The organism is Clostridium sp. Cult2, from assembly GCF_021655075.1.
Lineage (GTDB): Bacteria > Bacillota > Clostridia > Tissierellales > Tepidimicrobiaceae > Schnuerera.
On sequence record NZ_PPXX01000096.1, the window covers coordinates 1 to 57,671 of the forward strand.

Here is a 57,671-nt window from a genome sequence, read left to right on the forward strand (position 1 = left end):
ATCCGTTTTGCAGGGTTAGACCAGATATTTATAACTTCTGTAAAAACCAATAAAAACAAGGATATAATAGGGAAAAACCTTATAGAATTAGGAGAAATAAGGGGTAAAGACCCTTATAATGCTACTTTTGACCTTATATATGAAGAAGAAAACTCTGTAGGTATGGTGGATTTTTATGGATTGGAGGAGCATATTATAAAGATTTTAAATAGACCTGAACAAAATGTATGTACTGATGGAATGATTTCTGATAATCCTCATCCAAGGCTATATGGCTCCTTTCCTAAAGTTTTAGGTAAATATGTAAGGGAAGAGAAAGTCTTATCATTAGAAGAAGCAATATATAAGATGACGAAGAAACCAGCAGAAACTTTTAAACTTAAAAATAGGGGAGAAATAAAGGAAGAAAATTATGCAGACATTGTAATATTCGATTTAAAAAAGATAAAAGACAAGGGAACATTTGTAGAACCTAAACAATATCCAGAGGGCATTGATTATGTTATTATAAATGGGAATATAGTATTGGAAAAAGGAAAATATAACAGGATTATGGCAGGGAAAGTGTTAGAGGGGTGTATAGATGGCGATTGTAATAACTAATGGGCAAATAGTAAGTTCAAAAGGAACGATTGTAAAGGATATTCGGATAGTAGGAGAAAAGATAGAAGATATAGGAATAGATCTAGTGAAGCCTAATGATGAAGTAATTGATGCAAAAGGTTTCTATATACTTCCTGGCGGTATAGATGTTCATACTCATTTTGATGCTGAGGCTGGAGGAATGGTAGCAGATAGTTTTTCAACAGGAACTAAAGCTGCAATTATGGGTGGAACTACCACTATTATAGATTTTGCTGAACAAGTAAAGAAAGGTACCCTAAGGGAAGCCCTAGATGATTGGAAGAATAGGACAAAAGATAATACCTATACTGATTATGGATTCCATATGACCATATCGGATTGGAATGATAATACTTCTAAAGAGATGGAAGAGATGGTTAAGGAGGGGATAACCTCTTTTAAAATGTTTTTTGCCTATGGGGATTTAAAGGTAGATGATAGCTCCATATATGAGGCTTTGAAAAAATCTAAAGAGCTAGGAACTTTAATAGGATTCCATTGTGAAAATGGCGATATAATAGATAGTCTTAGAAAGGAAGCAGTATTAAAGGGAAATATAGAGCCAATTTACCATGAAAAAACAAGACCATCATCCTTGGAAAGAGAAGCAATATCTAGACTTATTACCATAGGAGAGTTGGCAGATACTCCTGTTTATATAGTACATTTAAGTTCTAAGGAAGGATATAATGAGGTGCAAAAAGCAAGACAAAGAGGGCTTAAGGTATTAGCAGAAACCTGTCCCCAATATCTTTTGTTAAACAAAGACTATTATACACCTAAAGGAAAAGACCTATTTGAAGGAGCTAAGTATGTGATATCACCACCTCTAAGGGATAAAGAAAGTAATAAAATATTGTGGAAAGGTCTCAAAGATGGGGAAATAGATGTTATAGCAACAGATCATTGTGCCTTCAATTATAAAGGGCAGAAGGAATTAGGAAAATATGATTTTACTAAGATTCCTAATGGAGCCCCAGGAGTAGAAAATAGATTTAAACTTATATATACCTATGGGATAATGGAAAACAGAATAAATATAGAAAGACTTGTAGAAGTCCTTTGCGAAAATCCAGCCAAAATTTTTGGATTATATCCTAAAAAAGGAGTTATTCAAAGGGGAAGTGATGCTGATATTCTGGTGTTTAATCCTCAGGTTAAGTCTATAATAAAAGCAGAAAATCAGATTCAAAATGTAGACTATAATCTTTATGAGGGATTTCCCCAATATGGTAAATTTGAGTATATTTTTCTAAGAGGACAGATGATAGTAAAGGATGAAGAATTTTTGATATCGAAACCTTTAGGGAAATATCAGAAAAGAGGATTGACTATGAAGGATAATGGAAATGATTATTATATAAGAAGGTGACAAGATTGGATACCATAATCATAAGAGGTGGCGGAGATTTAGCCTCAGGAATAGCCTATATTCTCCATAAAGCAGGATATAAAATAATTATTTTAGAAATAGACAAGCCTCTAACCGTTAGAAGAGCTGTAGCTTTTAGTGATGCAGTTTATGAAGGTGAAACTACTGTAGAAGACATTAAAGGAGTTTTAGCTAAGGATAAAGAAGATATTTGCAAAATCTGGAATTTAGGAGCTATTCCAGTATATATTGATAATAAAGGAAAGATAATTCAGGAGATAAAACCTTTAGCAGTCATAGACGCTATTATTGCCAAGAAAAATCTGGGTACCAATAAATCTATGGCTCCAATTACCATAGGAATTGGGCCCGGGTTTGAAGCTGGTAAGGATGTAGATTTGGTAATAGAAAGTAATAGAGGTCCAAGTTTAGGGAAGATAATTCACTGGGGAAAACCAGAGGAAGATACTGGAATCCCTGGAGAAGTAATGGGATATAAAGAGGAGAGAGTCCTTAGAGCACCTTGTGATGGGGTGGTTAAATCCTATTATGAAATAGGCGATATAATAGATAAGGGAAATGCAATATGCCAAGTAGGAGATGAAAAGGTAATAGCACCTTTCAAGGGGATTTTAAGAGGAATGATAAATGATGGGTTGTATGTAAAAAAGAGGGTTAAAATTGGCGATATAGATCCTAGGTGTTTAAGGAAATATGTTTTTACTATCTCCGATAAAGCTAGGGCCATTGGTAGTAGTGTTTTGGAAGGGATACAATATCTAAGGGAAAAGGAAAATAATTGTAATAATATTTATATATAGAAATTTAGATTATTATCAAATATAATTATGCTATGAATAAAAATCCCATAAGGAGAGGTAATATGCTAGAAGATAGAAAGGTTTTGCATGCACTCAATGAATCTTTAAAGAACAGTAAATCTGTAGCTACAATAACTATCGTAAGCTCAGAAGGTTCTACGCCTAGGGGCGTTGGAAGCTCCATGCTAGTAGATGAAGAAGGAAATATATTAGAAGGTACAATTGGTGGTGGGGCATTAGAAGAAAAAGCTAAAAGGGATGCAATATATTGTATTAAAAGAAATAAATCCTTATTAATAGAATATAATCTAGATAGGGATTCAAAAACTGGGAATATTTTGCCTATGGCCTGTGGCGGTAAGGTAAGTTTATTTATAAAGGTCTATAATTCTCAAGAAAAATTAATCCTTGTAGGGGCTGGTCATGTGGCGGAAAAAATTGCTAAAATGGCTAGTATACTAGGTTATTTCATTACTGTTTTGGATAGCAGGGAGGAAAGATTAACTTCTAATTTATTTCCTGATGTTGAATATTTAATTTTGGGAGATATAGTGGAAAATTTAGAAAAGATGGAAGTTGATCATAATACTTCCATAATAATAGTAACTCATGGGCATAAATATGACCAAGATGCTTTAGAAGTAGTATTAAAATCTAATGCAAAATATATTGGTATGATAGGAAGCAAGAATAAAGTTAGGACTACTTTTAACAACCTTTTAGAAAAAGGTTATTTAAAGGAGGAACTATCAAAAGTTTACACGCCAATAGGATTGGATTTAGGGGGAGAAACTCCTGAAGAAATTGCCTTATCCATTATGGCAGAGATACAAGCAGTGAAGTATGAAAAAGAGGCTCCTCATCTTTATAAAAGCAGGTGGGAATTTTGAAATTAGAAAGTAGATTTTGGATGGTACAAAATGGGGAGAAAGTTTTTGGAAGGGGGCCTTGTATATTACTGAAAACCATAGATAGACTTGGAAGTTTAAACAAGGCTGCAAAGGAGTTAAATATGTCCTATAGTAAGGCCTGGTCTATTATAAATAGGGCAGAAAGGGTTTTAGGGTATTCCCTTTTAGAAAGGGAAACAGGTGGTATTGATGGAGGGGGGTCCTACTTAACCTCTGAGGGAAAGGCGATAATAAAGGCATATGAAGGATTTTGTAAAGAAGCAGAGGAGTCAGCAGAAGAAATCTTCAAAAAACATTTTAAAGATATCTAATATTTTTTTGGGAGCGTTATATTAATAAAAGAATAACGATAAAGGAGTAGGTTTTCGTGAAGAATAGAAACAATAATAGGGGTTTTATGTTGGCCCTTCTAATATTTATTTTTCTTATATCTTTCACCATTGGAAGGTATCCTGTATCTATTCCAACTTTATTGAAAGTTCTATTATCAAAAGTTTTCCCTATAACTAGAACTTGGCCTGATACCATTGAAACCATAGTTTTTAGGGTGAGGCTTCCTAGAATCCTGGCAGCAATGTTGGTAGGAGCATCCCTTTCCCTTTCAGGGGCGGTTTACCAAGGAATGTTTAAAAATCCATTAGTGTCTCCCGATATATTAGGAGTTTCAGCTGGAGCTGCCTTTGGAGCTGCTTTAGCCATATTTCTATCCTTTAATACAGTGGGAATACAGATATCAGCCTTTCTATTCGGCATTTTAGGGGTAGCATTGGTATATTTAATTAGTATAAGAGTAAAAGAAGACCCTTTAATTTCTCTTGTTATCATAGGAATACTAATAGGTTCCATATTCACATCCTTTACTTCTTTGATAAAGTATATTGCTGATACAGAGGATAAACTACCTACCATAACTTTTTGGCTGATGGGAAGTTTATCCGGATTATTGCCTAAGGATGTAAAAAGGATATTCATACCCATATTATTAGGTATAGTTCCCCTATATTTATTAAGATGGAAATTAAACGTTCTTTCTTTAGATGAAGATGAAGCCAAAACATTAGGCCTTGATACGGGAAAGATTAGGATAATAGTAATAATTTGTTCTACTCTAATGACAGCAGCTTCTGTTTCTATCAGTGGAATAATTGGTTGGATAGGCCTTGTAATTCCACATTTAGGGCGAATATTAGTAGGCCCTGATTATAGGGTTTTAGTGCCTACTACCATATTATTAGGCAGTACCTATCTATTGATAATAGATAATATAGCAAGGGCCCTTACAACGGTAGAGATACCCCTTGGAATATTGACTTCTTTAATAGGAGCTCCCTTTTTCATATTTCTATTATTAAATAAGGGAAGGAGTTGGGATAAATGATAGAGGTTAAAGGTTTAAGCTGTGGCTATAGGAATAATATAGTTTTAAAAGATGTGAGTTTTACTGGGGACTCAGGGGATATTATCTGTATATTAGGACCTAATGGTTCAGGGAAATCTACTTTGATAAAGACTATATTAGGTCTTATTAAGCCTTTTAGAGGAAATATATTAATAGATGATGAGAATATTAAAAATTGGAATTGGAGAAAAAGGGCAAATAAGATTAGTTATATTCCCCAATCCTTTAGTTCTACCTTTCAATATAAAGTTAAGGATATAGTATTAATGGGAAGGACCCCTTATTTAAATATTATATCTTCTCCATCTAAAGAAGATATGATAATTGCAGAAGAGGCAATGGAAAAGCTTAATATTTTACATCTTAGAGATAAAGTGTATTCTCAGTTAAGTGGTGGAGAACGGCAGCTAGTAAAAATTGCTCAAGCTATCGCCCAACAATCGGAAGTAATAATAATGGATGAGCCAACTAATAATTTGGATTTTAGTAACCAAATAGTAATGTTAAAGCATTTAAAAGAATGGGCAAGGAATGGAGTAACGGTAATAATGGCCACCCATTATCCAGAACATGCTTTTATATATGGAACTAAAGCTTTGTTGGTAAAGGATGGTAAGGTAGTAGCAATAGATAATCCAAAAGAAAACTTAAAGGAAAAGGAGTTAATATCTTTGTATAATATAGACTTAAAAGTTGTGGAAATAGATTCAAAGGGTAAAGCCATGAAAATGTGCTTGCCAGTATTCTGAAGGGAGAGATAAAATGCTTAAAAGAAATATTTCGTTATTAATTATTTTGACTATAATACTATCAATGTTAGCAGGATGTACTGTTGATAAACAAGTTACTGAAGTTACAAAGGATATTGAAATAGAGGATATGGCTGGAAGAGCTGTTTTAATACCAGCTAAGGTGGATAAAGCTTTTGCTACCATTCCTACAGGAACCATCCTTTTATACTCCTTAAATCCAGAAAAACTATTGGGATGGAATTATGATTTAAGGGAAGGAGAAAAAAGGTTTATAGACGAAAAATATCATTCTTTACCTAATCTAGGGGGAGCGGGGAAAAATGCTATTAATGTAGAAGAAATATTGAAAATGAATCCAGCTTTTTTAATAATGATGGAAGAATTAGATGAAGGTACCATATCTAAAGCTGAAGAATTAGAAGAACAAACGGGGAAACCTGTAATCTTTTTGGACTCAGACCTACATAGGTTAGATGAAGCCTATAGTATATTAGGAAAGGCATTAGGAGAAGAAAAAAGAGCAGAAGAATTGGCCAAATATTGTAAAGAAACTGTGGAGGATATAGAGGAAAATTCACCAAAGATAAAAGAAGAAGAAAAATTAAGAGTATATTACGCTGAAGGACCTAGTGGGTTGGAAACAGAACCTTCTGGTTCTTGGCATGCAGAGATAATCGATTTAGTTGGAGGTATTAATGTAGCAGAGGTAGTCATTAAAGGAGATAAAGGGAAATCAGAAGTATCCATAGAGCAGCTATTGAAATGGAATCCAGATATTATCATTTCTTGGGATGATGAAAGAGGGGGTTATTATTCAGAAATATTTAAAGACCCTACTTGGATGGATATTAAGGCAGTTAAAAATAAGGATGTATATGAAATACCCAATAGACCCTTTAACTGGTTTGATAGACCACCTTCCGTTAATAGGATATTAGGTGTAAAATGGTTAGGAAATCTACTATATCCAGAGGTATTCGATTATAATATGAAAGAGGAAGTAAAAGAATTTTACCAGAAATTCTATCATTATCAATTATCTGAAGAAGAAATAGATGATTTATTGAAAAACTCCACAAGGCATTAATCTTCAATAAGTTCCCTTTTTGGTGCCAGGCACCAAAAAAGGAACTTATTTGTAATATAATTGTAATAATTAAAGGCAGGACAATTAAATATCTTTATAGAAAACCTACAAAGAAAAATTGAAAAATATATGCTATCATATTTAGGATTACAGTTAAAGGGGGGCTTATATATGGTAGCCAAGAAATACATATTAGCAGTTCCAAATTTTAGTGATGGTAGAAGGGAAGAGGTTATTGAAGCCATAGTAGCTGAAGTTAAGGATAGAGAAGGGGTAAAATTAGTAAGTTATGAGCCAGAACATGATTTCAATAGAACGGTAGTTACAATAGTAGGGGAACCGGAGCCTTTAAAAGAAGCCTTAATTGCTATGGCAGGGAAATCCTATGAGCTTATAGATATGAGAGAGCAAAAAGGAACCCATCCTAGGATTGGTGCTCAAGATACTGTTCCCATATTTCCATTGAGGAATATTTCATTAGAAGAATGTGTCCAGTTAGCAGAAGAAATAGGAAGGGAATTATTTGAAAAGTATAAAGTGCCTATATTCTTTTCAGCAGAAAATGCTAGAACGGAAGACAAAAAAAGCATTTCCTTTATAAGGAAGGGCCAATATGAAGGATTAAAGGCGCTGCTAGAGGATTCTAACCACCCAGATTATGAAGATAGAAAACCAGATTTATCTGTAGATGGAAAATTAAGTGAAAAATCTGGTGCAACCATTGTTAGTGCGGATTTAGAAGGATTAACAGCTTATAATGTATTTTTAGCTACAGAAGATGTGAGTATAGCTAAAGAAATAGCCAAGGCGGTAAGAGGACCAAGTGGTGGATTTTCCACAGTAAGAGCAGTAGGGATTAAGTTCCCTGAAAGGGATGGAGTAGTTGTATCTATGAATATGTTCGATTGTGCTTCTACACCACTTTATAGAACTTTTGAATTGGTCAAGCAGGAAGCTAAGAAATATGGTGTAGCTGTTACCGGTTCAGAATTGGTAGGGCCAGTAAAATTAGATTATCTGTTAAACAATTTGGAATACTATTTAGGATTACAAGGATTGAGAAGAGACCAGATACTGGAATCTCACTTGATGGAATAAGGACTGAAGACCTCCCTGTGGTGCCAGATACCAGAATGGGAGGTTATTTTACCATAAAAAGGGTATAAACTTATTAATTAAATTTAAGGGGGTAATACTGTGGGCTTTAAAAAGAGAAAACTGTTTAGCTTTGTACTTGCATTTGTGCTTATTATTGGTATGTTCACTATACCTGTAAAAGCTGAGGAAGAGACGGTGCATTTAACCATCCTAGGGACTACAGATCTTCATTCAAATATTTATAACTGGTCCTATGAGGATGGAAAGGAAGTAGATGATTTAGGGATAGCTAAAGTATATTCGGTAGTAGAAGCAGTTAGAGAGGAAAATCCTAATACTTTATTGTTGGACAATGGTGATACCATACAGGGGACAATCCTTTCCGATGATTTGTATAATACCAAATTAGAACTACTCCATCCAGTAATCGATGTTATGAATTTCATGGGATATGATGCTATGACGCTAGGTAATCACGAATTCAATTTTGGGCTAGATTTAATCCATAAGATAGTAGAAGAGGCAGAATTCCCTATTTTAGGTGCCAATATCTATTGGAAAGATGGCACTAATTTTGTCAAACCCTATACTATAAAGGAAGTGGCTGGTATAAAGATAGGTATATTAGGTCTTGGCAATCCCAATATACCAAGATGGGATGGACCTAAGGTAACAGAATTAGAATTTGAAGCCATAGATAAAGCTGCAGAAAAATATGTTAAAGAGTTAAAGGAACAAGTAGATGTAATAATAGCTACAGCTCATTCTGGACTGGATGCTGAATATGGTGATGCAGACTCAGTCAGACTAGCTATAGAAAAGAATCCAGAAATCCAAGCTATGTTAGTTGGTCATGGGCATATTTCAGTAAATGAAATTGTAGGTACTACATTAGTTGGTGGTGCAAGGGATGCAGGTAGACAGGTAGTAAGATTTGATTTAACTCTGAAACAAGATGGAGAAACTTGGGAAGTAATAGATAGAAAGGTAGATTTAATAGATGTTAAAGATTATGAAGCATCAGAAGAGTTAAAAGAATATGCCAAGGAATATCATGAAGGGACTTTAGAATTCTTAGAAGATGTAATAGGGGTAGCTACTGATGATTTTCATCCAGCTTCTGAAATTAAAGGAATTCCAGAAGGGCAAATTAGGGATACTGCTGTAATAGATTTAATCAATGATGTACAGCTTAAATATTCAGGAGCAGAAATTTCTGCTGCAGCATTGTTCCAACCATCCTCTAATATTAGCAAAGGGGATATAACCTATAGCAGTATTTTCGACATATATAAATATCCAAATACCCTTGTGGGGGTAGAGGTGACAGGGAAAGAGCTAAAGGATTATATGGAATGGTCAGCCTCCTATTTTAATACCTATAAACCAGGAGATGTGACTATAAGCTTTAACCCAGAAATCAGAGCTTACAACTATGATATGTTTCAAGGGGTAGATTATAAAATAGATATATCTAAGCCAGCAGGAGAAAGAATTGTAGATTTGAAATTTAAAGGTGAGCCTGTTAAAGATGAAGGTACCTTTAAATTGACTATAAACAATTATAGACTTAGTGGACTACAAAGTATGGGGATTATAAGTGGAGAACCTTATTTCAATTCAGACCCTATGTCCTTAAGGTCCTATATAGCCCAACATATAAGTGAATTAGGCACTATAGAGCCTAAGGTGGATAATAATTGGGAAATCGTAGGAGCTGATTTAAACCATCCACTAAGGGATTATATAATCCAGCAAGTTAATGAAGGCAAAATAGAAATACCAGTATCTGAAGATGGTAGAAGCATTAATAGTAAAGCATTGAATGTATATGAATTGATAGAAGAAGGGCTAATACCAGAAGAGATGTTAAAAGAAGATCCATCCACACCTATAGAGGTGGAAGAAGTAAAAGAATATTCAGTGGTATCAGGAGATGTGTTGTGGAGAATAGCTGAGAAGTTCAATATGACATGGGAAAAGCTAGCTGAATATAATAAGCTTAAAAATCCACATTTAATTTTCCCAGGTCAAAAGATACTGATTCCTCAAAACTAACTATAATAAGTTCTCGCTAGGGTACTTACCATAGCGAGAACTTATTTCTAATTATAATTTTCGACTAATTTATATTAAATCCTATATATATTTCCCAGGAAAAGGACAAAATATAGTGAAAAGAAGGAAATATGGAATTTATGTAGAATACTCTATATAAGACTATTGAGTAGGGGGAAAATTATGGGAAGAAAGCCTAGAATCGAATATTATGGTGCCATTTATCATGTAATTCAACGGGGAAATGATAGATTACCAGTTTTTAAGGAAGATAAGGAAAAAACTTATTTATTAGAAATTTTAAGTGAAGCCAAGCAGATTTTTGATTTTAAAATTTATGCCTATGTTATAATGAACAATCATTATCATTTTTTGATACAGACTTTCAATATTCCTATTAGCACCATAATGCATAATATAAACACTAGATATGCTAAATACTATAATTGGAAGACGGATAAAACTGGACCCGTATTCGAAGATAGGTATAAGGGAATCTTAGTTCAAGATGAAAGCTATTTTCTTACCCTTATCAGATATATACACAATAATCCAGTGGCAGCAAATATATGTAAATCTATGGAAGAATATAAATGGAGTAGTGATGTGTTCTATAGAATGAATATAGGCAATATGGTAGATATAGATGATTTTTTGGGGATGCTTTCATTAGATAGAAAGAATGCTTCAGAAAAGTATATGGAGTTAATGGATGAAGAAATTACCGATTATGAAGCTTTGAAGGATATATATGAAAGAAGCTCTATTATAGGAAGAGAAGAATTTATTAAATCCATTGAAGAATCGGAAGAAGGGGAAAAGACAACTTTAGATGAAATATTAAAGATATCCTGTCCTACAGAAAATGAATTTAACTTTATAAAAACTGGTTCTAGAAAAAGATATCTCACAAAATACAAAATCAAATACATACAATTGGGGAAAAAAGAAGGATATACCTATGACCAAATTGGAGAGAATATTGGAGTATCGGGACCTTCCGTAAGAAAAATATTAAAAGAATAAGTTCCCTTTTTGGTGCCAGGCACCAGAAAAGAAACTTATTTGTAATATAATTGTAACATTTAGAAGGAAATTATAAATTGTGTATTATACCCATAAAATGGGTAATTGTAAGTTAATATATTTAATCAAAAAAGGGGAGGTATAGATAATGAATTTTAGAAACAAAAGGCTACTAAGTTTATTCTTGTCCTTGGCGTTAGTACTAGGTATGTTCTTAGTACCAGTGAAAAATGTGGTATTTGCTGAGGAAGGAGAAGTAGTTAAACTTACCATTGTCCATACTAATGACGTTCATAGTAGGGTCAAAGGTGATGACGATGTAATAGGGTATCCTAGATTGGCAACAAAGGTGAATGAATTAAAGGCAGAAAATCCAAATGTATTGGTATTAGATGCTGGAGATACTACCCATGGTTTGCCAATAATAACAGTTTCCCGGGGAGAAGCAATGATTAGACTTATGAACGAAGTAGGATACGATGCCATGACTCCAGGCAACCATGATTTTAACTATGGTTATGAGAGGTTAGTTGAATTAAATGAAATGGCAGAATTTCCTATACTGGCTGCAAACGTTATCAAGGAAGATGGAACAAGAGATTTAGATGAATACGCTATCAAGGAGATAGACGGTCTTAAAATAGGCATATTTGGATTGGCTACTCAGGAAAGCAAATATAAATCCAATCCTAAAAATACTGAAGGGGTGGATATTGTTGACCCAGTAGCTAAGGCGAAGGAAATGGTAGAAAAGCTAAAAGAAGAGGAAGTTAATATGATAATAGCTTTAGTCCATATTGGAGTAGATGATGAAAGTGATCCAAAATCTACTGATATAGCTGAAAAAGTAGAAGGAATAGATTTGGTTATCGATGGTCATAGCCACACTCTTTTTGAAGAGGGAAAACTAATTGGAGACACTTTATTAGTTCAAACAGGCAATTACCTTAACAATATTGGTATTGTAAATGTAGAATTTACCGATGGAGAAGTAACTAAAAAGGAAGCTACATTATTCACTAGAGAAGAAGCGGAAGATTTAGAAGAGGAACCAAATATTAAAAGTATTATTGAAGGATTAGATGAAGAAAATAAAGAAGTGTTATCAGTGGTAATAGGTAAAACTAAAGTTAGATTAGATGGAGATAGGGAAATAGTAAGGACACAAGAATCCAATTTTGGTAATTTAATGACAGATGCTATGCTTAGCATAACAGGAGCAGATGTAGCTATTACCAATGGTGGAGGTATTAGAGCACCTATTGAAGTGGGAGAGATTACTAAAGGCAATGTACTAGAAGCTTTCCCCTTTGGTAACTATGGAGTTTTGATGGAAATAAAAGGTGTTGATATATTAAATGCTTTAGAGCATGGAGTTACAGAATATCCAGAATCAGCAGGAAAATTCCCACAGGTAGCAGGAATGACCTATAAAATAGATCCAACAGGAGAAGCTGGAAATAGGGTAAAAGATCTTAAGATTAAAGGAGAACCAATAGATTTAAACAAGGTTTATAAATTAGCAACCAATGATTTTATGGCTGTTGGTGGTGATGGATATGTTGATTTAGCAAATGGAAACATTGTGGCTGAGTTTGCAGCCTTTGATGAGATGTTAGCTCAATATATCGAAGAATTAGGGGAAGTAGATATATCAGTAGAAGGCAGAATAACAGAAGTAGAAAAAGCACAAGAAGAAACCTATGTAGTAAAATCTGGAGATGTTCTCTGGAGAATAGCTGAGAAATTCAACACTACTTGGGAGAAGCTTGCAGAATATAATAAACTTAATAATCCACATCTAATATTCCCAGGTCAAAAGATACTAGTACCTGCAAAATAAATAAATTATAAAAAATTCCCATTCATGGTGTTAGCACTGTGAATGGGAATTTTTTGTGATAGAATTGGGAAGGCGGTTGTTTTTATAAAAATAAATCTTTTTCAATACTTTTTGTACATTTTCTCAATAGATCTACATAGTATTCCATATCACCTTCATTAAGCCTTGCAGCAGGTAAGGATACACTGATACTTGCTACAGCTTTATTTTTTGAATTAAAAACTGGAACTGCAATACATACCAATCCTTTAATATATTCTTCATTGTCAAAGGCGTAGCCTTGTCTTCTTATCTTTTCTAATTCCTTATAAAACTTTTCATTGGAATCAATAGTTTTTTCTGTGTGTTTAACATATTCAATATTGTCTAGTTTAATATCATTATTAAAAGCTGCCAAGGTTTTTCCAAGGGCACTACTATATATAGGAACTTTTAAACCTATATCTAATTCTATTCTTAAGGGTTCCTTAGAAACAATCTTATCTAAATAGAGGACAGATTGATTGTCTATAACACCTAGATTAACTGTTTCATTGACTTTATTGAATAACATTTCCAAATGGGGTCTTGCGATATTCTTTATTGGAATTTTATTTGCTACTTTATTGCCTAGTTCGTACAATTTCATAGAAACAAAATAATCATCACTTTCTAAATCTTGATCTACATAATTTAAATATTTTAGGGTATTTAACATTCTATGGGTGGTACTTTTACCAAAACCAGTTATTTCACTTAATTCACTTACACCTAGTTTTTCGTGTCCAGCTAATATTTCAAGAAGATTCAAGGCTTTCACTACAGATTTTATGATATTTCTATCCAATTCATTATTTTTCAAAACCAATACCTCCATTATTTTACATTATCTCATATTAAGTATATCAGAAAAAATCACTAATCAAATAAAAAAAGAATAAAAAAAACCTTGTCAATATTCAGAAAATTTGGTACAATAAAAGTAAATACCGCAATGCAGTAAGCTATTCCACAATGAGGAATGGCCAAAGATTTATTTTGGTTCAATAATTTGTTATAGGAGGGTTAATGATGTTAAACACCATGAATAACAATGCAGTTGAGTTTGTAGCTAATTTGGTTGATAGAGCAAGGAAAGCTCAAGAAGCCATAGAAAACTATACTCAAGAACAAGTAGATAGATTAGTAACAGCTATAGTATGGAATATCGTAAAAGATGGTCCCGCACAAGAAATTTCCAAATTAGCAGAAGAAGAGTCTCGAATGGGCAATTACCAAGATAAGTACAATAAGTTAATGGCCAAATCAAAGGGTGCCCTTCGAGATATGAAAGGCAAAAAATCTGTAGGGGTTATAGAAGTAGATGAAGAGAGGAAATTAATTAAAATTGCAAAACCTGTTGGAGTTATTGGAGCATTAGTACCATGTACTAACCCAGAGGCAACACCTACGGTAAAAATCGCCCACGCTATTAAAGGGAAAAATGCTATTATATTGTCCCCTCATCCTCGTACTAAAAAAACCAATTCATTAATAGTAAAAATTGTTCGAGAGACTCTAAAAAAATATAATGCCCCAGAAGATTTAGTAATAGGAATAGATGAGCCTACAATGGAAATTAGTAGTGAGTTAATGAAACAATCTGATTTAGTATTGGCTACAGGGGGAGCAGGTTTAGTCAAAGCTGCTTATTCTTCTGGAACTCCAGCTTATGGCGTAGGAGCTGGAAATGCTGTAATTGTTGTTGATGAAACTGCAGATTTAAAGGATGCAGCTTTTAAAATTAGAGCTAGTAAGACCTTTGATTTTGCTACCAGCTGTTCAGCTGAAAATTCAATAGTTGTACAAGAGGATATATATGAGGATATGTTAGAGGCACTTAAAGTTGAAGGAGGATATTTAGCTAATGAAGAAGAAAAGAAAAAATTACAATCGACCCTTTGGATAGATGGACATCTAAATCCTAAAATAATTGCTAGGCCTGCTTTAGAAATTGCAGAAATAGCTGAAATTGATGTTCCCAAGGATACAAAATTTATTATGGTAGAAGAAGAAGGTGTAGGTAAAGATTATCCATTTTCAGGAGAAAAACTTTCTGTTATAATGGCGGTTTATAAATACGATGATTTTCAAGAGGCGGTAGACAAGGTCAATGAGATAACAAGATATCAAGGTATGGGACATTCCTGTGGGATACATTCCTTTAATGAAGAGCATATTATGAAATTAGCTCTTGAAACCAAAGTAAGTCGTATGAATGTAAATCAGGGACAGGCTCTTGCCAATACTGGCAATTGGTTTAACGGTGTGCCCTTTACCACGAGTTTAGGCTGTGGTACTTGGGGTGGAAATATTACTACGGAAAATATTACATGGAAACATATGATAAATGTAACTTTAGTGTCCAGATATTTTCCTCCAGTGGTTCCTACGGATGAGGAATTATTTGGGGATATAATGAATGATTAATAAATAATCTAGGGAGGTATGAAGGTGAATAACTATACGGATAAAGTAAAAAAAGACAGTTTAACATACAATCTACATTCCTGGTCAGCCCAAGGAACACTGAATCCAATGGTCATTACTAGAGCAGAAGGAATTTATTTTTGGAACTCAGAAGGAAAACGTTTTGCAGATATGTCATCCCAATTGGTAAATGTTAATATTGGACATGGCAATAAAAAGGTAATCCAAGCGATAAAAGAACAAGCGGATAGACTTCCTTATATTGGGCCTGGGTTTGCAGTTGATGTTAAATCAGAGGCAGCTAGAAAGATATTGGAGGTAGCCCCTGATAATATGGGGAAGGTGTTTTTTACAAACGCCGGTGCGGAGTCTAATGAAAATGCTATAAAGGTTGCTCGAATGTTCACTGGAAAATATAAGATATTTTCAGGCTATAGATCTTATCATGGAGCTTCCTATGGTGCAGCCAATTTAACTGGTGAAAAAAGAAGATTCCCTAGCGAACCTGGAATTCCTGGATTTATCAAATATTTTAATCCATATCCATATAGAGGACCAGTAGAATTTAAATCGGAAGAAGAGGCTACAGACTATTATCTTACTCTATTGAGAGAACAAATAGAGTTTGAGGGGCCTGAACATATAGCTGCTATATTTCAAGAATCCATTGTAGGAAGTAATGGTATATTGATACCCCCAAAAGGATGGTTGGAAGGAGTAAGGGCTATTTGTGATGAGTACAATATTTTGATGGTATGTGATGAAGTAATGACTGGATGGGGAAGAACTGGGGAGTGGTTTGCAGTGGATAATTGGAATGTAAAACCCGATATTATTACCATTGCAAAAGGATGTACTTGTGGATATGTTCCACTAGGGGGAGTTATTGTAAGTAAGGAAATTGCAGAATATTTTGATGACAATGTATTGTGGTGTGGTTTAACATATAGCGGCCATCCAATGGGCTGCGCTGCTGCCTTGGCTACAATAGATGTGTATAAAGATGAAAAACTAATTGAGAATTCAAAGAAAATGGGATATGTGCTAGGGTCGATTCTTGAAGAATTGAAGGAGAAACATCCTTCTGTAGGGGATGTAAGATATATAGGATTATTTTCTGCCATTGAATTGGTGAAGGATAAGGAAACAAAAGAGCCTTTAGTGCCCTATGGCAAGGATCCTGAAGGGTTGATGAAAAAAATCCTAGGCATGTTAATAGAAGAAGGATTCTGGACATATACCCATGATAATATTATTATTGTTGCACCACCTTTAATAATAAATGAAGAGCAGTTAAAAGAAAATATGACTATTATGGACAAGGTGTTAAGCTTTGTGGACTCAATTATCAAATAAAACTTTAACAGTATTAGTAGGCTTAGACTATAGTTTGCATTCAGAGGTGTAAAAAAGGAGGATTATAATGGTAGAGTATCAAAAGGCATTAGATAATCTTGAGATGGATGAGATGATTAAGTTTACCCAAGAATTAATAAGAATAAACAGCGTATATGACCCAGATGTAGAGGGAGCTAATGAAGAAAAAGTAGCCAAATATATATATGAGTTTTTACTGAATGAGGGATTTGAAGTATATATAGAAGAAGTGGTTCCTGGTAGGCCAAATGTAATTGCTTTTCTAAGAGGAGAAGAAGAAGGGAAAACTCTACTATTTGAAGGTCATACGGATGTGGTTTCAGCAGGGGATATAAGCAAATGGACTTATGATCCTTTTGGTGGGGAGATTGTTGAAGTAGATGGGAAAAAAAGAATCTATGGTCGTGGAGCTTGTGATACTAAACAAAACTTAGCAGCAGCTATATATGCAGTGAAAGCTATTAAGGATTCAGCTGTAAAGTTTAAGGGAAATATTATGCTCTGTATACCGGTAGATGAAGAAGGATTAATGATAGGAATAAAGGATTTTATTAAAAGGGGCTGGGCTGATAATGTAGATGCAGCCATTATATGCGAACCAGAAGAGAAAAACTTATGCATATATCAAAAGGGTGCAATTCGGATAGGCATTACTTTTGAAGGAAAGATGGCCCATGGCTGTATGCCTCTAACAGGGAATAACCCTAATTGGGCAGTTGGAAAAGTCATCAATGAACTGAGGAGATTAGAAAACTTTGAAAAGGATAGGCTGGGAAAACATGAATATTTAGGATGGCCAAGCATAACTCCTACTATGATACAAACCCCTATAAAAGGAGTTGCTCAAATCAATGTGATTCCTACCGATGCATATATGACCTTAGACATAAGGACAATACCAGGACAAGAACATGATGCTATTAAGAGACAGATTCAAGGGATATTGAATAGATTTAAGGAGCAGTATAGCTATGGTGATGAAAAATTCTATGCTCATATGGAGGTATTAGATGATAGACCTTATACTGTAACTTCTCAAGATGAACCTGTTGTTAAAGCTATAGCTAAGGCTTATAAAGATGTAATGAAGGATGAACCCATATATAATGGAGTTCCTGGAGCTACAGATGGTACCTTTTTAGCAGTAGAAAAAGGTATCCCAGTAATTGTTACAGGGTCAGGAGATAGGGAGGTTCCCCATCAAGTAGATGAATGGTGTGAAATAGAAGATATTATTGAAATCAGTAAAATTTACATTTTAGCAGCTTTATATTATTTGAATGAATAATATAATTGAAAAGTTCAATATAGGGGGTGAAAATATTGCTAATAGCCATTATTGGTGCAGGTGCTATGGGAAGTCTATATGGAGGTTATTTATCCAAAAACAATGAAGTGTATCTAGTAGATATCTGGGAAGAACATGTAAATAGGATAAACGACAAAGGACTAGTAATTATGGAGAAAGAAGAAGAAATAGCGGTAAATCCCATAGGAGTTACGGATTCTAAAGGTATAGAGAATGTGGATTTAGCTATAGTATTTGTTAAATCCATTCATACAAAAGAAGCTATAGAAAACAATAAATCCATAATAGGTCCAAAAACTATGGTGTTATCTCTTCAAAACGGTTATGGAAATTCAGATGATATTGGTGAATATGTAGAAGAATCTAATATTATTATGGGGACTACTGCTCATGGAGCAACGATGATTGAACCAGGTAGGATAAAACATGGAGGTAAAGGCAAGACCTATATTGGAAAATTAATTGGGAATAATGATGAAAATGTAGTTAGGATAAAAGATGTTTTAGTGGAAGCTGGTTTTGAGACTATTATTTCAAATAATGTAATGGAACTGATTTGGTCTAAACTATTGGTAAACGTTGGTATAAATCCTTTGACTGCTATCCTTGAAATAAAAAATGGTCAATTGCTGGAGTGGAAGGAAAGCAAAGAATTATTAAAGTTAGCAGTGATGGAAGGGGTCAATGTAGCTAATGGCTTAGGATTGGATTTTAATAGTGAAGAAGTAGTGGCCAATGTGATAGATGTAGCTAAGGCTACTGGAGAAAATAAATCTTCTATGTTGCAAGATATATTGAATAAAAGAAAGACTGAAATAGATAAGATTAATGGAGCAATAGTAAAAGAAGGAGAAAGACTAGGTTTAGAAACACCTGTAAATAGGGTTTTAATGGATTTAATAAAAGTCAAAGAATTATTAGGCAGTCATTGACACCAGAAGGGTTACATAATCAGGATGTTAAATAATTTAAAGAAAGGAGGAAGAAAACTGTCCGTTATTTCTCAAACTAATTATTAAGGAGGGGAATTTTAATGTCCATAGGTGATAATGACAAAAACTTTGTAGAGGACCCTAGGTATAAACAATGTAATAAAGAAGCCATAATTGGATCCATTCTTGGTATATTGAACCTAATTTGGTGGTATGGATGGGGTTATGGACTAGGTTCAAAACCCGTATCGGAATACAAATTTATAATGGGTTTACCAACTTGGTTTTTCATGAGTTCAATTGTTGGTGCAATATTGTTTACAGTATTAGCTTTTATAATGGTAGATAAATTTTTTGTGGATATGCCATTAGAAAGGATGACAGAAGAAGAAGCAAATCAATATATTGAGGGGGTGAAATAATGGATAACTTGCAATTATCAGTATTAATACCTTTAATTGTTTATTTTGCTGGTGTTTATTTAATAGGTATATATGCAATGAAGTATGTAACAAAAGCAAGAGCTGCAGCTGAGGGCTCAGAAGAAGGATTTTTGGATGAATATCTATTAGGGGGAAGAGATTTAGGTGGATTTGTTCTGGCAATGACATTAGTAGCTACTTATTTAAGTGCAGGTAGTTTTATAGGCGGACCTGGTACAGCTTATACTCAAGGATTAGGATGGGTGTTTCTAGCTATGGCTCAAATGCCTACTGGATATTTTACTTTATCCATATTGGGAAAGAAATTTGCAATAGTTGCTAGAAAGATAAATGCCCTAACATTAAACGATTTTATTAGAGAAAGGTATCAAAGCAAACCCCTTGTAATTATCACATCTCTTTCAGTTACATTCTTCTTTATTGCAGCTATGGCTGCACAATGGATAGGAGCAGCTAGACTATTGCAAGGTTCCACTGGAATACCTTATCTAACTGCACTAATATTCTTTGCAATAACTGTCATTATTTATACTACTATTGGTGGATATAGGGCCGTTGTATTAACAGATACTTTGCAAGGTGTGGTAATGACTCTAGGAACTGCTGCATTATTTGTTGGTGCAATAAAAGCAGGTGGGGGTATTACAAATATAATAAATAGCATGCAACAAGTAGATCCTGGTTTAATTTCACCCTTTGGTGTAACAGATGGATTTATGACTAAAGCATGGGTTACTTCTTTCTGGGTATTAGTAGGTTTTGCTATTGTAGGTCTACCTAGTGTATCATCAAGAGCTATGTCCTATAAGGATTGCAAGAGTTTAAATAGAGGAATTAAATATGGTACAGTAGTTTCTATGATACTATTATTAGGTATGCATCTAGTTGGAGCAATGGGCGTTACTTTAGTTTCAGGGGTAGAATCTGGAGACTTGGTAATACCAACTTTAACAGTACAACTATTTCCAAACTGGATAGCAGGTATTATATTAGCAGGACCTTTGGCAGCAGTAATGTCCACCGTTGACTCACAACTTTTGATTGTAGTTGGGGCAATGGTAAATGACCTCTATGCTAATTATATAAGACCAGAGGCTAAAAAGGATTCTCAAAAAATGTCTAAAATCAGTTTTATTGCCACGTTAATAATAGGAGTCATTATATTTATTATTGCTAAAAATCCTCCAGAGCTTATGGTATGGTTAAATCTATATGCTAATGCGGGTTTGATTTCAACATTTTTATGGCCAACTATACTAGGATTATATTGGAAAAAAGCCAACAAAGAAGGAGCTATCGCTTCTATGGTGGTAGGAATAGCCAGTTATATTATATTTAGTTATAAATGGCCAAGACCATTAGGAATGCATACCATTGTTTTACCACTTATATTATCGTTTATAGCTTTCGTCCTTGTTTCCAATATGACTGAGGAACCACCTGAAGATGTAATAAAAACCTTCTGGGGAATTTAAAAAGTACTACCTAGCTTCATTAGTACCCACACTGATGAAGCTAGGTTTTTACAGATAATTTATATAAAGGTTGGAGGGGATTATTTAATGAAAGATTATAATGAAATAAAAAGAGCTATAGACCAAGCTGTAGAAAGTTTAGAAGAAGAATTAATTGAGTTTGCAAAGGAGATTGTAAGAATTCCTACTGAGAATCCTCCTGGAAGGTATTATCCAGAATGTGCTGAAGCTATAGGCAATATGATGGAGAAAATAGGTTGTGAAGTTGAGTATGTAAATGTTCCTCATGAGTTATTACCTAAATTAGCACCAAAAGGAGAAAATCTTCCAAGAGTAAATGTTATAGGAAAATACAAAGGAACATTAGAGAGACCTAATATACATTTTTCCGGTCATTATGATGTAGTACCTGCTGGGGATGGATGGTCTGTAGACCCATATGAAGCAGTTGTAAAAGATGGTAAATTATATGGCAGAGGTTCTTCTGATCAGAAATCTGGTATTGTATCTCAGATATTTGCTATTTATGCTCTTAAGAAAGCAGGGATAAAATTAAAAGGAACCATAATATCAAGTGCTACACCTGATGAAGAAACGGGTGGAGAGGCAGGGATGGGCTATTTAGTTAGAGAGGGATATTTGAGTAGCAAAAATACAGATTACTGTGTAATAACTGAATGCTTAGATGTGGATAAGGTTTGTCTTGGACATAGAGGAACATTATGGTTTGAGTTGATTACAAAGGGAGTTCAAAGTCATGGGAGCATGCCTTATGAAGGGGTTAATGCAATTGAAAATATGGTAAAAGTATTAAATGCAATAGATAAAGAAATTAGACCTTTATTGATGTCAGGATCTAAGTATCCCATCCAACCTGTAGAATGTAGGAAAAGCACATTGACTGTTACCACTATAGAGGCAGGGAATAAGGTTAATACGGTTCCAAATCACTGTAAGGCTACATTTGATTGGAGACTTATTCCTGAACAAAGTGTATCCTGGGCAAAAGAGATGATAGTATCCATATGTGATAAATTGAAGGATGAGAATCCAAACTTTGATTATGAATTTAATGTAATTATGGAAGTTGAACCTACTATAGTTCCCGATAATACAGAGGTGGTAAATGCGTTTTTATCAGCTGGGAAAGAATTTCTCGGTAAAGAGATGGGATTTTCACTAAGTCCTGGTAGTGATGACCAGAAATATGTGGTAAAGGAAGGCAATATGGATCAATGTATAGTATATGGACCAGGGCCTTTAGTGTTAGCCCATAAGGTGGATGAATATGTAGAAATAGAAGATATGAAAAATTCTGCAAAGATTATGGCCCTAGCTGCTACAATGTTATTAGGGATTGAAGAATAATTAAAATCAGGAATAGAGTGGACTATCTGAAAATAAAAGGGGGTAAATTTGATGAAACATGGGGCAGAAAATATGAAATATGCAAAGAGTTTCAAAGAACAATTCACACTTAGAAGTGTGATTATTGGAGCAATTGGCTCCGTAATAATAACAACTAGTTCAATGTATGTTGCATTAAGGATGGGAGCATTACCTTGGCCTACTATTTTTGTTGCAGTCATGTCTATGACCATATTGAGGATTATGAAGAATACTAACTTAAATGAAATTAATGTAACCCATACTGCTATGTCAGCAGGAGGTATGGTTGCTGGAGGATTAGCCTTTACTATTCCAGGAATTTGGATGCTGGATCAAGGTGCAGATGTTAGTTTTATGGCTCTATTAGCTGTTACTTTATCTGGAGCACTTTTAGGGGTAATATTTACAGCCTTAATAAGAAAGTATTTTATTGAAGGAGAAAAGCTACCTTTTCCAATGGGTATTGCTGCTTCTGAAACTGTTCTTGCAGGTGATGAAGGAGGAGAAAAAGCAAAAATATTATTTTCTACACTAGGGCTTACAGCGGTATTTACAGCTATTAGAGACTGGTTTGGTAAAATACCAGGGGCTTGGTTACCTGCAAAGCTAGCTGCAAAGAATATATTCTTTGGGCTATGGGTATCTCCTATGGCTGTAGGAATTGGATATTTAATTGGACCTTTGTTTACAGGCGTATGGTTTTTGGGAGCTGTAATTTCCTATTTTTTCTTAATACCAGTAGGAGTAAAGGTAGGTTGGTTTGCCGATGTAGGAGTAGCTTCTGCTTTTAAAGACAGCTTAGGAATTGGGCTTATGGTAGGTACTGGTATAGGTATATTGGTAAAAGGAATATTACCTAAGGCAAAAGAGATTTATGGTCCAATGATTAGCGGGAGAGCAGCAAAAGAAGGCGGAGTCAATATGAAATGGGTACCAATGGGGCTAGTAGCTATAGCATTTTTGCTTACTATATTTACTAAGATGGGATTTTTTGCCTCCGTTTTAACTATATTAGGAGTATGGTTGACAACAGCTATGGCAGCTTCAATAACTGGTCAAACAGGAATCAACCCCATGGAGATATTTGGTATAATAGTACTGTTAGTCGTTAAAGCAGTGACAAAAATTGGTGGAGTAGAGGCATTTTTAGTTGCAGGAGTAGTTGCTGTGGCAAGTGGATTGGCTGGAGATGTATTGAATGATTTTAAGTCAGGATATATATTAAAAACTGATCCAAAAGCTCAGTTAATAGCAGAATCCATAGGTGGAATAATAGGGGCTATTGTATCGGTTATTGTAATGTTTGTAATGTTTAAAGCCTATGGAACTATGGGTCCAGGAACTGAATTGCCAGCGCCACAAGCTTATGCAGTATCTACTATGGTAGGGGGCTTACCAAACCAGACTGCATTTATAGCTGGTGGCATAATTGGATTAGTATTATACCTACTCAACATACCTGGAATGACTTTGGGTATAGGAATATATTTACCAATGTTCATATCCACTACTGCATTTTTAGGTGGATTGATTCACCTAATCGTTTCAAAGACTAAACCAGAATGGCTAGATAAAGGTACTATTGTTTCCTCAGGACTTCTAGGTGGAGAAGGGGTAACAGGAGTAATTATTGCCATCATCAAAGTGTTGACTATGTCATAAAGGGGGATTCTATGTGAAAGAACAGAATATTAAAGAAATACAATTTACAGATATTGATGGAATAAAGGTAGGTCATGCACAAGATTTGGGGGCTGCAACGGGTTGTACAGTCATTATATGTGAAGAAGGAGCAACAGCTGGTGTTGATGTAAGGGGAGGTTCTCCTGGGACTAGGGAGACTGATCTATTAGATCCACAAAATTTAGTAGATAAAATCCATGCTGTAATGTTATCGGGAGGCTCAGCCTTTGGGCTGGACGCAGCTTCTGGAGCTATGAAATACCTAGAAGAAAGAGATATTGGATTTGATGTACAAGTTACAAAGGTACCTATAGTATGTAGTGCAGTATTGTTTGATTTAGTAGTAGGAGACTATAGGGTAAGACCAAATTTAGAAATGGGCTATCAAGCTTGCGTTAATGCTACAAATAAGGAGTGTCCTAATGGTAACATAGGAGCGGGAACGGGGGCTACTGTAGGAAAATTTTTAGGCATAGAAAGAGCTATGAAGGGTGGGCTAGGATCCTTTGCTGTCCAGATAGGAGATTTAAAGGTAGGTGCAATTGTAGCAGTAAATGCATTAGGGGATATTATCAATCCAGAAACTGGAGAGATACTAGCAGGTTTATTAGATGAAAATCAGGAAAAACCTGTTGGAACTGAAAATATTATGGCTGAAAAGTATAGTGAAAAGAAGAATATTTTTAGTGGCAATACCACTATTGGCCTTGTAGCAACTAATGGAATATTTACAAAATCTGAAGCTAATAAATTGGCTTCCATGTCTCACAATGGTTATGCTAGAACTATGAGACCAGCCCATTCTATATTTGATGGAGATACTATATTTACCATGGCAACAGGGAAGATAGAAGCGGATATAAATGTAGTAGGATTTTTAGCAGCAAGAACTATGGAAAGAGCAGTAATAAATGCCATTAAATCCGCAGAATCAGCTTATGGATTTAAGTCATATAAGGAATTAAGGAGGGCATAAAAATGAAAACCAAAATAACAACCTTAGACTTTAAAAAAATGAAAAAAGAGGGTAGAAAACTTAGAATGGTTACTGCTTATGACTATCAAATGGCTGCTTTAGTTGATAAGTCAGAAATAGAACTAATCCTTGTAGGCGATTCATTGGGGATGGTTGTGCTAGGATATGAAGGAACCATTAATGTGACCATGGAAGATATGATTCACCATATTAAACCAGTGGTTAAGGGAGCACCAAATACTTTCATAGTAGGAGACTTACCTTTTGGATCTTACAATGTAAGCGTTGAAAAAGCAGTAGAAAATGCCATTAGACTAATGAAAGAAGGAGGCTGTGACTGTATAAAATTAGAAGGTGGAGTTAATGTGGCAGAAAAAATTGAAGCAATAGTGGAAGCAGGAATACCGGTTATGGCTCATATTGGATTAACGCCACAAACTAGTTCTCAATTAGGTGGATTTAAAGTACAAGGGAAAGATGCAGGAGCAGCTAAGAAAATATTAGAAGATGCTAAAGCTGTAGAAGCGGCGGGAGCGTTTTCTGTAGTAGTGGAATGTGTGCCTTCCCAAATAGGAAAACTAATATCTGAAACCTTAGAAATACCAACAATAGGCATTGGAGCAGGGGTTCATTGTGATGGTCAAGTATTGGTGACCCAAGATATGATAGGTATGTTTGACCAATTTGTGCCTAAATTTGTTAAACAATATGCTAATGTTGGAAATATAATAGTGGAGGCATTTAATACCTATAGTAAAGAAGTACAAGAAGGTAAATTCCCAGAAGATATCCATAGTTTCAATATGAAACAAGAAGTATTGGATGAGTTAATAGCTGAAAAATAACAATAAAGTCCCGTCATAAATATACACTATCTCTCATTTTGATTTTTCATCAAGATGAGAGATAGTATTTTGTGGTAGTTTAATTATTGACATTGATTAATAATATTAAATAGATTTCTGACTTTAGACTGTTGCAGCCTCTTCATCTAAAATTATTGTAATATTTGGGTGCAATAGAAGAATCGAAGCAGGAATTTTAGTTGATATGGCATTGTAGCTCAACAATTTTTTAATTATTTGTGCTTTTTTCTTTCCACTGGCTAGAAGTATTATTTTTTTTGATTTCATGATGCTACCTAGCCCCATAGTGATAGCCTTTTTTGGAACTTCTTCCATGGAGTTAAAAAACCTTGCATTTGCTTTTATTGTAGATTCAGTTAAATCTGTTATATGAGTTCCTAAATATAGCTCTTCACTATTTGGTTCATTAAAACCAATATGACCATTTTCACCTATTCCTAAAATTTGCAGGTCTATCCCACCTAATTCTTGTATTTTATTATCATAGTTTTTACAATAATCTTCAACATTCTCTGGCTTCCCATTTGGAATATAAATATTTTCACTATTGATATTAATATGATTAAAGAAATTTTCATACATAAAATAGTGGTAACTATTTGAATCATCATGACAGATGTCCAAATATTCATCGAGATTAAAGGTAGTTATTTCAGAAAAATCTAAACCACATTCTATATGTTTTTTTATTAATTCTTTATAAGTACCTAAGGGTGTGCTTCCAGTAGCTAAACCCAATACTAGTTTTGGATTGTTTTTTATTTCTAATTCGATTAGGTTAGAAGCTTCTTTACTTAAATCTAAATAATCTTTCTTAATAATAACTTTCATATTTTAATCACCTCGTTTTGATTAGATTTATAAGCCAATTTGGGTTTGATTATAAGCTGTTTTCCAGTCTTTAATGAAATTCTCTACGCTAGAATCTGTTAATGGATGGTATATTAACTTCTCAAGAATTTCTAATGATAGAGTAACTGAATGGGCTCCTTCAAGGCTTGATTTGTGGACTTGTTCTACATTCTTGAAGCTGGCTGCTAATATTTTTGTGCCTAAACCGTGAATATTTAATAATTTACTAATTTCTTTCACAACATTAACACCATCAGCAGAAATATTATCAAGTCTATTTACATAAGGTGCCACAAAATTAGCTCCTGCCATGGCTGCAACTAAAGCTTGTTGAGGTGTAAAAATAGCCGTTGCAGTTATATTAAATCCTTCCTTTTTTAATGCTTTAATGGCTTTAATTCCTTCTTCTATTACTGGAATTTTTATATAAATATTTCCACCTATAGTATCCTTAATAAAATGAGCTTCTTTTACCATATCTTCTGCTTTAGTTCCCAGTACTTGTACATGGAGCATTTTGTCATTTCCAATTATATTTCTAATATCTTTTAAAACCTCTATATAGTTTCTATTCTCTTTTGCAATAATAGTAGGGTTTGTTGTAACCCCTTCTATTGGGTAATATTCATTACCCTTTTTAATGTCATTAATATCTGCTGTATCCAATAATATTAGCATTATCAATCCACCTTCCTAATTATATTCTATTTAGGCAATTAAATACTTTATAGTAATTAATTAAACTTGCTTTTATTGATTCTTCAGCTGCTAAATTGATATCTCCATAATTATCTATAGTTTCAAGGGCTTTTTTTACTCCATTTGTTGCTGCAATCATAAGGTCTGTGCAAAGATTAATTTTACTTATTCCTAATTTTGCACATTTTCCTAATATATCTTCTCCAGTACCTGAACCACCATGTAAAACTAATGGGATATTTACCCTTTTTGCGATTTCTTCAAGTCTGCATATGTCTATATTTGGTTTTCCTTTATATTTTCCATGTACAGTTCCAATAGCTACTGCTAATGAGTCTAAGTTTGTTTTCCTTACAAAATCTTCAGCTTCATCTGGTTCTGTTAGAATAGATTGAGAATTTTCGTCAGTTTCACTAGAATCTCCAGAGCCTACATGACCTAGTTCTGCTTCCACAGTTACATTACATGCATGAGCTACTTTTACCACCTCTTTTACTAAATACACATTTTCATCAAAGGGTGCTGTAGAAGCGTCTATCATTACCGATGAGAATCCTGATTTAATAGCTTTAATAACAGTTTCGTAATCATTGCCATGATCTAGATGAAGTGCATATTGGGTATTATATTTATCTCCATAGTAGTTAACGAGCATAGCAACTTCTTCAATGCTAATATATTGTAAATGAGCTTGGGCTAAACCTACAATTACTGGGCTATTAACTTCCTTACTTGCTCTTAATACTGCTCTAATACTATTGATATCCCATACATTAGGTTGTGGTATTGCATATTGATTTTCCCTTGCTTTAGATAGCATATAACGAGTGTTTACAAGCATCATATAACCTCCTGATTTATAGAATGAATTACATTTTAACAACGGTTTTAATACCTTTACTGCTTCTCACTTTTTTAATCCCTTCAATAATATTATCTAAGGATACTACATCTGTTATTAATTTATTTGCATCTACAATATTATTGTTAAGTAATTCTGTAGCAGTAACATGTTGTGGTATAGTTGAACCAAAAGCTCCAAATATGGAAATTTCCTTATAATGAGCACGATTGGTATTTATGCTATTTATGGAACTGCCTTTTGGTAATCCCGCAAAGAAACTAACCTTTCCGCATTTTCTTGTGGCTTCAATAGCTTGATTTTGAGCAATTGGAGCAGAGCAGGCAGCAATTGCAACATCTACTCCTTTACCATTGGTTATTTCATTGACTTTTTCAATTAAATCTTCTTTACTTGAATCTATTGTATAATTTGCACCACATTGGGCAGCTAATTCTAACCTATCCTTTTGTATATCAGCTAATATAATTTTTGTTGCTCCTTTTGCTTTTGATAAAGCTGCATGCATAGCTCCAATAGGTCCAGCACCAATTATTAAAACAGAATCTCCTAATTCAATATTTAAATATTTATGTCCATTAATAACACAGGACAAAGGTTCGGCAATAGATGAGTTTAATAGATTTGCATTATCATCTAATTTAATGATGTTTCCACCATTTACTGCAGCTGATGGAACTTTTACATATTCTGCAAAACCTCCATCTATTTCATATCCAATAATAGATTGATTTTCACACATATTGCTATTACCATTTAAACAATATTCACATTTACCACAAGCTATCATAGGAGCTAGCAATACTTTTTCTCCTTTTTTATAGTTTGTTATATTGGCTCCAACTTCCTCTATAATGCCAGAAATTTCATGACCTATTATTCTAGGTGGTATCACATTGGCTTGTCCATTGAAATATATTCTAACATCTGTTCCGCAAATTGCACAGTATTCAACTTTAATTAGGATTTCATCTTCTTCTATTACTGGGATATCTCTTTCTTCAATTCTAAGATCTTCAGGTCCATAAAAAACAGCAGCTTTCATTTTTTTCATTCTTTACCCCTCCTTGCACAAATGTGCATTAAATTCAAATGTGACCTTTGCTTTCAGCATTATTTTATAATTATATAGTGAAAAAGTCAATGTTTAATAGGGAGTTTATTTTTTGACGTCGATTTAAGTTCACATTTATTTTACGAAAACAACAAGGCGAAAAGTAGCAATTATCACGATTGTATATAATTAGCTGAAAGTTTAAACGAAAATAATTAAATAAATACTCCATATATGCTTGCATTTTTAAAAACTTGTATTATAATGAAAGTAACACAAATAATATAGCAGTGCACAAATGTGCAGAAGGGAGGTTCTAAATTGAATCAATGGGATGATGAACGTTTGATGGTTAAAATTGCTCAAATGTATTACCACGAGAATATGTCACAAAGTCAAATTTCTGATCGTTTAGGAATATACCGGACAACTATTAGTAGGATGCTAAAGAAAGCTCGGGAAAACGGTATTGTAACTATTAATATTAATAGTAAATTCAACTACTGCTATGAACTAGAGGATGAACTTGAAAAAGGTTTTGGACTGAAGGAATGTATTGTAGTGCCAGAAAATACAGGAGCAGAGAAAAATGGCAAAAAGGCAGTTGCTAAAGCCGGTGCAGAATTTTTAAAAAGAATTGCAAAAGATGGAGATAATATTGGATTCGCTTGGGGCAGTACTATTGCATATTTATCTGATGAACTAAAAAACTGTCGTTCTATTTCCATGAATGTAGTCCCACTAGTAGGTGGACCGGGTAATATAGTAAGCGACTATCATGTTAATTCAATTCTATCAAAAGTATCAAAAGCTTTTAATTGTAAGGCACATTATCTTTATGCACCTGCTATTACAGAAAAAAAAGAGACAAAGGAAGCTATTATATCTGATTATAATTTTACTGGTATATTAAAACTTTGGGACAAAATCAATATTGCAGTACTTGGAATTGGGGCACCTTCGAAATCTTCTAATATGATATGGATGGGTTTTTTCCAAGATGAGGATTTTACTTATCTGGAGAAAGAAAATGTTGTAGGAGATATATGTTCAAGATTTTATGATATAAACGGGAAATTAATAGAATCAGATATCAACGATAGAACTATAGCTATAGAATTGGAGAAATTAAGAGGTGTGGAGTATTCAATTGGTATAGCTGAATCTTTAGAGAAGGTACCTGCAATTCTTGGGGCCTTAAGGGGAAAATTTATAAATACTTTAATAACTACGGAACAGACTGCTAAGCTATTATTAGATTTTAATAAATAATATTAAAAAAAGGGGTGAGTTCCCTATGACTTGGAGATTTATTATTGTTATTGCAATTGCATGGATTTTGCAAATTCTATTGGGACTATTACAGATTAAATCTTTTAACAAAAGGTACGTTGAATTAAGACGTAAAGGTAAGGTAGCAATAGGTAAAGTGAAGGGGAAGCTAAGAGCTGGAACAGTGGTATTGATTGCTATAGATGATGATTGTAATATTATACAAGCGGAAAAGATACAAGGTTTAACTGTATTTGCAAGATTAAAATCAATGAATACCTTGATAGGTGAAAACCTACTAAAAATAGATCCTGTAGTCCTTGAAAAACTTGATAAACTCACTCTATTAGCTGTAACAGATGCAGTTAACAACTATAGGACAGTTACTGAAGGGGGTGAAACATAAAAATTTATAGTTTTTCATTACTTAAATTACAAAATAACTAAAACGAGGTGATAGTATTATGGAATTCATGTCAAATCTTGCAGCAGGTTTTATTGGACTATTTCAAAAAGGCGGAGAAACTTTTGTAGGCCTTGTTACAGGCATTGTGCCATTACTTGTATGTTTATTAGTAGCAATGAATGCAATAATTAGACTTGTAGGGGAAGAAAAAATTGAAAAACTTGCACAAAAATCTGCAAATAATGTATTTGCTAGATATTTAATATTACCTACAGTAGGAACTTTTTTCTTCTGTAATCCCATGACAATGTCACTTGGTAAATTTTTACCTGAAAAATATAAACCAGGATATTATTCTGCATCAACTTTTGCTTGTCATACTATGAATGGGTTGTTCCCACACGTAAATCCAGGAGAACTTTTTGTTTTCTTAGGAATTGCAAATGGAATAACTGAATTAGGATTACCAGTAGCTGATTTAGCTTTAAGATATTTCTTAGTAGGGATTGTTACAAACTTCTTTAGAGGTTGGATAACAGACTTTACAACTGCATATGTTGAAAAACAACAAAATGTTAAATTGAAAGAAACCGTTAGTCTATAAGATATTATCGTATTAGGAGGTGCTAATAAATGAGTAAATACAATTCTGTAATCGTTAGTGCAGGATCTGGTGGATTTGGAGGTCCTTTAGCAATAACTCCAAATGAAAAGCAAAAATACTTAGTATATGTAACAGGAGGTAATAAACCTTCCATTGCTGATAAAATTGCAAAATTATCAGGAGCAGAGTTAGTTGATGGTTTCAAAACTAGAGTACCTGATGATGAGATTGCAGCTGTAATTATTGATTGTGGTGGTACTTTAAGATGTGGTGTATATCCACAAAAAAGGATTAAAACCATTAATATAAGGGCTACTGGTCCAAGTGGTCCCCTTGCAAAATACATTACTGAAGATATTTATGTTTCAGATGTTAAGGATAAGAATATTAGTCTAGCTAATGGAAATGAAGTTATTAATGAAACAGCAACTTCTAAAGCTGAAACTACAGAAAAACCAAAATATGATACATCCAAGAAAATAAGTCAACAAACTGAGAAGAAGAGTTTAATGGTTAAAATAGGTGCTGGTATGGGAAGAATAGTCAGTACACTATATCAAGCAGGTAAGGACACCATAGATACAGTTATTAAAACTATTATTCCATTTATGGCCTTCGTATCTATGTTGATTGGCGTAATATTAAAATCTGGAATTGGTGATGCTTTCGCTAATATGTTAACTCCTTTAGCAGGAACATTGCCTGGATTAGTTCTTATATCATTAATTTGTTCTTTCCCATTATTATCGCCATTTTTAGGACCTGGTGCTGTAATTGCACAAGTTATTGGCGTATTAGTAGGAGTTGAGATTGGGAAAGGAAATATCCCACCACAACTTGCTTTGCCAGCATTATTTGCAATTAACTCTCAAGCTGCAGCTGACTTTATACCTGTAGGGTTAGGACTTGCAGAAGCTGAACCAGAAACTGTAGAGGTAGGTGTTCCAGCAGTACTATATTCTAGATTTTTAACTGGTGCTCCTACAGTATTGATTGCTTGGTTAGCAAGTTTTGGTCTATATTCAAAATAGTAATTAATTGGAGGATTAATAATGAAAACAATATATCACACTTTAGTTACTAAAGTTGGCGACTTATTTAATGCTTTTATTGATGAAAAAATTTTAATAATGTTTAAAGATAATGCACCTGAAGAGCTTTTGGATTATTGTATATTACACAATGAAAACAGTCGTAAGGATGACATAAAACCAGGTGATATATTGGTTATTGAAGAAGAAGAATATCTAATAACGGCAGTTGGAAGAGATGCGATAGAAAACCTAGACAATTTAGGCCATATTACCTTAAAGTTTGATGGTAATAATGAGGCTAAGTTACCCGGTACTATACATGTAGAAAATAAAGCAATTAAAGATATTGACGTTGGAGCAACAATAAAAGTTATTAGAAGATGATAAATCATATAGGAATCATATTTCGCATATTTTTATGAAATATGATTCCTATATACTAGTAACCATGTGCAATATAAGACAGAGGATAAATACTAACAGATAAGGGTTTAATAAGGATAGGAGGCATTAAAATGGTGGAATCATGGTTAAGGTTAGAGGGAAAGACAGTAATTGTAACAGGTGGTGCATCTGGCATAGGAAAGTCAATTGCTGAGGAATTCCTGAATAATGGTGCTAATGTAGTTGTATGTGATATAAACCCAAAAGCACCAGAATTTAGCACTAATAATGGGAAAATAATGTATATGATAACAGACATTACAAAGCAAGATAGTGTAAAATCAATGGTGGATAAAACCCTATCAGTCTTTGGACAAGTTGACATTTTAGTAAATAATGCAGGTATCAATATTCCAAGATTACTAGTTGACCCCACAGAAGCACATAGTAAATTTGAATTAGACGAAATCGTATTTGATAAAGTAGTAAATGTCAATTTAAAGGGAGTATTTTTCTGTACTCAGGCAGTAGTAAGGGAAATGATTAAAAAGGGTAGTGGTGTAATAATAAATATATCTTCTGAATGTGGATTAGAAGGTTCAGAGGGACAGAGTATATATGCTGCTACTAAAAATGCTATTAATTCCTTTACACGTTCATGGGCTAAAGAATTAGGAAAATTAGGTATTAGAGTTGTTGGAGTAGCACCTGGAATCTTAGAAGAAACAGGCCTTAGAACTGTTGAATATGAAACAGCATTAGCATATACAAGAGGAATTCAAGTTGAAGAATTAAGAGCAGGATATAATAAAGTGTCCACTATACCACTAGGTAGACCTGGGAAACTAGGGGAAGTTGCTGATTTAGTTTGCTATTTAGGAAGTGATAGGGCAAGTTATATTCATGGTGTTACTTATAATGTTGCAGGAGGTAAAACAAGAGGATAGGCTTGTGAAAAGATTAAAAAAGACTGTTTCGCTCTAATAATATAACCTTATAAAGGTAGCCGAACTAATAAATATGAATATATAGTATTAATAAAAAATCAAATGGTGATTGAATTTAGTGCCATTTGATTTTTATTATCTTTATCTTGTTTTTGTCCTATTACTTGAGTTTTGCAGCAAAACCAAAGAATAAGGGCCTATAAGCATTGTAAACACAACGTTTATAGGCCTTTGATAATTACAAAAAAGTGTAGTTCTACACCTATTATTTTTTAGAATTTGCAATTAAGTTTTTGATATCACTTTGTTTCCAAAATCTTTTGGTAATATCAGTCAGAAGGGGAAATCTTTTTCAAGGGAAAGACTGTTATAATAATAACCCACAAATTACAGGAGGTATTAGCTATATCCCATAGGGTAAGCGTAATGCGCCAAGGGAAAATGGTGGGTACTTTGAAAACAACAGAAGCAAATGAACAGATATTAGCTGAAATGATGGTAGGTAGAGAAGTATTATTTGAAGAATTGGATAAAAAAGATATACCTAAAGGGGAAGTTCTATTGGTAGAAGAGATAAAAGCAAGGGATAATAGAGGACTTATTGCATTAGATGGAGTATCTTTTAATCTTAAAAAAGGAGAAATATTAGGTATAGCTCATGTACCTGAAGATAGATTGGCCACAGGATTATCAAAAGAAGCAACTGTATCGGAAAATTTGATTATGGGAATACAGCATGAGAAACCTTATGCAATAAATGGAATCCATATTAATAATAAAAAGGTAAAGGAAAGGACCAATAGATTGATAGATGAATTTGATATTAGGACTCCTTCTGGAGATTTACCTGCAGGGAAACTATCTGGTGGAAATATGCAGAGAATGGTTATTGCCAGGGAATTTTCTTTCCAGACCCCAATTCTTATAATTGCTCAACCAACTAGGGGAGTGGATGTAGGAGCTATTGAATTTATCCATAGCCAAATAATCGAAAAAAGAAACAATGGAGTTGCTATACTATTGGTTTCAGCAGAGTTAGATGAAATATTTAGATTATCTGATAGGATAATAACCTTTTATGAAGGAAAAATCACAGGAGAGTTTTTAAATGATGAAATATCCAATTTGCCAAAGGGAATAGGAATCCTTTTAGCAATTTTTGGCGGAGGGTTGGTTGGAGGAATTTATGCTTTTATTCCTGGATTGTTAAAGGTTAAATATAAAATAGATGAGGTAATTACAGCCATAATGTTAAATTCTGTAGCTGTTCTTTTCACCTCCTATTTAGTCAACTATCCCTTTGCAACAACTAAAGGTAAAATGGGAGGCACTGAGATAATAGCTGAAGGCTATCATCTATCTAGGATGGTAAAACTATCTACATTGAATACCAGTATTTTTTTTATGGGCTTTATTGCCATTATAATCTATTATTTAATGGAGAAGACTTCAGCTGGTTATGATTTTAAAATAGTAGGTCAAAATAGTTTATTTGCCAGATATGGTGGAATTGATGATAAAAAACAGATGATAATAGCTATGGTTATATCAGGAGCGTTATGCGGAATAGCTGGGGTTTTTGAAGTTCTAGGAGTTCATTATAGATTTTTACAGAACATATCTCCAGGTTATGCTTGAGATGGAATGTTGGCAGTATTAGTAGGATTGTTGGTGGGTTTGATTTTTGCTATATTTGTGGTGGAATTAAAATCTGATGAGTTCATTGTAGGCATTGCAATCAATATGTTTGCAGGTGCCCATCTCTCATTAGGTTATTTAACCTTGTTTACTGAGAATATGAGTGCCAATAGGGGATTTATTGCATTGGCGGTTATAATATTTGGTAGAGCCAATCCGGTGAAAACTTTTGTTGCAGCATTGATGTTTGGGTTTTTTGATGCTTTAGGTATAAGGCTACAAGTAATGGGAATACCTTCTCAGTTTACACAGATGATACCATATGTAGCAACTATAGTTGCTTTGCTTATCGTAACAAAACGTCAAATAACAAAAATAAAGATAAAAAAGGAAACGGAATAACTATTATCTTTGTAATTTGGAAAATAATAGTTCCAATAGAGGAATTTTCAAGTCAATGTAGAATATCATATTATAACAGATTAAAAACCATATTATTAATTAAACAATAAGTTTAAAATATATGGAATATTTTAAAACCTATAGAAAGGAGGAGAGAATATGTATTTAAACTGTTTTGATGAGGTTGAATTTATTACCAAGGAGTTGGTAAAGGTACCTAGTGTTGTAAAGACCAGTGGAGAGGCGGATTGTGCAAAAAAGATATATGATTATTATAAAGAACTACCTTATTTTAAACAGAATCCAGACCAGCTTAAAATGGTACAGACTGTGGAGGACGAAATAGAAAGATATATAGTCATAGCTCATGTAAAAGGAACCAAAGGCAATTCCAATAAAGCTTTAATCCTAATGGGACATTTGGACACCGTCGGAGTAGATGATTTTGGCTCTTTAAAGGAATATGCCTTTGACCCAGATAGACTTCCAGAGTTTTTAAAAGAGAAGAAATTAGATGAAGAAGTATTAGAAGATATTGACTCTGGTGAGTATATGTTCGGCAGGGGAGCCTTGGATATGAAATCAGGGGTAGCAGGTCAAATGTATTTAACTAAGTATTTTTCTGAAAATCCAGAGAAACTAGATGGCCATTTAATCACCTTAGCTGCTTGTGATGAAGAGGATAATTCCCATGGTGTGTTGACAGCATTAAAGGTTTTCAGACAGATGAAAGAAGAAGGATTGGAATTTATAGGATGTATCAATGCAGATTATTCCACTCCTTATCATAAAGAAGATGAGAATAGGTATATCTATTTTGGAACCATAGGGAAACTTTTGCCTTCCTTTTATGTCACAGGGGAAGAGGCTCATGTAGGGCAAGCTTTTTCAAGTTTAGACCCAAATCTATTGGTAGCGGAGTTAACTCGATTGATATCCTATAATCCAGAGCTATGTGATGAATCCCAAGGAGAAGTTACCATACCGCCAGTGTCTTTAAAACAATCGGATTTTAAGGACAAGTATACAGTTCAAACTGCATTAGCGGCTTATTCCTATTATAATTTCTTTACCTATAGTATGACTCCTCTAGATGTAATGAATAAGATAAAGGCAAAAGGGGAAGAAGCCTTTGACAATGTAATCCAATATTTAAATAATTCCTATAAGGAGTTTTGCAAAAGAGCAGGTCACATTTACAAGGAACTTCCTTGGCAGAAAAGGGTATATACTTGGGATGAATTCTATAACGAATTACACACTATACATGGGGATAGATTTAAGGTATATATGGATAGTTTCGGTAGGGAATTAAACCAAGAGAATCCAGCTATGGATTTAAGGGAGTTTAGTGTAAGGATGGTAGAAGAAGCTTGGAAATGGTCAATAGATAAAAGCCCAGCTATTATAATATATTTTTCTTCAACCTATAATGCACGGATTGAAATGACTGGTAGTACTGAAAGGGAGAGGAAGTTAATGGATAGCGTAAATAAATCTATAGCTTCTGTCCAAGAATATTCGGATAAACCTATTGTAACAAAGATGTTCTATCCATATATTTCAGACTCCAGTTTTATGTCTATGAGTGATAGTCCTGAAGATCTTTTATATCTAGAAAAGAATATGCCTGCCTGGGGACCAAAATATGTTCATAATGTAGAAGATGTAATGGCTATAGATGTACCTGTTGTTAATATAGGGACCTATGGAAAAGATGGACATAAGATGGCAGAAAGGGTCCATATGAAGTATACCTTTGAAACTGTACCAAATATAACTTATAACACTATAATGGCCTTGTTAGGATAATTATATTTAGTAATAAATATTTGCTATTTGTAACGGGGATATAATAATTGGTTATAATAATAGTAAAGAATTTTTTCTTTACTATTATTATTTTTGTGAAATTGAGTTATAATTATATAGATAAAATTAAATAAGAAGGTGTATATATGGCAAATAGAATAGTAATCGCATTAGGCGGAAATGCATTACAGGATAATCCTAAAGATATATCAGCAGAGGCTCAATTTAGAGCTGTTGAGAAGACTGCAGTAGCTATTGTGGATTTAATAGAGGAAGGACATGAAATAGTAATTGTTCATGGTAATGGACCACAAGTAGGACAAATTGTTTCTGTATATGAAAAAGCATCAGATGTACCTAATATGCCCTTTCCCGAATGCGGAGCCATGAGTCAAGGCTATATAGGATATCATTTACAACAGTCTATAGGTCAAGAGATGAAAAAAAGGGGTATAGATAAAGAAATAACCTCTATGATAACTCAAGTTTTAGTAGATAAAGAGGATTCTGCTTTTAAAAATCCATCTAAACCAGTAGGTTCCTTTTTTTCAAAAGAAGAGGCCTTAAAATTGGAAAAGACTAATGGGTATATAATGAAGGAAGATGCAGGTAGAGGTTGGAGAAGGGTAGTACCATCTCCTGAGCCAATAGATATTATTGAATCAAAAATACTTAAATCTTTGGTAGAATCAAACTTTGTAGTAATAACTGCTGGTGGTGGTGGTATACCAGTAATAAATGGAAACCATGGGAAACTAGAAGGAGTATCTGCAGTAATAGATAAGGATTTAGCAGCAGAATTGGTAGGTGAGATTATCGATGCTGATATGCTTATTATCCTTACAGCAGTAGAAAAGATATGTATCGATTTTAATAAACCTACTGAAAAGAGATTAGACCTAATTACCATAGAGGAAGCTGAAAAATACATAGAGGAAGGCCAATTTGCTCCAGGATCCATGCTTCCTAAGGTTAAAGCTGCTATTAAGTTTGTAAAAAGCAAAAAAGGCAGAAGAGTAATAATAACATCTTTAGATAAAACCAAAGGATGTTTGGAGGAAAAAGTTGGAACTAAAATAGTGGATAGTGATATTTTCTAGTCAAATATTAATTTTTATATTCCATTTTTATTATTTTATGATATAATGGTTTATGTATTAAACTACCCACACACAGATGGAGACCAATATATTAGTATTGGCCTCCAAACCCCATAAAATTAGCCCTTTGAAGGGCTAATTTTTTATGTTCATATTTAATTTTATATTTCTGAGAAGTAATTGAAGCTCTTCTGCTAAGGTGGCAAGGCTTTCAGTAGAAGAAGCAATTTCTTCCATAGAGGCCATCTGCTCTTCTGAAGCTGCAGAAGTATTTTGAATTTGAGAGGCTATATCTTGACTCATCTTTTCGATGGAAGTAGAAGAACTTACTACGGATTCTACATAATTGTCTACATTATTGGTAGCCTGTGTAACTACTCCAATTCCTTCTGCTATTTCATGGATTAAATTAGCAATTTCATTAAACCTATCTTTTGCTTCATTGACTCTTGTAATTCCTAAGTCTACTTCTTTACTGCTGAAATCCATTTTTTCATTGGCTTCCTCTATGAGTAGGTTGTTGGCATTAATTAGGTTTTGAATTTCTTCAGTAGATTTTTGAGTTTCTTCTGCTAATTTTCTAATCTCATCAGCTACTACTGCAAAGCCCCTACCAAATTCACCAGCTCGAGCTGCTTCTATGGCAGCATTTAGCGCTAATAAATTGGTTTCTTCTGACACATTTTCAATTACTTCTAACATATGGTTCATCTCTTTAGAGCTTTTGCTAATATTGTTTAAGGAGGATTTAACGGTGAAGGTACTATTTTCAATATCGTCCATTTGTATAATAACTTCTTCTATTTTATCTTTTCCTATTTCCGTTTTATCTAATACTTTTTTTCTCAAATTTTCTACACTTTCTGTTTGTACGGATACATGGTCTATTTGATTAGATATTTCCTTTATTGATGAAGTCACATTTAATATCTCATTAAGCTGAGCATGGGAAGCTTGGGCAATTTCATTGGAAGATTCTGCTATATTTGTTGCTGCTGCTGTAGATTCTTCTGATATAGCTGCCAATTCTTCAGAGGAAGCTGCTACTTGATGAGAGGATTCTTGAACCTCTTCAGCAAAGTTTCTCATGTTTTCAATGATTAATTGAAGAGAATAAGCCATTTTTCCAAGTTCATCTTTCCTTTTTAATAATTTTTCTTCCATATCAATACTAAAATCAAGCTGGGATAGGCTATAAGCGCAATCCGTAATTTTACCAATGGGTTTTGTTAAATTTCTGCTAAAAATTATAGAGAAAAGTATCCCTATTAATATTGCAAAGATTACTACATAGAGTAAAGTTTGTTTTAGGGAATCTAATCCACTTAATACTTCCTTTTCATCTATGCTTACTATCAAAGTCCAGCCTTTGGATTTTATAGGTGCAAATCCTATATGAACTATTTTTTCACCTTCTATGTATTTTCCAATTCCTGGTTCTTCTGATTTTATTTTTTCTTCCATAGTGATTACTTCATCAACCATATTTGAAGGTACCCTTTCTTTCAATCCTTCAAAATTAGGATTTCCACCGGAATCATCTGTAATAGAAGCGCCTCCTACTACAGTTGGATGGGATACAATATCAGTAGTTTCATTTAATATATAAGCAAATCCATTTTCGCCAAACTTTATATCATGGATTATTTGGTAGAATTCATCAGCAGGTTTAAAAGCTATTACAGCCCCTAAATGAACTCCTTTATGTTTTAGAGGTGCAGCTATTATTACTTCTATTTTTCCTGTTATTTCATTTCTAATGGGTTCAGAGAAATAGGTTTTACCTGCTATTGATTTTTGGAAATACTCCTTTTGGTAGACATCTATTTTAGTACCATTATCCAGTATTAGATTACCCTGTACATCAGCTAAACCAATATGAGAGAATTTCAATCTACCCTTTTCGGTTTTTAATACTTCATATTTTTCTTCTTCTGTAACGTCTGGGTTTGATACCACTTCTAAGTTTCCTAAAGTTTCAATGGAAAGGGTATAACTTTTAATCTGTTCATCTACTAGTTCTGCTGAATCTATTGCTTTATTATAAAGTAATTCATTATAGGATTTAATCAATTCATCTTTAGAAATAAAGTAAGAAATAAGGCCTAAGGTTAAAGTCAAGATAATAAGGATGGAAGTAGTGGATATTATCATCCTTCTTCCTATACTCTTTTTTTCCATATTATCAGGCTTTTTTGTAACTTTTTTCTTATCTTTGGATTTCATTAACTTCCAACTCCTTTATGATAAATTTATGTATAATTATTTCCATATTTTAATATTAGACAAAAGTTTGCAAAATCCTCTATTTTTGAAATATTATTAGAACGTTTTAGTTAATATTGTATAGTTTACACAAATATACACAAAGATAAATATTTTAGACAAATTAGAATATATTGACAAATTCATAGTGGACAGGTATACTTTAATTATACTATACCTAACATTTGAAGGAGTAGTAATATTAGCCAAAATATCCAATAATTCATATAATATTCCACAAAAAATATAAAGGGGCATGTAGGGTTACATGTCTTAAATATTATAATAAGGGGGAAGTTTTAATGAAAAGAAAGTTTGGGCTGTTGTTACTTGCTTTAGTATTGATTGCTTCGTCTTTAGCAGGATGTACCCAATCCGAGGACACTAGTGGTTCTTCTGAGGTAATAAAAATTGGGGTATTTGAGCCAATGACTGGAGCTAGTGCTGCTGGTGGACAAATGACAGTTGAGGGTATTGAATTGGCTAATGAAGCCAAGGGAGAAGTATTAGGTAAAAAAGTAGAATTAGTTATAGTAGATAATAAATCTGATAAAGTAGAATCAGCTAATGCAGCTTCTAGATTGATAGAAAAGGATGAAGTAGTTGCTATTATTGGTAGTTACGGTAGTTCTCTAGCCATGGCAGCAGGAGATATTGTGAAAAAAGCGGAAGTACCTGCTGTAGGATGTTCTCCAACTAATCCATTGGTTACATTAAACAATGATTATTATTTTAGGGTCTGCTTTATTGATCCTTTCCAAGGAACTGTAATGGCCAACTATGCAGTAAATGATTTAGGAGCAAAAACTGCAGCTATTATCCAAGACGTTACACAAGACTATTCTGTAGGACTTAGTAAATATTTCATCGACGCTTTTAAGGAATTAACAGGAGATGATAATAGTATAGTAGAAATGTCTTCTTATAATACAGGAGACCAGGATTTTACTGCTCAATTAACCAATGTTAAGGCTAAAAACCCTGATGTAATATTTGCACCAGGAAACTATGGTGAGTCTGCACTGCTTATTAGACAAGCTAGAGATTTAGGCATAGATGTTCCAATTCTTGGTGGAGACACTTGGGAATCACCTGAATTCTTATCTATTGGTGGAGATGCAGTAGAAGGGGCTGTATTTAGTACTCACTTTACAGCAGAAGCACCTGTAACCAATGTGTCTGGAATATTCTTAGAAGCCTATCGAAAGAAATTTGATAAGGAAGCTAATGCTTTTGCTGCTTTAGGTTATGATGCTTATATGGTAATCCTGGATGCCATAGAAAAAGCAGGTTCTGCTGATTCAAAAGCTATTAGAGACCAGCTTGCAAAGGTAGAAGGATTTGTTGGAGCAACAGGAAATATTACTTTAGATGAAAATGGGGATGCAGTTAAATCTGCAGTTATTAATAAAGTTGAGAATGGTGAATTCATATATTTGACTACTGTTGAACCTAAATAAGAATTAGGGTCATAAGGGGGACTTGATATGGGTAATTCAGGTTTTTTACAGCATTTGTCCAATGGTATTTCCTTAGGTAGTTTATATGCATTAATCGCTATAGGATATACCATGGTGTACGGAATTTTAAGGCTTATAAACTTTGCCCATGGGGATATATTTATGCTAGGAGCTTATATCACCTATTATGGTATATTGTTCACATCTATTCCCTGGTGGCTGGTGTTTATATTTGCCTCAGTATTTACCGGTTTTATCGGTCTCCTCCTTGAAAAAATAGCCTATAGACCATTAAGGGAATCTCCAAGGATTACTATTTTGATTTCTGCCATAGGGGCATCCTTCTTTTTACAAAATTTTGGAATAGTAGTATTTGGGGGAAGGCCAAAGGCCTTCCCTATCCCTAATATATTGAATAAGGTAATAAGGTTAGGAGGAGTATCAGTAAGTATAGTAACATTTATAATACCAATAGTTACCATATTATTGCTCTTGGGTCTTACTTATATTATAACTAAGACCAAAACTGGTATGGCTATGAGAGCATTATCTAAGGATTATGAAACTGCTAGTCTAATGGGAATAGATATAAATAGGATTATTTCCATTACTTTTTTTATAGGTTCTTTTCTAGCTGCTGTAGGAGGAGTAATGTGGGGGACAAAATACCCACAATTAATGCCTTTAATGGGAGCTATGCCAGGACTTAAATGTTTTATAGCTGCAGTAATAGGAGGAATAGGAAATATTACAGGTGCAGTTATAGGAGGTTTTATATTAGGGTTGGGAGAGATTATGTTAATCGCTTTACTTCCAAGATTAACTGGATATAGAGATGCTTTTGCATTTATCCTTTTGATTGTAATACTCCTAGTTAAACCAACAGGTTTAATGGGAGAAAAAATTACAGAGAAGGTGTAGACTATGATAAATAAAAACAGATTGAATAATACTACTTTGATTGTTCTTGCCGCTACAATAATAGGGTTATTTATTGCCAATAGAACTTTAGATGATTATAAATTGAGGATAATAAACCTTTGTGGAATCTATATAACTTTAGGTCTAAGTATGAATCTCATCAATGGTTTTACAGGATTATTTTCATTAGGTCACGCAGGATTTATGGCCATAGGAGCTTATACTGTGGGAATTCTTACCATGCCTGTTCCCATGAAAGAGATGAATTTTTTTATGAAACCCATGGTACCCTTTTTAGCTAATTTAGAGTGGAGTTTCCTTCCTGCTCTTCTTATGGCTGGGATTATGGCAGGATTATTTGGTTTTTTAATTGGTGCTCCAGTTCTTAGGCTTACGGATGACTATTTAGCTATTGCTACTTTAGGTTTTGCTGAGATTATTAGGGTAGTTTTTACAAATACTCAATCTATAACTAATGGTGCTTTAGGATTAAAAGGAATTCCTAATAATACCAATGTGTGGTGGAGCTGGGGAGTTGCCCTTCTTACCATTGGATTTATGGCTTTTTTAATGGATGGAAGTTATGGAAAGGCTTTTAAAGCCATAAGAGAAGATGAAGTAGCAGCCAGATCTATGGGTATCAATCTTTTTAAGCATAAGGTTATGAGTTTTACTTTTGGATCTTTTTTAGCAGGAATTGGCGGTGGACTTTTGGCAGCTTTGTTGGGGACTATTGATCCAAATATGTTTAGAATTACTCTTACCTTCAATATTCTATTGATTGTAGTACTAGGAGGTTTAGGAAGTATAAAGGGTTCAGTAATTTCTGCTATAATTGTCACGGTTATGATGGAAGCATTAAGATTTTTAGATGAATCCATCAACTTAGGCTTTATCCGAATAAAAGGAGTGCCAGGAATGAGAATGGTTGTTTTTTCGATAATCCTTATGGCGGTTGTAATAATTAGAAAAGAAGGATTGTTGAAGGAAAGCTAAAAAGGAAGTGAATAGAACATGCTGAAAATAGATGATATGACCATGAAGTTTGGTGGAGTTATAGCTTGTAATAAATTTAATGCAAATATTGAAAAGGGTCAAATTATTGGTTTAATAGGCCCTAATGGGGCAGGGAAAACTACAGTCTTTAATGTGGTAACGGGAGTATATAAACCTACGGAAGGACGGGTTATATTCAGTCCAAATGAAGATGAAGAACATCTATTGACAGGACTAGGGCCCGATGAGATAGCAAAGCTTGGTGTATGTAGAACCTTTCAAAACATTAGGCTATTTAAAGAGTTATCCGTTTTAGATAATGTATTCATTGGCAATCATTTGAGGATAAAATCCAATGTTTTTTCTTCCATACTTAGACTTCCTAGCTATAGGGCTGAAGAAAAAGAGATGTTTGAAAAATCCATTTATCTATTGGAAAAAGTGGGCTTAAAAGATCAGATGGAAGAAAAGGCCTATTCTCTACCCTATGGAATGCAAAGAAGGTTAGAAATCGCAAGAGCTTTAGCCACAGAACCTAAATTATTGTTATTAGATGAACCAGCAGCAGGCATGAATCCTCAGGAAACTAGGGAATTGATGGAATTTATAGAGGAGATTAAAGAGGAATTTGATTTAACCATATTCTTAATAGAACATCATATGGAAGTGGTTATGGGTATATGCGAAGAAATATTTGTATTAGACCATGGGGTTTTAATCGCCCAAGGTAACCCAGAGGAAATTCAAAACGATCAAAGGGTTATAGAAGCTTATTTGGGGGTGGAATAATGCTTGAAGTTTCCAATTTACACGTTAGATATGGGGGTATTAATGCTCTCAGAGGAATTAATATATCCATAGAAGAAAATCAAATAGTCACCCTTATTGGAGCTAATGGGGCAGGAAAATCTTCTACTCTAAGGGCCATAATGGGATTGGTAGAAAAAGCAGAAGGGAAAATTGAATATAATGGAGAAGATTTAACCAACCTTCCAACAAAAGATATTGTTAAAAGGGGCATAGTAATGGTTCCAGAAGGAAGGAAGGTATTTGCCAATTTGACGGTAGAAGAGAATCTAATATTAGGTGCTTATACTAGAACAGACCAAAATGATATAAAGAAAGATATGAAAAAAGTTTATGATATGTTTCCAAGGCTGAAGGAAAGAAACTGGCAGAAAGCAGGAACCCTTTCGGGAGGAGAACAGCAGATGTTAGCTGTAGGAAGGGCTTTGATGGTAAGACCAAAGGTGCTTATGATGGATGAGCCTTCTTTAGGTTTAGCTCCTCTTCTTGTAAGGGATATTTTTGAAATAATAAGTATGCTTCATCAACAGGGAAATACTATTTTGTTAGTAGAGCAAAATGCTAAGAAGGCATTAGAAGTGGCAGATTATGCCTATGTATTAGAAACTGGAGAGCTCGTATTAGAAGGACCAGGTGAAAGACTTCTAGAAGATGAAAAGGTGAAGGAAGCATACTTAGGAGAAACTAGATAAGGATTAAAACATGGAGGTGGCTTTTAGCCACCTCTTTTATATGGACTATATTTTTACCAATAGGAATTTGTACCTAATTATGGGAATGTAACCATATTGTAATGTACTTGTAATACTTTAGTAAATTATTTCTAATATACTAGAATCAAATAGAAAATTTCTAAAAATATTAAAGGAGTGATTTTTGTGAAAAGGTTCATCAGTTTAGTATTAGTGATAGTATTGATCTTAGCTATGGCAATTCCTGTACTGGCAGATAAAAATGACAAAACAAAAGAACCAAATCCAAACAAACCAATATCCAGAGAAGAATTCAACTCATCTTTATCTTCTCTATTAGAAGAATATGGGTATTCTTGGAAGCCTGTTAAGGGTAAAGTGAATATTACTAGAGAAGAAATGGTTATGATTATAGGAAAACTATTGATAGATGAAAAAATAATCGAGGTTAGTTCTGAAGAATTGCCTTTTAAAGACATAAAGAATATGGATAAGAAGACAAAAGAACAATTAAATGCACTATATAAAGAAAAGATAATAGCCGGAAAAACAAAACATTCTTTCAATCCAAAAAGCAAAGTAACTTATAGAGAACTAAAAACAATTTTAGAAAGAATCGGGAAGGTATTAGAATGGAAAGGAGATAAATGGGATAAATACACTATTCCCTTTAAACAAAGAGGTATTGTAAGCTCTAGGCAAGGTAAAGAAGGAATAGTTGTAAGAGAAGATAAGGATAAAGTTATTGTTTCCATTACTAAGGAATTTGGTACTCCTGGATATGATATGGAGATAAACAGAATAAGAAGAGTAGGCAATAGATATGAAATAGATTTATCTATTATTCCACCAGATAAAAATGCAATTCTAGCACAGGTAGTAACATATTTAACAGCAAATATAGAAATAGATAAAAAATATTTAGAAGAATCTCCTTATAGGTTTTATTTGAAAGAGAGCATAAAGGATTTAGAGAATGGAAAGGAGATACCATTTAAACAATTAAAAATAGAAGAAACCTATAGTGGTAAGAAAGGAATAGTTGTAAAGGAAGAGAAGGATAAAATACTGGTTTCAATTACAGGAGAATTCTCTACACCAGGATATGCTATGGCAATAGAAAAAATTGTTTATGAAGATGGCAAATACAAAGTCCATGTAATTGTTGCTCCCCCTTATAAGGGTACTATTTTACCCCAAGTGATAACATACAGGACTATCCATATAGAAATTGATAAAGATGATATTGGTAAACCTCCCTACAATTTTGTATGGGAGGTTCTCCCTGCAGAATTGTAACTATAATGTAACCAAATAATAGAATAAAAAGGATATAATGAAATTAATATGCAACTGTGAAATTTTTTTGATTGAAGGGGGGATTGGATGAAAAGAGCAGTTGTACTCCTGCTAATTTTTGTTCTAGTCATGCCATCATTAGCTTTTGCATCAGTAGAAATGGAGCAAAAGTTAGGGAATCACTGGTCTAAGAATGAGATTAATAGAGATTTCCTAATCTATTATTTTCCTTATCTAGCTAAGGAGAATTTTAATCGATTAAGCCCAAATGATTCATTTTATGAAGATGAATTTCTTTTATCTTTTTCATCTTTACTAAAAAACAAGGGTTATACTAGGACTCAAGTAGGATGGAAGATGAAATTGACAAGAATTGAGATGGCCCAGATTTTAGGGGAAAAATTGTTAGAAATTAATGCCATAGAGTCTAGCGATGGAACAACACCTTTTGATGATATTGGAGATGTTTCCGTTGAGAGGAAGAAGGCCTTGGCAGATTTATTTCATGCAGGCTTAATCAATGGCCAATCTAAGACTAAATTTAATCCTTATGCGCATGCTACTCAAGCTGAAGCAATAATCCTGTTGCAAAGAGTAAATAGTTTGTTAGAACAGATGGATAAGAAAGAAAATATAGAAGATGAAGTTGTTATACCACCTGCAGAGCTTGAAAAACCTAAAGAATCCAAAGAACCTGAAGTTGTTGAGATTCCCTTTACCCTAGGAGGAATTGTCCAATCTTATTCAGGAGTGGAAGGTATTATTACGAAAGATGAAGGGGAAAAACTATTTGTGACTATTACTAAATCCTTTTCGACTTCCGGGTATTCTATGGGAATAGATAAAATCCTAAAAGATAAGGATGATTACAAAGTTTACTTAAATATTACTCCCCCAAGTAAAGAGAGTGAACTACTGACTGTAATAACATATAAAACTATAACCATAGAAATAGATAAAAAACATTTAGGTGATACTCCATACAATTTTGTGTGGGGTAATTTTTTTATTTTGAATGTAAATATTATGGTATAATATAATAACGTACGTAGAACAGTTGTTGTGAATGAGGAAAGTGATTAAATATAAACTTGGTAGTTTAGAAAAGGAGAATATATATGACCAGGACAGAGAAGGTAGCTCAATCTGCAGCAATGATTGCAATTTTCACTTTAATAAGTAAATTCTTAGGGTTTATAAGGGAAGTATTAATTGCTTCTAAATACGGTTCAGGCTATGAAACGGATACCTATTTTGTTGCTATGACTGCTACAACAATATTGATGACTACTTTAGGTGCTTCTTTAAATACTACTTTAATCCCTATTTTTACTGAAATTGAGGGAAGGGGAGGCAGAAAAGCCAAACTGAAATATTTGAATAATATATTGAATATGGTTTTTTTTATTACTATAATATTAGCTCTTTTAGGATTTTTCTTATCACCTTTTGTGATAAAAGTTTTGGCAAAAGGCTTCACTGGAGAACAATTTGAATTGGCAGTGAAATTAAATAGAATAGGGTTGCCTATTGTAATCTTTCTAGGTTTTACATATGTGTTTTCTGGATATCTCCATAGTAGCGAAATATTTGGTCCTCCTGCCATTATGGGACTTCCATATAATTTTGTATTTATATTTTTCCTATTCCTTTTAGCAGATAAAAGAAGTATAGAAGGACTTATGTTAGCCAGTGTAGTAGCTGCTTCTACTCAATTTTTAATTCAGGTTCCAGCTATTAAGCATCAAGGCTATAAATATAGAGTGGATATTAATTTAAAAGATCCATACTTGAAGAAAGCATTGATTTTAGTTGTCCCTGTAATGATAGGATCTGCGGTACAACAGATAAATGTGGTGATAGACAAGACTTTAGCCTCTAGTTTGGCTGAGGGGAGTATTTCAGCCCTTACCTATGCTTCTAGGTTAAGAGATTTGATTATTTCTGTATTCATTATGGCTATTACTACAGTGGTATTTCCCATGTTATCTAAAGCCTTTTCTGAAGAAGATAATCATCAAGTTAAAAGGATAATGGGACAAGGTATCAATATAATACTTATTATAACTGTACCTGCCACTGTAGGAATATTGATATTAGCAGAGCCTATGGTAAGAATATTTTTCCAAAGGGGTGCTTTTGACTCTGTTGCTACCACTATGACTTCCCAAGCTCTAATATTTTATTCTCTAGGGCTAGTGGGGGCTTCCTTAAGGCTTATGTTAAACAAGGTATTTTATTCCTTTCAAGACACCAAGACTCCTATGATAAATGGAGCTTTAGCTGTAGGGTTGAATATTGTATTAAACCTCATATTTATTAGGTTTATGGCCCATGCAGGGTTAGCTTTAGCTACCAGTATATCTGCAACTTTTACAACTTTACTATTATTTATTGATTTAAGAAAAAAAATCGGCCCTATGGGGCTTAAACGATATCTAATATGTTTTTTGAAAACTTTATTTGCCTCTATAATAATGGGAATACTAGTGTATTTTCTATACTATGGGCTAACAGCTAAATTCGTTAGTTCAGGAATAGGAGAACTTTTAGTGCTGTTGTTGTCCGTAGGAGTGGGAGTATTAGTATATTTCATACTATGTTCTATATTGAGAGTAAAAGAAATTAGAGTATTGATAAGAGGATTACTTAATAGATAAGACAGAGGATATGAAAATTCCCTGTCTTATCTTATGATGGTTTTCAAATTTTTTGCTTCTTTTTCTGACACCATATAAGCATTAACTGTCTTATCATCATAGCTTTTAACCTTCTTTATAGCTTCTTTCTTTGGCATAGGGTCAGAAAATTCTTCATCTACAACTACCACGAATTTTTCCCCCATAGATATCTCCCTTCTCCCTTTTATATTTATTATGTCCAAAAAGGAAAATATTATCCCTATGATACAGGTTGTACATTTATGTTTTGACTAAACCAAATTAGGGTACCATAATAATCACCATAATAGACAATCTAATTATTAAAGATAGTGTAAAGTAACCTATGAAAAAATAAAATAAAAAAATTAAGCTAAAAATATGGAGGAATATAAATGAAAGCCATGATGAAAAAAGCATTTAAATCCGCCAGATTTATTATAATATTTGGGACACTAAATAAAATATTGACCTTTATAAAAGAAGCTTTAATTGCTTCCAAAATAGGTTGTTGTTTTGAAACAGATGCTTATTTTACTGCCTTTGTGGCTGCAACTTTATTGGCAGAAATAATAGGAGAAGGAATTAGTACTGGGATGGTACCTATATTATTAAAGATAGAGGAAAAGGAGGGCAGTTGGAGGAAAGTAGACTATGTAAACAATTTACTCCATATTATAATAATTCTTTCCATGGTTTTGATAATATTAGGCTGGTTTTTATCTCCATTGGTGATAAAAATTCTAGCTACAGGTTTTGCAGGTGAAGAATTTCAAACCACAGTAAATTTAATGAAAATAGGTTTGCCTATTGTCATATTCATAACGATAAGGGCAGTATTTATTGCATATTTACAGAGTTTCCATGCCTTTAAAGCTGGTACAAAATCTTGGGTTTATTATAATATAGTATATTTAGTATTTTTAATTTTTTTAAATAGATATGGAATTTATGGTTTAATGATAGCAGGGGTATTAGCTTCTGCTGTACAACTATATTCGGTAATAACTCCTTCTATGAATTTAGGATACAGATATGAACGGATTTTAGACTTAAAAAATGCCTATATACAAGAATTTGGAATAATGTTTATACCTATAATCATAGGCATTTCTATAAATAGGGTTAATATAGTGGTAGACAAGTCAATAGCCTCTACATTAGCGCCAGGGTCTATTTCCTGGCTAAACTACGCCAATGATATTATTCAATTGATTTTAGGAATTTTTATTACTGCAATTGTTACTGTATTATTTCCCATAATATCACAAGAATTCAGTAGAGAAAATATAGAAACCTTAAAATCTGCAATGTTAAGGGGAACTAAAATTGTCCTTTCCATAGTAATACCAGCAATGGTTATATTGGTAACCCTATCTGAACCCATTGTAAGATTACTGTTCGAAAGGGGAGAATTTGGGACAACAGCCACTTTGATGACTTCAGGAGCATTAACCTATTATGCCTTAGGTCTAGGAAGCATGGCTATGGTTTTGATACTGACTAAGGTACATTATGCAATGCATGATTCATTAACACCTATGATATCTGCAGGTGTAGGAGTAATTACAAATTTTGTTTTAAATTTAATATTATCTAAATATATGGGAATCAATGGTATAGCTTTAGCCACTAGCATTTCCACAACTTTGGTCACAATACTGTTGATAAAAGACTTAAATAAAAGGGTAAAAGTCATAGATATCCACAGGGAAGGGAAAAGATTAATAAAACTTATTGTATCAGCAGCTATTATGGCATGGGTTGTAATTATAACCTTTAATATATTAGGAAAGATATCATTAGACAATATAATAGGAGATATAATGAAGGTATTAATACCAATTGGAACTGGGATAATAACCTATTTAAGTATAGGTAAATTAACTTTAAAGGAAAATTAACGAAAAATGGACAGAATATTTTGTCCGTTTTTTATTTTTAACAGAAGTTTACTGAAAATTTCGCAAAGTCCCAAAATATAAACTTTTAGTTTAAGGGAAAAAACTTGGATAAAAGTATTGACCATTGGTCATTTTAGTATTATAATGATATTTATACAAAATGACCAATGGTCAATTTTTAGTTCCTGATTCTGAGGAGGTGATTATTTTGGTATCAAAAGTAGAAAAAAACAAAAAGCAAAAGGAAAATTCCCTTTATTCAGCTGCTTACGATTTATTTACTACAAAAGGAATAAATGAAACAGCCATTAACGATATAGTTAAGAAAGCTGGAGTAGCCAAAGGAACCTTTTATCTTTACTTTAAAGATAAGTATGACATATTAGATAAGATAATCCTCAGCAAAAGTTGTCATGTTTTAAGTGAAGCTATAAGGGAAACACAACTTAAAAGTTTTGAAGGATTTGAAGAGGAACTATTGTATTTTATAGATTATATCATCGAATACTTTAAAAAAGACAAACTTATGTTGAAATTAATATATAAGAATCTTTCTTGGGGGGTATTTAAGAAGGCCTATAAGGACTATGAAGAGATACATGAAATATATGGATTATTTGAAAGGGGATATAAGGATTCTTCCTTATTAAAAGAAGATATAGATAAAATATTATTTATGATTATAGAACTAACGGGTTCTGTATGCTATAGTTCCATAATATTAAATGAACCTGCTGATATAGATGAAATGAAACCTATCCTCTTCAATACTATAAAGAAAATTATTTAGGAGATGATTGTATGAATAGATTTGGACAATTTGTGGCAAAGCACAGAAAAATGGTTTTAATAATTGCTACATTACTGTTGTTGCCATCTATCTATGGGATGGTATCAACTAGGATTAATTACGATATTTTAACCTATTTACCAAAGAATTTAGATTCGGTAAAGGGACAGGAAATACTAAATGATGTATTTAATAGTTCTGCTACTGGAATGCTAATAATTGAAGATATGGAAGCAAAAGATGTGGTAAAGGTAAAGGATAAGATATCCAAAATAGAAGGGGTAGAAAATGTAATATGGGTAGATGATTTTTTGGATATAAGTATACCTAAAGATATGCTACCAGATGAATTGAAAGAGATATTCTATAGGGAAAATTCTACTTTGCTAATGATTAAATTTACTAATGAATCATCATCACCAATAACGGAACAAGCTATAGTAGATATACGAAGTATATTAGATAAACAATCTTTCTTAAGTGGAATGGCAGCAATGTTAAAGGACACGGTAGATTTAGCTGACCAACAAACACCCATATATGTAGCCTTAGCTGTAGCTTTAGCTACGATAGTGCTAATGTTAACGCTAGAATCTACCATAGTTCCATTTATAATTCTAATAAGTATAGGATATGCCATATTATATAATTTTGGAACCAATATATTCTTTGGAGAAATATCCTATATAACCCAGTCATTAGCAGCTGTATTACAATTAGGGGTTACCTTAGATTATTCTATATTCTTGCTTCATAGATATGAAGAAGAGTGTAAAGTTTCTGAGGATAAAAATGAGGCTATGGCCAATGCCATAGTAAAAACAGCTTCATCCATAGTAGGTAGTTCCTTAACAACTATAGCTGGGTTTTTAGCCATAGCATTCATGGAATTGACCATAGGGAAGGATATAGGACTGGTAATGGCTAAAGGGGTAGTATTTGGAGTTGTTTCAGTACTAACTATATTACCAGCATTAATACTTACATTTGACAAGGTTATTAAAAGATTTAATCATGGAACTATATTGCCAGAATTTGGAGGATTGTCAAATTTAGTTACTAAGCATTATAGAGTATTTATATTAATTGGAATATTGATATTCTTACCTGCCTTCTATGGACAGAGGAATAATGAAGTATATTACAATCTAGATGAGTCTTTACCAGATGATATGGAATCCATAGTAGCTTTTAGAAAATTAAAAGAAGAATACAATATGATGACAACCCATATGGTTCTTTTATCAAAGGATGTACCTAATTATGAAATAAAAGAGATGATAAAAGAAATTGAAAAGGTAGATGGAATAGAGAATGTACTATCCTATCAAAAGCTAATAGGACCAAGTATACCAGAAAACTTTATCCCAGATGGAATAAAGGATAGGTTTGAACAGGAAGATTATAAGCAAATACTAATAAACTCCAAATACAAAGCAGCAACTGATGAAGAAAATGCACAAATAGAAAGAATAGAGAAAATTGTTAAAAACTATGATGAAAATGGTATTGTTACAGGAGAAGGAGTATTGACTAAGGATTTAATAGGTATTGCAGACAGGGATTTTAAAAGGGTAAGCACTATATCCAATATAGCAGTATTTATCATAATACTTTTAGTATTTACCTCTATTTCCATACCAATATTTTTAATATTGGCTATAACTTTAGCTATATTTATCAATATGGGAATTCCCTATTATTTAGGTCACTCAATACCATTTATAGCAAGTATAGTAATAGGTTCAATCCAATTGGGAGCAACAGTAGATTATGCTATATTACTAACTACTAGATTTAGGGAAGAAATAAGAAAAGGACATGAAAAATTTGAAGCCATGGAGATTACTGTAAGAGAATCATCAAAGTCTATAATTACTAGTGGTTTAGCATTCTTTGGCTCTACTGTGGGAGTAGCTATAATATCCGATATGGAATTGGTAAAGAGTTTAAGCACTATGATTGCAAGGGGAGCCTTAATAAGTACGGTAATAATACTATTTATATTACCAGGAGTATTAATAGCTAGTGAAAGCTTTATTAGTATTACATCTAAAAACTGGAATAAGGGCATAAAGGAAAAAGTGGAGAAAGGAAGGATTTTATATGAAAATAGATAGAATAATAGCTAGAGTTTTAGTTGTAGCAATGGTTTTAACCATCTTATCCTCAAGTTTTGTAATGGCAGAGGGAAAAATTTCTAAAGAGGAAACCGTATATGTAAATTTGAATAATAAAGGTGAAGAATTAGAAAAGACATCTAGTATTTGGCTTCATTCTGATTCTCCTTTAAAAAATGTGGAAGATAATAGTATATTAACAGAAGTAACAAATGTTAAAGGAGAGGAAGTCCCAACTATAGAAGAAGGAAAGCTAATATGGGATACAGATAAAAAGGATATATATTACCAAGGAAAAGTAGATAAGCCATTGCCAATCCAGCCAGAAATCAAATATTATCTTGATGGTAAGGAAGTAAGCTTAGAGGATATAGTTGGGAAATCGGGAGATATAAAGATTACTATAGATATTAATAATAAGGATAAACGGAATGAAGTATATGCACCCTATATGGTAGTTACTGTAGTGGATTTACCTATGGATAGGTTTACCAACTTGAAGACCAATTCAGGAAAAGTTTTATCCGATGGAAGTAATCAGATAATAACCTTTGTGTCTTTACCTGGATTTAATGAAAGCTTAGGATTAGAGGATAAGATACTAGATATGCCAAATCATTTAGAAGTTGTAGGGAAAACAATGGATTTTGAGATGAAACCAATAGTTTTCACCATTACATCGGAAATACCTGAAATAGATGGTTTAGATGATGCTAAAAATCTAGACGAATTAATAGATGGAATAGATAAGATAAAAGAGGCCAGTGAAAAATTATCTGAAGCTACACAAAAACTATATGATGGGCAAAGTGAATTAAATAATGGGATAGATGAATTGATAAATGGAGTAAATCAAGTTAATTTTGGTTCCAATTCCTTATTGGAGGGTTCGTTAAAATTAAAAGAAGGTATTAATGAAGCTTACGAAGGTAGCTTAGAGATAAATGCAGGAACCAATACTTTATCCCAAAGTGCTAACCAATTAGGGGAAGGATTTGTAGGATTAGGCAATGGGGCAGTGGAATTTAGCGAAAAAGCTGTAGAATTCTCCCAAGGAGCAAAAATGGTGGCAGAGGGAGTAGATAAAATTCCAGAAAGCACCAAAGCCTTAAATAATGGAATGGAAGATTTAATCCAAGGAACAGAAACCTTAAAAAATGGACAAGACAGTTTAAGTGAAGGATTAGGTAAAAGTTTAGAAGCATTAGCACAAATAAAAGCAGGAAAAGAAAAAGAGGAGAAAGTGGTAGATTTATTGCTTAAAGGTGTAAATGGTCTAGAAAAAATAGCCAAGGGGATAGAAAAATTACCTGGAGGTTCATCATTAGCTCAAACTATGCAAGGAACATTAGGGGAACAAAAATTAGCCTTAGAAGGCCTTAAAAACTCAAGTAATGAATTGGTATTAGCCTTAACCCAACTAGAAGAAGGACTAAAGGAAGCAGAAACAGCATCAATAGAATTATCCCAAGGAATTGAAAATGTAAATGGAGGACAGAAAAAAATAAACGGTGGATTAAATGAGTTAGCTACAGGTACTGAAGGATTGAAAGAGGCTTCCAATCAGTTAGTAGAAGGTAGTACCGCATTACAACAGGGAGCAAATAGCATAAACGAAAATGCAATAGTTGCAAAAGAAGGAGCAGGTCAATTTGTTGATGGTTCTAAAGGATTAGCTAAAGGTACTGAAAATCTAACTAATGGATTAGGAGAGTTAAATGGAGGAGTAGACAAACTATATGGTGGTATATCTGAGCTATCAAAGGGAACCGATGGACTAGCCCAGGGTGGAGAAAAACTTAAAGAAGGAAGCCATCAATTAACAGAAGGTGCCAAAGAATTAAATGAAGGAATGAATAGATTTCACCAAGAAGGAATAAAGAGACTGGATGATGAAATAAGTGGTAGCGATTTGGATATAACAAATATAATAGAAACCAAAGATAAATTGGTAGAAATATCTAAATCCAACAATAGTTTTACAGGTATAAGTGATGGCATGGAGGGAAGCCTTAAATTCATCATGAAAACTGAAGGAATAAAAGGAGAAGAAAAACAAGAAAGTATAGAAATAAAATCGGAAGTAAAAGAGGAAAAAGGTTTTATAGCTTGGTTAAAAGGAATATTTAAAAAATAAGAAAATGAGTAGGGGACAGTTTAAATAACTGTCCCCTAAACCATTATTGATAGAATACATGTCCACCAATTCTTGATACATAAGATTTGTTTTTTACAATCCAAGAACCAGCTGATTTGCTTGGATTAAAGAAATATGTTGAATTTCCAACGGGCCTTATACCGTTTATTGCGTCCTTTGCAGCATTAATACTTTCTTGAGAGGGGGTGTTGTAAATGGTGCCATCAGCAACAGGACTGAATTGAGGAATACTTCCATAGTATTCGAATATTACATTATATATTGTATTGGGGAAGTTTTTGGAATTGACTCTGTTTAGAATTACATTTCCAACAGCAACCTTTCCTTTATAAGGTTCTCCACCAGCTTCTGCTTCAATAATTCGAGCTAGCCAGTATATATCCCCTGCATTATAACTTCTAATACTTGTCCCTCCTCTTGATGCTGTAGGATATCCATATAAGGTCCTTTGAGTCTCCGGTCCTGCAATACCATCAATTCTTATCTTATGGTCTATTTGAAAGTTTATAACAGCTCTTTCTGTTATCTTTCCAAAAATTCCATCTAAATAAAAATAATAGTAACCTTTTTGGTTTAATGCCTGCTGAAGTCTTAGCACATCTTCTCCCCGATGACCAAATTGCAATGTCCTAGCGGACTCATTG

At 33.5% G+C, this 57,671-nt stretch carries 52 protein-coding genes (1 of these 52 running past the window's edge); 44 read left to right on the plus strand and 8 right to left on the minus strand.

Going from position 1 to position 57,671, the window contains the following annotated elements:
* From C3E90_RS09760 to C3E90_RS09815, 12 genes are all read left to right on the plus strand, one after another.
* A partial coding sequence (locus C3E90_RS09760) for an amidohydrolase family protein (protein ID WP_236915456.1) occupies nucleotides 1–603 on the plus strand: 603 nt, incomplete at its 5' end.
* Nucleotides 584–1,996, plus strand: a complete 1,413-nt coding sequence (gene hydA, locus C3E90_RS09765) for a dihydropyrimidinase (RefSeq protein WP_236915457.1) — start codon at nucleotides 584–586, stop codon at nucleotides 1,994–1,996. The genes C3E90_RS09760 and hydA, both read left to right, overlap by 20 nt.
* The gene (yqeB, locus tag C3E90_RS09770; protein ID WP_442870576.1) at nucleotides 1,993–2,817 is read left to right on the plus strand and encodes a selenium-dependent molybdenum cofactor biosynthesis protein YqeB; all 825 of its coding nucleotides are present in this window, start codon (nucleotides 1,993–1,995) and stop codon (nucleotides 2,815–2,817) included. The genes hydA and yqeB overlap by 4 nt, the downstream gene beginning before the upstream one ends.
* Before the next feature lie 62 nt (nucleotides 2,818–2,879).
* On the plus strand, nucleotides 2,880–3,707 hold the full coding sequence (locus C3E90_RS09775; protein ID WP_236915459.1) for an XdhC family protein: 828 nt from the start codon (nucleotides 2,880–2,882) through the stop codon (nucleotides 3,705–3,707).
* On the plus strand, nucleotides 3,704–4,039 hold the full coding sequence (locus C3E90_RS09780; protein WP_236915460.1) for a winged helix-turn-helix domain-containing protein: 336 nt from the start codon (nucleotides 3,704–3,706) through the stop codon (nucleotides 4,037–4,039). The genes C3E90_RS09775 and C3E90_RS09780 overlap by 4 nt, the downstream gene beginning before the upstream one ends.
* 56 nt (nucleotides 4,040–4,095) lie before the next feature.
* Complete coding sequence (locus C3E90_RS09785; RefSeq protein WP_236915461.1) at nucleotides 4,096–5,106, plus strand: FecCD family ABC transporter permease; 1,011 nt, start codon at nucleotides 4,096–4,098, stop codon at nucleotides 5,104–5,106.
* The gene (locus tag C3E90_RS09790; protein ID WP_236915462.1) at nucleotides 5,103–5,876 is read left to right on the plus strand and encodes an ABC transporter ATP-binding protein; all 774 of its coding nucleotides are present in this window, start codon (nucleotides 5,103–5,105) and stop codon (nucleotides 5,874–5,876) included. The genes C3E90_RS09785 and C3E90_RS09790 overlap by 4 nt, the downstream gene beginning before the upstream one ends.
* 13 nt (nucleotides 5,877–5,889) lie before the next feature.
* Nucleotides 5,890–6,966 (plus strand): ABC transporter substrate-binding protein, encoded by a 1,077-nt coding sequence (locus tag C3E90_RS09795; protein WP_236915463.1) that lies wholly within the window; start codon nucleotides 5,890–5,892, stop codon nucleotides 6,964–6,966.
* A 171-nt stretch (nucleotides 6,967–7,137) separates the two neighbouring features.
* Nucleotides 7,138–8,064, plus strand: coding sequence for a glutamate formimidoyltransferase (gene ftcD, locus C3E90_RS09800; protein WP_236915464.1), 927 nt, complete (start codon nucleotides 7,138–7,140; stop codon nucleotides 8,062–8,064).
* A 99-nt stretch (nucleotides 8,065–8,163) separates the two neighbouring features.
* Nucleotides 8,164–10,122 (plus strand): 5'-nucleotidase C-terminal domain-containing protein, encoded by a 1,959-nt coding sequence (locus tag C3E90_RS09805; protein ID WP_236915465.1) that lies wholly within the window; start codon nucleotides 8,164–8,166, stop codon nucleotides 10,120–10,122.
* Between the two features lie 183 nt (nucleotides 10,123–10,305).
* Complete coding sequence (locus C3E90_RS09810) at nucleotides 10,306–11,148, plus strand: transposase (RefSeq protein WP_236915466.1); 843 nt, start codon at nucleotides 10,306–10,308, stop codon at nucleotides 11,146–11,148.
* Between the two features lie 148 nt (nucleotides 11,149–11,296).
* On the plus strand, nucleotides 11,297–12,991 hold the full coding sequence (locus C3E90_RS09815; protein ID WP_236915467.1) for a 5'-nucleotidase C-terminal domain-containing protein: 1,695 nt from the start codon (nucleotides 11,297–11,299) through the stop codon (nucleotides 12,989–12,991).
* An 82-nt stretch (nucleotides 12,992–13,073) separates the two neighbouring features.
* Here C3E90_RS09815 and C3E90_RS09820 read toward each other — a convergent pair whose 3' ends face one another.
* Nucleotides 13,074–13,832 (minus strand): IclR family transcriptional regulator, encoded by a 759-nt coding sequence (locus tag C3E90_RS09820; protein WP_236915468.1) that lies wholly within the window; start codon nucleotides 13,830–13,832, stop codon nucleotides 13,074–13,076.
* Between the two features lie 209 nt (nucleotides 13,833–14,041).
* On the opposite strand from C3E90_RS09820, the gene C3E90_RS09825 reads away from it, so the two are divergent.
* The 10 genes from C3E90_RS09825 to panB all read left to right on the plus strand — a co-directional run bounded on the left by C3E90_RS09825 (nucleotide 14,042) and on the right by panB (nucleotide 25,868).
* Complete coding sequence (locus tag C3E90_RS09825) at nucleotides 14,042–15,439, plus strand: aldehyde dehydrogenase family protein (RefSeq protein WP_236915469.1); 1,398 nt, start codon at nucleotides 14,042–14,044, stop codon at nucleotides 15,437–15,439.
* Between the two features lie 24 nt (nucleotides 15,440–15,463).
* A complete protein-coding gene (locus C3E90_RS09830) occupies nucleotides 15,464–16,795 on the plus strand; it encodes an aminotransferase class III-fold pyridoxal phosphate-dependent enzyme (protein WP_236915470.1) in 1,332 nt (443 codons plus the stop codon).
* 67 nt (nucleotides 16,796–16,862) lie between these two features.
* Nucleotides 16,863–18,104: a M20 family metallopeptidase gene (locus tag C3E90_RS09835; protein WP_236915471.1), complete on the plus strand. Its 1,242-nt coding sequence runs from the start codon at nucleotides 16,863–16,865 to the stop codon at nucleotides 18,102–18,104.
* Nucleotides 18,105–18,139: 35 nt separating this feature from the next.
* On the plus strand, nucleotides 18,140–19,057 hold the full coding sequence (locus C3E90_RS09840) for a ketopantoate reductase family protein (RefSeq protein ID WP_236915472.1): 918 nt from the start codon (nucleotides 18,140–18,142) through the stop codon (nucleotides 19,055–19,057).
* Nucleotides 19,058–19,158: 101 nt separating this feature from the next.
* On the plus strand, nucleotides 19,159–19,479 hold the full coding sequence (locus C3E90_RS09845) for a YhdT family protein (RefSeq protein WP_236915473.1): 321 nt from the start codon (nucleotides 19,159–19,161) through the stop codon (nucleotides 19,477–19,479).
* Nucleotides 19,479–20,975, plus strand: a complete 1,497-nt coding sequence (gene panF / locus C3E90_RS09850; protein ID WP_236915474.1) for a sodium/pantothenate symporter — start codon at nucleotides 19,479–19,481, stop codon at nucleotides 20,973–20,975. Before C3E90_RS09845 ends, panF begins: the two co-directional genes overlap by 1 nt.
* A gap of 87 nt (nucleotides 20,976–21,062) precedes the next feature.
* On the plus strand, nucleotides 21,063–22,343 hold the full coding sequence (locus tag C3E90_RS09855) for an ArgE/DapE family deacylase (protein ID WP_236915475.1): 1,281 nt from the start codon (nucleotides 21,063–21,065) through the stop codon (nucleotides 22,341–22,343).
* Nucleotides 22,344–22,394: 51 nt separating this feature from the next.
* Nucleotides 22,395–24,026, plus strand: a complete 1,632-nt coding sequence (locus C3E90_RS09860; protein ID WP_236915476.1) for an OPT/YSL family transporter — start codon at nucleotides 22,395–22,397, stop codon at nucleotides 24,024–24,026.
* A gap of 28 nt (nucleotides 24,027–24,054) precedes the next feature.
* Complete coding sequence (locus C3E90_RS09865) at nucleotides 24,055–25,023, plus strand: P1 family peptidase (protein ID WP_236915590.1); 969 nt, start codon at nucleotides 24,055–24,057, stop codon at nucleotides 25,021–25,023.
* Between the two features lie 2 nt (nucleotides 25,024–25,025).
* Nucleotides 25,026–25,868: a 3-methyl-2-oxobutanoate hydroxymethyltransferase gene (gene panB / locus C3E90_RS09870; protein ID WP_236915477.1), complete on the plus strand. Its 843-nt coding sequence runs from the start codon at nucleotides 25,026–25,028 to the stop codon at nucleotides 25,866–25,868.
* A gap of 123 nt (nucleotides 25,869–25,991) precedes the next feature.
* Here panB and nagB read toward each other — a convergent pair whose 3' ends face one another.
* From nagB to C3E90_RS09890, 4 genes are read right to left on the minus strand one after another with little or no spacing between them, the layout of a single operon-like run.
* Nucleotides 25,992–26,720, minus strand: coding sequence for a glucosamine-6-phosphate deaminase (nagB, locus tag C3E90_RS09875; protein ID WP_236915478.1), 729 nt, complete (start codon nucleotides 26,718–26,720; stop codon nucleotides 25,992–25,994).
* A 27-nt stretch (nucleotides 26,721–26,747) separates the two neighbouring features.
* Entirely contained in the window at nucleotides 26,748–27,419 is a 672-nt protein-coding gene (locus C3E90_RS09880; protein ID WP_236915479.1) for a fructose-6-phosphate aldolase, read from the minus strand.
* A 19-nt stretch (nucleotides 27,420–27,438) separates the two neighbouring features.
* The gene (locus C3E90_RS09885; RefSeq protein ID WP_236915480.1) at nucleotides 27,439–28,281 is read right to left on the minus strand and encodes a class II fructose-bisphosphate aldolase; all 843 of its coding nucleotides are present in this window, start codon (nucleotides 28,279–28,281) and stop codon (nucleotides 27,439–27,441) included.
* A 28-nt stretch (nucleotides 28,282–28,309) separates the two neighbouring features.
* The gene (locus C3E90_RS09890) at nucleotides 28,310–29,356 is read right to left on the minus strand and encodes a zinc-dependent dehydrogenase (RefSeq protein WP_236915481.1); all 1,047 of its coding nucleotides are present in this window, start codon (nucleotides 29,354–29,356) and stop codon (nucleotides 28,310–28,312) included.
* A gap of 321 nt (nucleotides 29,357–29,677) precedes the next feature.
* On the opposite strand from C3E90_RS09890, the gene C3E90_RS09895 reads away from it, so the two are divergent.
* From C3E90_RS09895 to arcC, 10 genes are all read left to right on the plus strand, one after another.
* Entirely contained in the window at nucleotides 29,678–30,628 is a 951-nt protein-coding gene (locus C3E90_RS09895) for a sugar-binding transcriptional regulator (RefSeq protein WP_236915482.1), read from the plus strand.
* 25 nt (nucleotides 30,629–30,653) lie between these two features.
* On the plus strand, nucleotides 30,654–31,034 hold the full coding sequence (locus C3E90_RS09900; protein ID WP_236915483.1) for a transcriptional regulator GutM: 381 nt from the start codon (nucleotides 30,654–30,656) through the stop codon (nucleotides 31,032–31,034).
* A 58-nt stretch (nucleotides 31,035–31,092) separates the two neighbouring features.
* On the plus strand, nucleotides 31,093–31,638 hold the full coding sequence (gene srlA / locus C3E90_RS09905) for a PTS glucitol/sorbitol transporter subunit IIC (protein WP_272879118.1): 546 nt from the start codon (nucleotides 31,093–31,095) through the stop codon (nucleotides 31,636–31,638).
* 29 nt (nucleotides 31,639–31,667) lie between these two features.
* Nucleotides 31,668–32,669: a PTS glucitol/sorbitol transporter subunit IIB gene (gene srlE / locus C3E90_RS09910; RefSeq protein ID WP_236915484.1), complete on the plus strand. Its 1,002-nt coding sequence runs from the start codon at nucleotides 31,668–31,670 to the stop codon at nucleotides 32,667–32,669.
* A 21-nt stretch (nucleotides 32,670–32,690) separates the two neighbouring features.
* Entirely contained in the window at nucleotides 32,691–33,056 is a 366-nt protein-coding gene (locus C3E90_RS09915) for a PTS glucitol/sorbitol transporter subunit IIA (RefSeq protein ID WP_236915485.1), read from the plus strand.
* Between the two features lie 131 nt (nucleotides 33,057–33,187).
* On the plus strand, nucleotides 33,188–34,003 hold the full coding sequence (locus C3E90_RS09920) for an SDR family oxidoreductase (RefSeq protein WP_236915486.1): 816 nt from the start codon (nucleotides 33,188–33,190) through the stop codon (nucleotides 34,001–34,003).
* A gap of 453 nt (nucleotides 34,004–34,456) precedes the next feature.
* Nucleotides 34,457–35,641, plus strand: a complete 1,185-nt coding sequence (locus C3E90_RS09925; protein WP_236915487.1) for an ABC transporter permease subunit — start codon at nucleotides 34,457–34,459, stop codon at nucleotides 35,639–35,641.
* A 9-nt stretch (nucleotides 35,642–35,650) separates the two neighbouring features.
* A complete protein-coding gene (locus tag C3E90_RS09930) occupies nucleotides 35,651–36,043 on the plus strand; it encodes a hypothetical protein (protein WP_236915489.1) in 393 nt (130 codons plus the stop codon).
* A gap of 159 nt (nucleotides 36,044–36,202) precedes the next feature.
* A complete protein-coding gene (locus C3E90_RS09935) occupies nucleotides 36,203–37,855 on the plus strand; it encodes a M20/M25/M40 family metallo-hydrolase (RefSeq protein ID WP_236915491.1) in 1,653 nt (550 codons plus the stop codon).
* A gap of 146 nt (nucleotides 37,856–38,001) precedes the next feature.
* Nucleotides 38,002–38,955, plus strand: a complete 954-nt coding sequence (gene arcC / locus C3E90_RS09940) for a carbamate kinase (protein WP_236915492.1) — start codon at nucleotides 38,002–38,004, stop codon at nucleotides 38,953–38,955.
* A gap of 135 nt (nucleotides 38,956–39,090) precedes the next feature.
* Here arcC and C3E90_RS09945 read toward each other — a convergent pair whose 3' ends face one another.
* Nucleotides 39,091–41,181: a methyl-accepting chemotaxis protein gene (locus C3E90_RS09945; protein WP_236915493.1), complete on the minus strand. Its 2,091-nt coding sequence runs from the start codon at nucleotides 41,179–41,181 to the stop codon at nucleotides 39,091–39,093.
* Between the two features lie 341 nt (nucleotides 41,182–41,522).
* Between C3E90_RS09945 and C3E90_RS09950 the strand changes: the two genes are divergently transcribed.
* The 8 genes from C3E90_RS09950 (at nucleotide 41,523) to murJ (C3E90_RS09985) (ending at nucleotide 50,055) form a co-directional block, all read left to right on the plus strand.
* Nucleotides 41,523–42,680, plus strand: coding sequence for an ABC transporter substrate-binding protein (locus C3E90_RS09950; RefSeq protein ID WP_236915495.1), 1,158 nt, complete (start codon nucleotides 41,523–41,525; stop codon nucleotides 42,678–42,680).
* Nucleotides 42,681–42,707: 27 nt separating this feature from the next.
* Complete coding sequence (locus C3E90_RS09955) at nucleotides 42,708–43,601, plus strand: branched-chain amino acid ABC transporter permease (protein WP_236915496.1); 894 nt, start codon at nucleotides 42,708–42,710, stop codon at nucleotides 43,599–43,601.
* A gap of 3 nt (nucleotides 43,602–43,604) precedes the next feature.
* A complete protein-coding gene (locus C3E90_RS09960; RefSeq protein WP_236915497.1) occupies nucleotides 43,605–44,597 on the plus strand; it encodes a branched-chain amino acid ABC transporter permease in 993 nt (330 codons plus the stop codon).
* A gap of 18 nt (nucleotides 44,598–44,615) precedes the next feature.
* Nucleotides 44,616–45,386, plus strand: a complete 771-nt coding sequence (locus C3E90_RS09965) for an ABC transporter ATP-binding protein (RefSeq protein ID WP_236915498.1) — start codon at nucleotides 44,616–44,618, stop codon at nucleotides 45,384–45,386.
* Nucleotides 45,386–46,096, plus strand: coding sequence for an ABC transporter ATP-binding protein (locus C3E90_RS09970; RefSeq protein WP_236915500.1), 711 nt, complete (start codon nucleotides 45,386–45,388; stop codon nucleotides 46,094–46,096). Before C3E90_RS09965 ends, C3E90_RS09970 begins: the two co-directional genes overlap by 1 nt.
* A 186-nt stretch (nucleotides 46,097–46,282) precedes the next feature.
* On the plus strand, nucleotides 46,283–47,395 hold the full coding sequence (locus tag C3E90_RS09975; protein ID WP_236915501.1) for an S-layer homology domain-containing protein: 1,113 nt from the start codon (nucleotides 46,283–46,285) through the stop codon (nucleotides 47,393–47,395).
* A gap of 87 nt (nucleotides 47,396–47,482) precedes the next feature.
* Nucleotides 47,483–48,430, plus strand: coding sequence for a protease complex subunit PrcB family protein (locus C3E90_RS09980; protein ID WP_236915503.1), 948 nt, complete (start codon nucleotides 47,483–47,485; stop codon nucleotides 48,428–48,430).
* 83 nt (nucleotides 48,431–48,513) lie between these two features.
* A complete protein-coding gene (murJ, locus tag C3E90_RS09985) occupies nucleotides 48,514–50,055 on the plus strand; it encodes a murein biosynthesis integral membrane protein MurJ (RefSeq protein WP_236915504.1) in 1,542 nt (513 codons plus the stop codon).
* Nucleotides 50,056–50,081: 26 nt separating this feature from the next.
* Here the strand turns inward: murJ (C3E90_RS09985) and C3E90_RS09990 are convergent, their stop codons facing one another.
* Entirely contained in the window at nucleotides 50,082–50,240 is a 159-nt protein-coding gene (locus C3E90_RS09990; RefSeq protein WP_236915505.1) for a hypothetical protein, read from the minus strand.
* Nucleotides 50,241–50,450: 210 nt separating this feature from the next.
* On the opposite strand from C3E90_RS09990, the gene murJ (C3E90_RS09995) reads away from it, so the two are divergent.
* The 4 genes from murJ (C3E90_RS09995) to C3E90_RS10010 all read left to right on the plus strand — a co-directional run bounded on the left by murJ (C3E90_RS09995) (nucleotide 50,451) and on the right by C3E90_RS10010 (nucleotide 57,006).
* Nucleotides 50,451–51,959, plus strand: a complete 1,509-nt coding sequence (gene murJ / locus C3E90_RS09995; RefSeq protein ID WP_236915506.1) for a murein biosynthesis integral membrane protein MurJ — start codon at nucleotides 50,451–50,453, stop codon at nucleotides 51,957–51,959.
* Between the two features lie 199 nt (nucleotides 51,960–52,158).
* Nucleotides 52,159–52,749 carry a TetR/AcrR family transcriptional regulator gene (locus tag C3E90_RS10000; RefSeq protein WP_442870578.1) on the plus strand — a complete coding sequence of 197 codons (591 nt, stop codon included), beginning with the start codon at nucleotides 52,159–52,161 and terminating at the stop codon, nucleotides 52,747–52,749.
* Nucleotides 52,750–52,760: 11 nt separating this feature from the next.
* Entirely contained in the window at nucleotides 52,761–54,869 is a 2,109-nt protein-coding gene (locus tag C3E90_RS10005; RefSeq protein WP_236915508.1) for an efflux RND transporter permease subunit, read from the plus strand.
* Nucleotides 54,856–57,006, plus strand: coding sequence for a hypothetical protein (locus C3E90_RS10010; RefSeq protein ID WP_236915509.1), 2,151 nt, complete (start codon nucleotides 54,856–54,858; stop codon nucleotides 57,004–57,006). The genes C3E90_RS10005 and C3E90_RS10010 overlap by 14 nt, the downstream gene beginning before the upstream one ends.
* A 43-nt stretch (nucleotides 57,007–57,049) precedes the next feature.
* On the opposite strand, the gene C3E90_RS10015 is transcribed toward C3E90_RS10010, so the two are convergent.
* Nucleotides 57,050–57,671 carry the 3' portion of a cell wall hydrolase gene (locus tag C3E90_RS10015; protein WP_236915510.1) on the minus strand. Its footprint extends 74 nt past the window's final position, so the window shows 622 of its 696 coding nt (coding positions 75–696); its start codon lies beyond the right edge, outside the window; it ends in the stop codon at nucleotides 57,050–57,052.

What these genes read in the sequence shown, in the direction of transcription:
- C3E90_RS09950 (WP_236915495.1), top strand. Translation starts at nt 41,523, where the DNA reads ATGAAAAGAAAGTTTGGGCTGTTGTTACTTGCTTTAGTATTGATTGCT.
- murJ (WP_236915506.1), top strand. Translation starts at nt 50,451, where the DNA reads ATGAAAGCCATGATGAAAAAAGCATTTAAATCCGCCAGATTTATTATA.
- C3E90_RS10010 (WP_236915509.1), top strand. Translation starts at nt 54,856, where the DNA reads ATGAAAATAGATAGAATAATAGCTAGAGTTTTAGTTGTAGCAATGGTT.
- C3E90_RS09970 (WP_236915500.1), top strand. Translation starts at nt 45,386, where the DNA reads ATGCTTGAAGTTTCCAATTTACACGTTAGATATGGGGGTATTAATGCT.
- C3E90_RS09825 (WP_236915469.1), top strand. Translation starts at nt 14,042, where the DNA reads ATGTTAAACACCATGAATAACAATGCAGTTGAGTTTGTAGCTAATTTG.
- srlE (WP_236915484.1), top strand. Translation starts at nt 31,668, where the DNA reads ATGAGTAAATACAATTCTGTAATCGTTAGTGCAGGATCTGGTGGATTT.
- C3E90_RS09955 (WP_236915496.1), top strand. Translation starts at nt 42,708, where the DNA reads ATGGGTAATTCAGGTTTTTTACAGCATTTGTCCAATGGTATTTCCTTA.
- panB (WP_236915477.1), top strand. Translation starts at nt 25,026, where the DNA reads ATGAAAACCAAAATAACAACCTTAGACTTTAAAAAAATGAAAAAAGAG.
- panF (WP_236915474.1), top strand. Translation starts at nt 19,479, where the DNA reads ATGGATAACTTGCAATTATCAGTATTAATACCTTTAATTGTTTATTTT.
- C3E90_RS09890 (WP_236915481.1), bottom strand. Translation starts at nt 29,356, where the DNA reads ATGAAAAAAATGAAAGCTGCTGTTTTTTATGGACCTGAAGATCTTAGA.
- C3E90_RS09855 (WP_236915475.1), top strand. Translation starts at nt 21,063, where the DNA reads ATGAAAGATTATAATGAAATAAAAAGAGCTATAGACCAAGCTGTAGAA.
- hydA (WP_236915457.1), top strand. Translation starts at nt 584, where the DNA reads ATGGCGATTGTAATAACTAATGGGCAAATAGTAAGTTCAAAAGGAACG.
- C3E90_RS10005 (WP_236915508.1), top strand. Translation starts at nt 52,761, where the DNA reads ATGAATAGATTTGGACAATTTGTGGCAAAGCACAGAAAAATGGTTTTA.
- C3E90_RS09980 (WP_236915503.1), top strand. Translation starts at nt 47,483, where the DNA reads ATGAAAAGAGCAGTTGTACTCCTGCTAATTTTTGTTCTAGTCATGCCA.
- C3E90_RS09880 (WP_236915479.1), bottom strand. Translation starts at nt 27,419, where the DNA reads ATGCTAATATTATTGGATACAGCAGATATTAATGACATTAAAAAGGGT.
- murJ (WP_236915504.1), top strand. Translation starts at nt 48,514, where the DNA reads ATGACCAGGACAGAGAAGGTAGCTCAATCTGCAGCAATGATTGCAATT.
- C3E90_RS09945 (WP_236915493.1), bottom strand. Translation starts at nt 41,181, where the DNA reads ATGAAATCCAAAGATAAGAAAAAAGTTACAAAAAAGCCTGATAATATG.
- C3E90_RS09960 (WP_236915497.1), top strand. Translation starts at nt 43,605, where the DNA reads ATGATAAATAAAAACAGATTGAATAATACTACTTTGATTGTTCTTGCC.
- C3E90_RS09935 (WP_236915491.1), top strand. Translation starts at nt 36,203, where the DNA reads ATGTATTTAAACTGTTTTGATGAGGTTGAATTTATTACCAAGGAGTTG.
- C3E90_RS09915 (WP_236915485.1), top strand. Translation starts at nt 32,691, where the DNA reads ATGAAAACAATATATCACACTTTAGTTACTAAAGTTGGCGACTTATTT.
- arcC (WP_236915492.1), top strand. Translation starts at nt 38,002, where the DNA reads ATGGCAAATAGAATAGTAATCGCATTAGGCGGAAATGCATTACAGGAT.
- C3E90_RS09790 (WP_236915462.1), top strand. Translation starts at nt 5,103, where the DNA reads ATGATAGAGGTTAAAGGTTTAAGCTGTGGCTATAGGAATAATATAGTT.
- C3E90_RS09990 (WP_236915505.1), bottom strand. Translation starts at nt 50,240, where the DNA reads ATGGGGGAAAAATTCGTGGTAGTTGTAGATGAAGAATTTTCTGACCCT.
- C3E90_RS09860 (WP_236915476.1), top strand. Translation starts at nt 22,395, where the DNA reads ATGAAACATGGGGCAGAAAATATGAAATATGCAAAGAGTTTCAAAGAA.
- C3E90_RS09795 (WP_236915463.1), top strand. Translation starts at nt 5,890, where the DNA reads ATGCTTAAAAGAAATATTTCGTTATTAATTATTTTGACTATAATACTA.
- ftcD (WP_236915464.1), top strand. Translation starts at nt 7,138, where the DNA reads ATGGTAGCCAAGAAATACATATTAGCAGTTCCAAATTTTAGTGATGGT.
- C3E90_RS09815 (WP_236915467.1), top strand. Translation starts at nt 11,297, where the DNA reads ATGAATTTTAGAAACAAAAGGCTACTAAGTTTATTCTTGTCCTTGGCG.
- srlA (WP_272879118.1), top strand. Translation starts at nt 31,093, where the DNA reads ATGGAATTCATGTCAAATCTTGCAGCAGGTTTTATTGGACTATTTCAA.
- C3E90_RS09835 (WP_236915471.1), top strand. Translation starts at nt 16,863, where the DNA reads ATGGTAGAGTATCAAAAGGCATTAGATAATCTTGAGATGGATGAGATG.
- C3E90_RS09885 (WP_236915480.1), bottom strand. Translation starts at nt 28,281, where the DNA reads ATGCTTGTAAACACTCGTTATATGCTATCTAAAGCAAGGGAAAATCAA.
- C3E90_RS09775 (WP_236915459.1), top strand. Translation starts at nt 2,880, where the DNA reads ATGCTAGAAGATAGAAAGGTTTTGCATGCACTCAATGAATCTTTAAAG.
- C3E90_RS09920 (WP_236915486.1), top strand. Translation starts at nt 33,188, where the DNA reads ATGGTGGAATCATGGTTAAGGTTAGAGGGAAAGACAGTAATTGTAACA.
- C3E90_RS09965 (WP_236915498.1), top strand. Translation starts at nt 44,616, where the DNA reads ATGCTGAAAATAGATGATATGACCATGAAGTTTGGTGGAGTTATAGCT.
- C3E90_RS09900 (WP_236915483.1), top strand. Translation starts at nt 30,654, where the DNA reads ATGACTTGGAGATTTATTATTGTTATTGCAATTGCATGGATTTTGCAA.
- C3E90_RS09810 (WP_236915466.1), top strand. Translation starts at nt 10,306, where the DNA reads ATGGGAAGAAAGCCTAGAATCGAATATTATGGTGCCATTTATCATGTA.
- nagB (WP_236915478.1), bottom strand. Translation starts at nt 26,720, where the DNA reads ATGAAAGTTATTATTAAGAAAGATTATTTAGATTTAAGTAAAGAAGCT.
- C3E90_RS09845 (WP_236915473.1), top strand. Translation starts at nt 19,159, where the DNA reads ATGTCCATAGGTGATAATGACAAAAACTTTGTAGAGGACCCTAGGTAT.